The following is a 55583-nucleotide window of genomic DNA, read 5'->3' on the forward strand; positions in this document are numbered from 1 at the left end:
TGTTGGACAGGTCGGTGGTCGAATAGGTGCCGTTCTTCGACTGGACGGTCAGCTCGCGCATCCGCTGCAGCATGTTGCCGACCTCTTCCAGCGCGCCTTCGGCGGTCTGCGCCATCGAGATGCCGTCGTTGGCGTTGCGGACCGCAACCGCCATCGACTTGACCGCGCTGGTCATGCGGCTCGCGATGGCCAGGCCGGCGGCGTCGTCCTTCGCCGAGTTGATGCGCTTGCCGGTGGACAGGCGCTCCATCGTGGTCGAGAGCGACATGGAAGCCATGCTCGACGCATTCGCGGCGCGGAGCGCCGAGACGTTCGTTCCGATAACAGTCATGGATAATCTCCGTTCTACAGCGATCCCCGCCGCCCCCAGAGCGAAGGGCCGAGCCGCTGCACCAAGGAACGGCCGATATCCCGGAACTTTAAGGTAAAAATCGCAGGCCTCGTGCGGGCCTCGCGCGCGCGCGATCCCGCGCCCGGACAACATTTGCCGGGCCGCCTGCAATTTTACGCAGCGTTAACCAGCGGCCGGGCAATGCATCGTTTGTACAAAGGAAACACGATGCGTTCAGTCCATGCTTCCGATACGATCAAGGCCCGCCGCTACGCCCTGCTGTCGTCGTTGCAGACGCAAGGGCTGAGCATCGGCGACGGCGTCAAACCGGCCGCGGGCGACCTGTTCCTGGTCGCGCACGGCGAGTATGTGCCGCTGTCGGCGCGCACCCTGGTGATCGGCGAAGAAGGACGGCAGGTGGTTCCGTTCCGCGACGGCAACCCGGCGCGCGTCACCTTCGGCAGCGACGACTCAGGCGTCGGCAACGCCTTTGCCCGCGCGCTGCTCGCCGGGCCCGAATCGCCCACCGCCGCCGATCCCGAGACGCTGGCGCTGTTCGCGCTGGCCGAGCGAGTCGCCGGGGCCGACATCACCGTGCTGGTCAATGGCCCGACCGGGACCGGCAAGGAAGTGCTCGCGCGCTACATCCACAATCATTCGCCCCGTGCGGACAAGCCGTTCATCGCGATCAACTGCGCCGCGCTCCCCGAATCGATGCTCGAAGCGCTGCTGTTCGGCCACCAGAAGGGCGCCTTCACCGGCGCGTCGTCGGGGGGCGAAGGCTTCTTCCGCGCCGCTGACGGGGGCACCCTGCTGCTCGACGAGATCGCCGAAATGCCGCTCAACCTTCAGGCCAAGCTGCTCCGCGTCCTCCAGGAACGCGAAGTCGTGCCGCTCGGCGCAAGCGTGCCGCAATCGGTCGACGTCCGCGTCATCGCCTGCGCCAACCGCGACCTCCAGGGCGAAGTCGCCGCGGGCCGCTTCCGCGCCGACCTCTATTACCGCCTGTCGGTGTTCCCACTCACCACCAAGCCGCTCGCCGAGCGCCGCGACGACATCCCCGCGCTCGCCGCGACGATGATCCTGCGCCATGCGGGCAGCCGCGCAACGATTCCTTGGCCTTCGCGCGAGGCGATCGCGCTGCTCCAGGCGCACGACTGGCCCGGCAACGTCCGCGAATTGGAGAACGTCGTCCAGCGCGCGCTGCTGTTCGCGGGCGGCGACACGATCGACGCGCAGCACATCGTCTTCGACCGCCCGTCCGCGCCGGTCCGGGCCTTCGCCAACGACGAAGCCGGGGGCCCCGCCACCTTGGGCAAGGTCGTCCAGATGAGCGAATTCGCCGCCATCCGCGAGACGCTGCGCCAATGTGGCGGCAGCCGGATCGAGACCGCCAAGCGCCTCGGCATCTCCGAACGCACGCTCCGCTACCGCCTCGCCAAGGCGCGCGAGCAGGGCGAAGAGATCGATGCGCCGCATAGCTGGGCGGCATCGGCATGAGCATCTCGGGTGTCGGCGGCGCGATGAGCGTCGACCGGGTGATGCAGCTTCGCGCGCAGATCCTGGAACGCAACCAGGCGCTGAAAAGCGCGAGCGAGGCGGCGTCCTCGCCTGCGCCGGTCACGTCGACCCAGCCGAGCAGCTTCGCCGACACGCTCGACACCGCGCTCAAGTCGGTCAACGATGGCCAGCAGCAGGCATCGAAACTCTCGGAAAGCTACGAGCGCGGCGAGACGGTCGACATCGCCAAGGTGATGCTCGCGCGCCAGCAGGCGTCGGTCGGCTTCGAAGCCACGCTCCAGGTCCGCAACAAGCTCCTTGCCGCCTACAAGGACATCATGAGCATGCCGGTCTGACATGAACGCGCTCACGACTACTCCCCCATCGCCGGAACGCTTCGCCAATCCGCTGATGCAGCTGAAGGGCGTCATGGCGCAGCCCGCGGTGCGCCGTTCGGCGCCGATGGCGCTGATGATCGGCCTGATCGCGGCGGCCGCGCTCGCGTGGATGTCGCTATCGACGCCCACGCAAAAGACGCTGTTCGCCGGGCTGGCCGACGCCGACAAGCAGGCGGTCACCGCCGCGCTCGACCAGGCGAGTATCCCGAGCCGCATCGACAACGGCACCGGCGCGCTGACCGTCGGCGAAGAAGATTACGCCAAGGCCAAGATGCTGCTGGCGGGCCAGAACCTGCCCAAGCAGGCGCCGGGCGGCTATGCGATCCTGGACCAAGTGCCGATGGGCGTGTCCCGTGCGGTCGAGGGCGAACGCCTTCGCCAGGCGCGCGAGACCGAGCTTGCGCGCTCGATCGAGGAGATCGACGCGGTTGCCGAGGCGCGCGTCCATCTCGCCACCCCCGAGGCTTCGGTGTTCGTCCGCGACAGCGCCGCGCCCTCGGCATCGGTCATCGTCAAGCTGAACGCCGGACGCTCTCTCAGCGACTCGCAGGTCCAGTCGATCGTCAATCTCACCGCATCGTCGGTGCCCGGCATGAAACCCGACGGCGTCACCATTGTCGACCAGTCGGGCGGCCTCCTTACCAAGCCCGGCGGGCGCGGCGGCGACGGCTCCGACGAACGCATCGAGTTTCAGCGGCGGCTGGAGGACAAATACCGCACCCAGCTCGTCCAGCTGCTGACCCCCTTGGTCGGGCAAGGCAATTTCACCGCCGAGGTTCAGGCCGACGTCGACCTCAGCGAAGTCCAGGCGACTCGCGAGAGCTATGACAAGGCCGGCGTGCTGCGCGCCGAGACCGGAAACTGGACCGGCGACCTCAAGACCGCGGCGACCCCCGGCGGCATTCCCGGTGCCTTGTCGAACACGCCGCCGCCCGCCAGCACGCTCCAGCAACCGCAGGCCGCGACCGGCAACCCCGGCACGCCCGCCGCGGGGGCCGCTGCGCCAGATCCCGCCAAGCAGTCGGACACCTTCCAGCGCGCCTACGATCTGGGTCGTGAAGTGTCGGTGACGCGTGGCGCGCCCGGCGGCGTCAAGCGCCTGTCGGTCGCGGTCCTCCTGCGCGATCCCGACAAGGGTCGACGGTCGCAGAACGAAATCCAGCAGATCAGCGATCTCGTGAAGAGCGCGGTCGGCTTCGACCAGGGCCGCAACGACAACGTAACGGTGATCAGCCGCAAGTTCGCCGGGGCGGACGCAATCCCCGACACCGCCAAATGGTACGACAACGCCTGGCTGCCGGTACTCGCACGCAACGCCACCGCGATCCTCATCGCGCTGCTCGTCCTGTTCCTCGGCGTCCGCCCCCTTGCCAAAGCGCTGATGAAGAAGCGCGAGGACGCGACCCCGCTCCCCGACTCGCCCGCGATCGGTGCAGCGGCCAACGTCGACACCCCCACCGTGGGCGCGCCGGTGACGCTCGACCAGCTCGAGACCACTCGTGGCTACGACCAGCGGATCGGCGCGGTTCGCGGCTTCACCCGCGATAACCCGGCGCGCGCCGCACTCGCGGTCCGTGACATGATCAAGTCGGAGGGCGCATGAGCGAGCTGCTCCCCGTTCCCGGAGCACGCTCGTACACCGGCGTCGAGCGCGCCGCGGTGCTGATGATGCTCGTCGGCGAGGAAGAGGCCGCGACCATTCTCCAGAAACTGGAGCCCGAGGAAGTGCGCCAATTGGGCGCGGCGATGTTCAAGGTCGCCGACGTCAGCGAGCAGGAGGTCGAGGACGTCCTCGACGATTTCGTCGGCCGCGCCCGCGCAAGGACCGACATCGGCTTCGATCCCCGTCCGCGCATCGAGGCGGTGATGAACCGCGCGCTCGGCCCCGAAAAGGCCGACAGCGTCCTCGCGCGGATCATCCCGCCCGAAGCCGCGTGCGAGATCGAGCTGCTCGACTGGCTCGACGCGACCGAGATTGCTGCGATGATCGAGAAGGAGCATCCGCAGATCGCCGCGGTGCTGATCGCCAATCTCGATCCCGCCGTCGCGGGGCAGGTGCTCGAACTTCTCCCCGACGCGATCCAGCCCGAAATCCTCCACCGCGTAGCCCGCCTCGGCCCGATCACCCCCGAGGCGGTCGAGACGTTGAAGCAGATGCTCGCCAACCGCGCGCACGGCGGCGCCAAGTCGCAGGGCGTCACGCTCGGCGGCACCCGCGAGGCCGCAAAAATTCTCCAAGGCGCGCGCAAGGCGACCGAGCAGCGGGTGATGCCCAAGCTGTTCAAGATCGACAAGGAGGTCGCGCGCGCCATCGAGGAGCAGATGTTCGTCTTCGACAACCTCCTCGACATGGACGACAAGAATTTGGGCACGCTGATCCGCAACATCGACGGCGACATTCTCACGCGGGCGCTGAAGGGCGTCGACGAGGCGGCGCGCAACCGCATTCTCGGCTGCATGTCGGCGCGCGCCGCCGACGGCATCCGCGACGAAATGGAGGCGCGCGGGCCGATGAAGATGTCCGAAGTCCTCGAAGCCCAGAAGGCGATGATCCAGACCGCGCGCGCGCTCGCCAAGGACGGCACCATCCAGATGGGCGGCGGCGAGGACGATTATGTCTGAGCCGCCATTCGCCCCAGGAAACGCGTTCGTCGCAGGGTTCGCCGCGCGTCACGACATGGCCGCCACGATGCTGGCGCAGGCGTTCGCGCCCGCGCCGGGCTTCGTCGCCACCGACATGGTCGTGCGCCGGAGCGGCCCCGTGTCCTTCTCTCCGCAGGGCGACGCCGCCCCACGCCCGCGCCACTTCAGCCCCGCTGATCGCGACAGCAACCCGACCGAGGGCTGGGACCCGCTCGCCTGCGATGCGGGGACCAACGACCACCTCGACCCGCTGATCGCCGCACATGCCGCCGGCTATGCCGAGGGCCTCGCCGCTGCCAAGGCGGAGGCCGAAACCCTCGCAGCGCGCGACCGCGATTTACTCGCCGGGCTCGCCGAAGGGTTGGGTGCGGGCACAAGGTTCGACCGCGACCGCATCGCCGAACAGCTGCGCACCACCGTCCTCCACCTCGTCACCCGCTTGGTCGGCGAGGTCGGCATTGCGCCGGACATCCTCGCCGCGCGGATCGAGGCGGCGTCGGACTGCCTGGCCGACGCGAGCGAATCGGCGATGCTGCGCGTCCACCCCGACGATGTCGCGCTGCTCGAAGGCCGCCTGCCCGCCACCGTGTTCGCGATCGGCGATGCGCACGTCGCGCGCGGCAGCTTCGTTCTCGAATCGGCATCCACGCTCGTCGAGGACGGCCCCGAGCTCTGGCTCGAACAGCTCGCCCGCGCGATCGACAAGGTCCCGGTTCCCAAATGCTGAACCGGTTCACGTCGGAGTATCTCGACGGCCTTGCCAACACGAATTTCGCGCCTGCGCCGAAGGTCTCCGGGCGCTTGTCGTCATTCGACGGGCTGCTGATGGAGGCGATCGGCCTGACCCTTCCCGTCGGCACCGTCTGCCGGGTTGGCGATGCGGCGTCGGGGGTCGAAGCGGAGGTGATCGGCTTCCGCAACGGCCGCACGATCATGATGAACCTTGGCGGCCCCGCGCCGCTGCTCCCCCGCGCGCCCGTGCGCCCGATCGGCGCGCCGGGCGAAGCGGAGGTCGGTGCGGCGATGCTGGGGCGCGTCGTCGATGGCGCGGGCAAGCCGATCGACGGGCTCGGTCCTATCCGCGGCGCCGGCCGCTGGCCCCTCGCAGGCAAGCTTCAGTCGCCGCTCGATCGTGGCCGGGTGCGCGAACCGATGGACGTCGGCGTTCGCGCGATCAACGGGCTTCTCACCATCGGCCAGGGCCAGCGCGTCGGCATCATGGCGGGCTCCGGCGTCGGCAAGTCGGTGCTGCTCGGCATGATGGTCCGCGCGGCTGAGGCCGACGTCGTCGTCATCGGCCTGATCGGCGAACGCTCCCGCGAAGTCGCCGATTTCCTCGAAACCAAGGTCGCGGGCGAAGCGCGCACCCGCTCGGTCGTCGTTGCGGTCCCCGCCAACCATTCCCCGGTCCTGCGCATTCGGGGAGCCTTGCGCGCCACCGCCATCGCCGAAGCCTTTCGCGACGAGGGCAAGAAGGTTCTGCTCATCATGGACTCGCTCACCCGCGTCGCGCATGCGGGCCGCGAGATCGGTCTCGCCCTCGGCGAACCCGCCAGCGCGCGCGGCTATCCGCCCAGCGCCATCGCCATGCTCCCCAACCTCATCGAACGCGCAGGATCGGACGCGCACGGAACCGGTTCGATCACAGCAATCTACACCGTGCTGGCGGACGGCGACGACGGCAACGACCCCGTCGTCGACTCCGCCCGCTCGATCCTCGACGGCCACATCGTCCTCTCCCGCGCGCTCGCCGAGCGCGGCGTCTATCCCGCAATCGACGTCGGCCCGTCGGTCAGCCGGGTGATGAACGACATCGTGCCGCGCGTGCATGCGCTCGCGGCACGCACGCTGCGCCGCCATCTCGCGACCTACGAAGAGAACCGCGACCTCGTGCTGATGGGCGCGTACCGGGCGGGTGCAGATCCGGCGATCGACGCCGCCATCGCCTATCACCCCGCCATTATGGAATATGTCCGCCAGGATGCGGACGCGAGCGTCACGCTGGCGGATGCGGTCGAGGAACTGTGCGGCGTCTTTGGCGATGCCTGACAAGCGCAAGCTGACGCGCATCCACCGCGTCCGCACATTGCAGCTCGGTCTCGTCCGCGCGGAGGAGATGCGCGCGCTCGATCGCGTAACCAGCGAGACCCAGCTCGCCGACCGCATCGCTACCCTCGCCGCCGCGGTAGCTCCGAGCAATGGCGCAGGCTTCAGCTTCGCCGCTTCCGCCCACTACCGCGAACGTCTGCTCCAGTCCGCCGAAGCCGCGGACTCGCGCGTCCGCACCGCGCGCTTCCAGTCGGTCCAGGCGAGCAAAAACACCAAGGCCGCGCACCGCGACCAGGTCGCAGTCGAAAAGCTGATCGCGCGCGCCGACGCCGATCTGGCCTTGCGCGAACTCCGCGATCTCCAGAACGCCGCGCCGACGCGCAAAATCCGGCACGATCCTTGCTGAGCGCATCGGTGAAACCGATGCGTCTAGGCTCCAAGCTCCCTAATGATCCCCACCGCCGCCATATCCCGACCCTTCCTACTCTTCCCCGCCGCACCCGCGGCGAGCGGAGACGCGGCGGCGTTCGCGCTGTCGCTCGCCACAATGATCGACATAGGCGGGCAGGTGGCTGCCGCCCCCGGCAAGCCGTTGCCGTCGGTTCCGGTTGCGCCGGTGAGCGCCGCTCCGGCAACGATCGACCTCGGCATGGAGCCGGTCGCCGCCACGCCGAGCGTAGAAGAAACCATCGACGCCCCTGACAGCTTCCTGCCGATCGCGACGCCCGCACGGGCGGATTTCGCCGCAACAACGATCCCGACGCCGTCTGCGCCCGAGTCCGCTCGCACCGATGCGCCCGACAGCCCGTCAAGGCTCCAGGTAGTCTTCGCCGCAGAGCGCCCCGGCCCCGCTACGGTCCCGGCAGCCGGTCTGCCCGACGCGACCGGTTCGACCAGCGGCTTGAAACCGGCCTCGACATCGACGCTTCCCGCTGAAACACTGCCGGAAGAAGTGCGATCCCCGGCAGCGATCCATGGCGACGATCCCGTGCGGGCGGCTTACGCCCACCCGATCGCCGCCGAAGCGGTGCCGCCGCTCGCCGATGCTCCCGCGCCATCCGACGATGCGGTGCAGACCGCGCCTACGTTGCCGTCTCGCGCAGATCACGTTGCTCCCGCCGCGCGTCGCGCAACGACGCTCCGCTGCCCCGAAAGCAAGATCCGGTCACAGGGCATTCCGGAACCAAAGAACGACCACCCGCCCCGGGATGGGAAGGAGCCCACGCCCATAACCACTCTGCCGACGCCGGTTCTGGTCCGCGCGCCTGTCTTACCCGAAGCACTCGCCGGGCCGCCCGCGACCGCATCCGCTTCGCCGGCTCCCACCCGCGACGGTCCAGCGATCACGCCGCGCGGCCTCTTGGCGCCGACGGCCAAGCCGCAGCACGCCAGTCTACCACCGATGCCGACCGAGGCCGCCGCATTGCCGACGATGCCTACACCGGCTGCGTCCAAGCCTCTTTCGCCTTCTGGAGCGCCGAGCGCCAGCGTGACTGCCGCGATTCCCGGTACCCCACGCGCACCAGTCGCGAGCTCGACTCCGCGCGAGGTGCAGGCCGATCCGGCGGCGACTCGACCCACCGATACCGGCGATCATTCCAGGGGGGGCGCAGCGAAGCTCGCAGCGAGCGTCGCGTCCATCGCGATCGGCGAGCAGCACGCGGCGAACTCCGGTGCGCCGCCAGTTCAACCGGCAGAACGCTCGCCGAACGATCCGCCGATGACTTTTGCGCCGGACCTGGACAAAGCGAAGCGCGCGCCGTCGCCCATTCCGACTCCACCCGCAAACGATTCCGCGACCGCCTCGGTGCCGTCGAAGTCGGCGCAGGTCATCGATGGCGCGCCATCACCGGCTGCGCCCATGGCCTCGCGGCTTGCAACGGCCGCATCCGCGACCATCGCGCCCGCACCGGGCCGACCCATAGCGACGGGGTCCGCCGCCACGCTCTCACCGGCCGGCCCGGCCCTGTCCGCCTTGAAGGATACCGTGAGGTTGCAGGGATCGACGGCTACGGTCGCGCCGGCGCTCCGCGGCGAATCCTTGCTGGCCGCCGATCTACGCCACTCGGCGACGGGCGGTCCGGCGCCGGTGACCCAACCAGCGCCGCCACGCCCCGCTGCGCCCGGGAACGAGCCAATCCGCCTCGCCGAGGCGACGTCCACCCCGGCTCGCTCCGTCGACACGCCGCACAACGATGCCGATGCCCGTTCGCCCGCACCTGTCACCCTTGTCGCTTTGCCCAGCGGGCAAGCCCCGATGATCGCCGCGGGCGCGACTGCCCCCGCGTTCCGTCTGTTCGCCGAGGCGATCCACGCCGCGCGCCGTGACGAGCGCGCAGAGGACTCGCTCGCGCCGCCGCCGGTCGCCGCGACCGACCCGGTCCGCGCCGCGCTTCCCGTCGCGCCTTCCGACGGCGCGTCGCTCGACATGGCCGATCATCGCTGGCCGCATGCGATGGTCGACCGGATCGAGGCGCTGCGCGACGCCGCGAGCGCCGCCGCCGATGCGGCGAGCACCAGCATCCGCCTCCTGCCCGAAAAGCTCGGCGCCATCGACGTGTCGGTGCGGCGCGAGGGTGACGTCGTTCACGTCCACTTCGCCGCCGAACAGGCCGCGACGCGCACGCTGCTGAACGACGCTCAGCCGCGGCTCACCGAACTCGCCGAAGCGCGCGGGCTCAAGCTCGGACAGGCGAGCGTCGGCGCAGGAACGGACGGGAACGCGCAGCGCCAGCCTGTTCCGCAACCCGCTCGCCTTTCCACCGCACCTGCCAAGGCAGCGCGCGACGACGAACCCGAACCCGCAACCACCCGGGTCGCCTGACCCGATCAAGGACTTGAGACATGGCCGACAAGATCGAAGACGCGCCCAAGAAGAAGGGCAAGAAGGGCAAGATCGTCGTGATGGCAATCGGCGGCATCGTGCTGATCGGCGGCGGCATCGCTGGCGGGATGTACGCCGGCGGCGCGATGGCGGGCGGGCATGCCGCGGCGGAGGACAAGGGTCCCAAGCTCGTCCCCAAGGACGAACAGAAGCGCGGCGGCGGTGGCGAGGGCGAGGAGGGCAAGAGCGAAGAAGTGCGCGGTGCCTCGGGCGAGGGCGGCGACAAATATGCCTCCAACTATTACGCGATGGAGAAGGACTTCACCTCGAATCTGCGCGACTCGGTGCATTTCGTACAGATGGGGCTGGCGGTGTCGACGGCCTATGACGACACCGTCATCGACAACCTCAAGACCAACGATATCGCGATCCGCTCGGCGATCCTGATGACGCTCGGCGACACCACCGAGGACCAGGTGTTTTCGTCGGAGGGCAAGAAGCAGCTCCAGAAGCGGCTGACCGATTCGATCAACGCGACACTGAAGCAAAAAGAGGGTTTCGGCGGGATCAGTAACACTTACTTTACCAGTTTCGTCGTTCAGTGAGGCATGGTTAACGCCGCCGCAACGCTCCGCCCCCATGATCGCCGTGCCCGTCCGCGCGGCGGCAGCGACGCGATCGGCGGCGCGTCGCACGACGGCATGTTCGGCGCGGCCAAGCTCAACCCGTTCGGCGACCTCCACGCGCTTCAGCACCTTTCGGCCCGCTTCGCGCGCACCCTGCGCGGGGTGTTCGAACCGCTGCTGCGTACCGAAGTCCGCACCTTTGCCGAGCCGCTCGTCGTGCAGCGCTTCGCCGATTACCGCCACGAACGCGGCGACGGGCTGACCGCCTGGCTGCCGCTGGCGATGGGTGGGGAGGGCCAGTCGCTGTGTGTCCTCGACGGCCGGTTCGTGCTGGAACTGCTCGACTTGTTCTTCGGCGGGACCGGTGCGGCCCCCAATGCGCTGCCGGCAGAGTTCTCCCCCGCCGCCGAGGCGATGGTCGCGCGCATCGGTGAGCTGATCGCCGCCCCGTTGCGTACCGCTTGGGAGCCGCTCGCGCGCATCGACTTCGCGGTCGGGCGGGTCGAGGCGAATGCGGCGATGCTGCACGGTATCGATGGCGACGACGCAATGATCGTCACTCGCTTCGGTATCGCCGCAGGGGCCGCCAAACCCGTCGTCGTCGACCTCGTCTACCCGGTCGCCGCGCTGAAACCCCATGGCACCGCGCTGACCGGTAAGGTCGTGAGCAAGTCCGCCGAGCCTAACGCCGCTTGGCGCGCCGGGCTGACCCGCTCGGCAATGGCGGTCAAGTTTCCCGTCCGCTCGGTGCTGGCCGAACCAATAGTGGCGCTATCGCTGCTGATGGATCTCAAACCCGGCGACGTCATCCCGATCAGCTTCGGCCCTGAAGTGCCCGTGATGGTCGGCCGCGACCGCATCGGCTCGGGCACCGTCGGCACCTCCAACGGGCGCGCCGCCATTCGCCTCACCACTCTCGCTTCGCTCGATCAAGGAACAGATTCATGAACGCCATGACCGGCGAACTGACCGCGGATACGTCCCTTGCCGCCAATTTCCGGCTGCTCCAGGACGTCGACGTCAAGCTGACCGTCGAGATCGGGTCGACCCAGCTCACCCTGCGCGAGCTGCTCGCGCTCGGTGAATCGAGCGTGATCGAGCTCGACCGCCAGGCCAACGAGCTGCTCGACGTCTTCGTCAACGGCACGCTGATCGGCCGCGGCGAGGTCGTGACCGTCGGCGAACGCTTCGGCGTGCGTATGACCGAACTGGTCAGCCCGGATAAGGCCGGGCTCGGGCGCGCCTGACATGCTCTGGTCCTATATCCTCAAGCTCGTCATCCTCCTGCCGCTTGTCTGCGGGCTGATGATCGGCTGCCTCTATCTCTGGCGCCGCCTCGAAAGCCGCATGCCCGGCAAGACCGCGACCCGGCTCGTCACCGTCAAGGAAACGATGATGATCTCGCCAGGCCTGCGCCTCGCGGTGCTCGATTTCGAGGGCCGGCGCCTGCTGGTGTCCGTCGGGCGCGGCGGCGTCACCCTGGTCGATAAGGTCGACGCATGAGTTCTGTCCGTCGCCTCGGCACCGGCCCGGCGCTGATCCGCGAAGCCGAGACTCCCGCCGTACAGTCCGGCGGTCGCCTGATCTGGATCGTCCTCGCGATCCTGCTTGCGCTGCTCGTCGCCGTCCCCGCCTTTGCGCAAGCGGCTCCGGCTCCCGGCGTCGGGGATGCGGTCGACCGCGCGCTCGGCCAGCTCGGCGGGGCGCAGGCGAGCGGCACCGGCCAATCGGGTTCGCTGTCGCTTTCCTTGCAAGTCCTCATCATCATGGGGCTGCTGACGCTGCTCCCGGGCATCCTGCTGATGATGACCAGCTTCACCCGCATCGTCATCGTCCTCGCCATCCTGCGCCAGGCGATGGGGCTCCAGCAGACCCCGCCCAACCAGGTCCTGATCGGGCTTTCGCTGTTCCTGTCGCTCTTCATCATGGCCCCCACCATTCAGCAGATGAACACGCAGGCCATCCAGCCCTACGCCGCGGGCCAGATCGCGGGGACGCAGATGATCCAGGCCGCGGGCGCGCCCTTGCACGCCTTCATGACCAAACAGACCCGCAAGAAGGATCTGACGATGTTCGCGCAGATGGCCAAGACCGGCCCGTTCGCGACGCCGACCGACGTACCCTATGCGGTCCTCCTCCCCGCCTTCATCACCAGCGAGCTGAAGACCGCGTTTCAGATCGGTTTTCTGATCTTTCTGCCCTTCATCGTCATCGACCTGGTGGTCGCCACCGTCCTGATGGCGCTCGGCATGATGATGCTCTCGCCCCAGATCATCTCGCTGCCGTTCAAGCTGCTGCTGTTCGTCCTCGTCGACGGCTGGGCGCTGACGATGGGCAGTCTGGCCAACAGTTTCGCGAGTTAGCCGCATGGACGCCGATTATTTCCTGACCGTCGCCAACCAGACGATGTGGGTGCTCGCGCTCGCCTCGGCACCGATCCTGATCCCGGTGCTCGTCTCGGGCCTGCTGATCGGCATGGTCCAGGCCGCGACCTCGATCAACGAGCAGACCTTGAGCTTCGTCCCCAAGCTCGTCGTCGTCGCACTCGCGATCCTGATCTTCGGCAGCCTCATCCTCGGGCTGCTGAGCGACTTCACGATCGGCATGTTCGAGCGCATTCCCGAACTCGTCAAATAATGTTGGGCTTCGGCCTTTCGATCGAGCCCCAGGTTTGGGCGCTTGTGTTCGTCATGATCCGCATCGGCGCGGCGTTCGTCGTTGCGCCGGTTTTTGGAGCGGTCTCCATTCCGCTGCCCTTGCGCATCGGCATCTCGGGCGCAATCGGGTTTCTCGTACTCGCCACGCACCGGATCGTCCCCCCTGCGCAGATCTTCGGCGTCGCCACCTTCCTCGCGGTCGCCGCCGAGGTGCTCGTCGGACTGGCGCTCGGCTTTGTCCTCCAAATCGCGTTCGCCGCGCCGCTCGTCGCGTCCGAGCTGATCGGCGGCGCGATGGGGATCGGCTTCGCGTCGTCGGTCGACCCGCAGAACGGTCGCCCCAGCCCGGCGCTCGGCCAGTTCTTCTCGGTCATGCTGACCCTGCTCTTCCTTTCGGTCGACGGTCACCTCGTCCTCGTCGACATGCTGGTGAAGAGCTACGACGCGATGCCGCCGGGTGAGTGGATGGCTCCCGCGCGCCTAAAGAACATCGCGCTGTTCGGCGGTTATGCCTTTCTCGCCGGGCTGCTGCTCGCGCTCCCGGTGGGCTTCCTACTGCTGTGCCTCAACCTTGTCGTCGGGATGATGAGCCGCGCTGCGCCCGCACTGAACCTGTTCGCGGTCGGCCTTCCCGCATCGCTGGCGGTCGGGGTCGTAGCGCTCGCGATCGCCTTCCCCGCAATGGGCGACTACATGCTCATCATCATCCGCGAAGCGCTCGACGCCACCTATAATCTGGTGCTCGGCTGATGTCGGAGGCGGGCGGCGACAAGACCGAAGCCCCAACCCAGAAGCGCAAGGACGATGCGCGCGACAAGGGCGACACCCTCAAGAGTCGCGAGCTCGGCACCGCGCTGGTGATGATGGCGGGAGTCGCGTGGATCGCCGCGTTCGGCCCCGCGCTGCTCGGCGCGTGCAAGGCGATCATGTCCGCCAGCTTCCAGTTCACGCATGCCGACGTCGAGGATTTCGCGCCGTGGCGTCCGCTGATCGAGGCCGGCTGGCGGCTCGCCACGCCGTTGATCTCGCTGTTCGCGATCACGATCGTCGCCGCGATCCTCAGTCAGGCAGGACTCGGCTCGTTGCGCTTCAACGGCGGGCTGATGGCCCCTAAGTTCAATCGCATCAACCCGGCTTCGGGACTCGCACGCATCTTTGGACCGACCGGCTGGATCGAACTCGGCAAGTCGCTGCTCAAGGTCGTGCTGCTCGGCGCGATCGGCTATTACATGCTGCGCAAGGTCGCCGCACAATCGATGGGGCTGGCCACCTCCGATCTAGGAACCGCTCTGGGCGCGATCGGCGGCACATTCGTCGCGGTGCTGATCGCGATGGCCGCAGGGCTCGTCGCGATTGCGGGAATCGACGTACCGATCCAGATCGTCCGGCTGCTCGGCAAGCTGCGCATGACCAAGCAGGAGGTCAAGGACGAGCACAAGCAGACCGAAGGCTCGCCCGAAGCCAAGGCGCACCAGCGCGCTATGGCGCGCGAACTCGCACAAGGCGGACCGCGCAAGGCGCTCAGCGAAGCGCATGTCGTTCTCACCAATCCCACCCATTTTGCGGTGGCGCTCCGTTACGACCGCGGACGCGATCAGGTGCCGGTGGTGGTCGCAAAGGGACGCGGCGCAACCGCGCTCGCGATCCGCGAACTCGCGACGGAGTTCGCGCTTCCCGTCCTCGAATATCCGAGCCTCGCCCGCGCGGTCTATTACACCAGCCGCGAGGGGCAGGAGGTTCGCGACGACCTCTACCATGCGATCGCAACGGTGCTCGCCTTCGTCTTCAACCTGAACGCTGCCGTCGACGCAGCGCTGCCGCCGGTCGACGTGCCCGATACTGCGCGCTTCGACGAGAACGGCGCGAAACTGCGCTAAATTTACGCGCTGCCCAGCCGTTCTACAGCACAGCGAGGATCCGGCATGACGACGACCACCAGCACGACCTCGACCTCCACCGCCACCAGCGCGACGCAATCGCTGCTGACCTCGCTCGGCACCGGCTCGGGCATCGACACCTCCGCGCTCGTCACCTCCCTCGTCCAGGCGCAGTTCGCCGCCAAGACGAGCACGCTGACCGCGAAGGCAGAGACGCTCACCAAGCAGATTTCCGGTGTCGCGACGCTGAAAAGCACCGTTACCGCATTTGCGACTGCGCTCGAGTCCCTGGTCAAGGGCGGCACGCTCCAGACCCAGCCGACCGTCTCCGACACTGGTGTCCTCACCGCAACGGCGATCCCCGGCGCGAAGCTGTTGGCGCTGTCCTCCACCATCGCCGTCGGCCGCCTCGCCACCGCGCAAGCCGCCGCCTCGGGCGCGATCCGCGACAAGGACGGCGTCGTCGCCACCGCGACCACCGCATTGTCGAGCGCGCCCGCGCAGTTCAAGATCACCCTGGGCACCGCGACCTACGCCGCCGACGGAACGTCGATGACCGACTTCGCCCCCGGCATCGCCGCGGCGATCACGGTCGACATCCCCGCCGCCAATTCCGGCCCCGCAGGAATCGCGGCGGCGATCAACGCGAACAAGGCAGGCGTCACCGCCACCGTCGTCACCGGCGCGAACGGCGCAGCGTATCTGTCGCTTAAGGGCGCGACCGGCACCACCCAGGCGTTCACGCTGGAGGCGACGACCGACCCCGACGGCACGATGGCGCAGTTCCGCGTCATGCCGCCGCTCGACGACGGCAACGGCAACACCGCGCCTGCAACCACGAACCTGACGAGCAAGGCGCTCAACGCCCAGCTCACCGTCGACGGCATCGCGGTCGAGCGCGCCGGTAACACCGTCGGCGATCTCGTCGCGGGCGTGAAGCTTCAGCTGTCGAAGATCTCGGCCATCCCCGTGACGCTCGGCGCGACCAGGCCGACCGACGGCCTGACCCAGGCGGTCAACGACTTCGTCGAGACCTACAACCAGGTTCTCGCGGTCATCACCGAGCAGACCAATGCGGTCGACGGCCCGTTGCGCGCCGATCCCGCGGCCAAGTCGCTCCTCAAGTCGCTCCAGGGCATCACGCTCAAATCGCTTGTCCCCGGTAGTGCGGCGGGTAGCCCCGCGACGCTGTCCGCGATCGGCGTCACCACCAACCGCGACGGCACGCTCGCCGTATCGAGCGCCCGGCTCACCAGCGCGCTCGCAACCGATCCCGACGCGGTAGAGGCGATGTTCGCCTATTCAGCCGACTCGTCGGCGGGGCTGTCGGCGGTCCTCAAGACGCTCTCGACCGAGGTCGCCAACACCACCTATGGCCTGGGTGCGTCGACCGCGCGCTACGCCAAGGCACAGACTCTGCTCGCCACCGACCAGGTAAAGGTGGCCGACCAGTCGACGTCGCTGACCACCCGCCTGACCAAGCAATATGCCTCGATGAATGCCGCGGTCAGTGCGTACAAATCCACGCAGGCCTATATCGAGCAGCAAGTCGCGATCTGGACCAAGAGCAACTGATGGCCTACGCCCGCGCCTTCGCGCACGATGCCGCCGCCACCTATCGCCGGATCGACGTTGCCGGCCGCACGACCGGCGCAGACGGCCCGGCGCTCGTCCAGCTGCTCTACGAGGAGCTGGTCTCGGCCTTGCGCGCCGCTGCCTTCGCCACCGAACGCGGCAAGGGGGCGCTCAAGAGTGAACGCGTCACCCGCGCCACCGCGATCCTCTTCGCGTTGGAGGCGGGGCTCGACTTCGCCAGCAACCCCGAGCTCTCGGGCACGCTGTCGCGCCTGTACGGCGGTGCGCGCCGCACGGTCGTCGAAGCCTCGATCGGTCACGACCCCACACCGTTCCGCGACGCCGCCACGATGCTCGAAGAGATCGCTACGGCCTGGCGCACCGCGCGGGCGGCTTAGGGTCCCGGCGCTAACCCCTGAACCAGTGCTGCCGCACGAAATAGCCGACCACTCCCACCGCGATCACGATGCACAGCGCAGCGATCGCGTCGAACGCCCACGGCGCCTGCGCATACGGCAAGCCCTTCACGTTCATCCCGTACAAGCCGGTCAGGAAGGTCAGCGGCAGGAACACCAGCGCGGCGACCGAGATGACCAGCGAGCGGCTGTCGATCTGTTCTGCGCGCAGGTCGGTCAGCGCCTCGTGCATGATCGTCGCGCGTTCGCGGATCGACTCCAGCTCCTCCGCCATTCGTGCCGCGCGGTCGGCCGCTCCCGACAGGTGCAGCCGGTCGTCATCCTGGAGCCAGTCGCCGGGCAGTGCCGCGAGCTTCTCCAGCGCCTGGCGCTGGGGCGCGATGAAGCGGCGATAGCCGATCGCCGCAACCCGCACCTTGGTCACCGCCCGGCGCAGCTCGAACACGCGGTTGGGGTCGAGCCCCTCCTCGCAATCGTCGAGGCTGTCGCCCAAGCCCGCGACCTCGGGATCGAGATCGGCGGTAATCGCGGTCGCGAAGGCGGTGATCAGGTCGCCGGGATCGCGGACCTCGCCGTGTTCGACGTCCCCGCGCACCGCGCCGACCGCGAACATCGGCTTGCGCGTGACCGAGAACACCCGGCCCTTCTCCGCCCAGATTCGGACGGAGGCGAGCAGGTCCGACGATTCGATCTCCACCTTGCTGCGCCCGCGCAGGTTCAGGAACGCGCCGTCGCCCACCGCTTCGCACCGCGGCCGCGTTTCGGTCGCGGTCAGCGCGTCGACGACATAGTCCGACAGTTTGGCGGTATCGCGCAGCCAGCCCTGCGCCTCCTTCGCATTGGTCCCCAGATGGACCCAGGTGAACGGGGCGTCCTGAGACAGCGCTTCGTCGACCGGCACTTCGGTAGCCTTGCTGTCGACGATGTGGAAGGCGAAGCCGGTCATCCCTGCATCTCCACGACGAGCGTCAGCCCGGATGCGTTGTCGGGCAGCGCGGTCAGCCGTACCGCATCCGCCCGCGCCCGGTCGAGGATCGCGCGTGGCACGTCAGCGCCGTGAACAACCCGGTCGGCGTTGGCGAGCAGCCGTGCCTGGCGGAGGGTCAGCTCGTCGGGATCGCGCGAGGTCAGCACGAGCCGCTCGGTTCGGGCGGGCGCTGCGCCCGCCGCAATCGGCGCGACCACCTCCTGCCCGGCATAGTCGCCGAGCGGATCGAGCGCGGCGCCCGCCGCCAGTGCAGCCCCGATCGCGCGCCGCCGCTCGATCGCATCGGGCAGGCGTTCGCGCAACGCCGTCCGCGCCGCATCGAGCGCCTCCGCCAGCCGCCCGAGCGATGCGGGCAGCATCGCCTCCAGCCGCTGGCGCAACGCCGCCGCCAACCCCGCCGATACGCCTCCGGTGCCGATCGCGACCAGCACCGGCGCCCGGTCGACGATCGCGGGCAGCGTGAAGTCGCACAGTGCCGGCCGATCCACCGCGTTGACCAGCACCCCGCGCGCCTTCAGCCGCGCAACGGCGGCGTGCGCGGTCGCCTCATCCTCGACCGCGACGATTGCCAGCGCAGCGTCAGCGCCCTCGCCCGACACCACCGCCCCCGCACGCTCCAGCAAGCGCCGCTTGGCGTCGGCCGCCTCGCCATCGCCGAGCAGGATCACCGCGCGGCCCGCGAGCCGCACGAACAGCGGCAGGCTGTGAAGCGACGCAAGGGGCAACGTCATCCTTCCAGGTTCTTGGGCATCAACCATTCGGGCACGCGTTCGGCGGCGAGGATCGTCTCGGGCTCGATCCGGTCGGCGACCACCGCGAAGCGGTCGCCGTCGACCAGCACCTCGGGCACCAGCGCGCGGCTGTTGTAGGTCGACGCCATCGTCGCGCCATACGCCCCCGCGGTGCGGAACACCGCGAGATCGCCGGAAACGACGCGGTCGATGTCGCGCCCCATCGCGAAGGTGTCGCCGCTCTCGCACACCGGACCCGCGATATTGGCGACCATCCGCTCACCCGAAGGCTTCACCGCGACGAAGTCGTGATACGCGTCGTACAGCGCCGGCCGCGCGAGGTCGTTCATCGCCGCGTCGACGATGACATACGGGTCGGTCACCCCGGGCTTGACCCACACGACCTCGGTCAGCAGCACCCCCGCATTGCCCGCGATTACCCGGCCGGGCTCGAACATCAGCTCGACGTCCCAATCGCGCGTCACCTCGGCCACCATCGCGCCATAGTCCGCGGGCGAGGGGATCACGTCGCTAGAACGGTAGGGCACGCCGAGCCCACCGCCGAGATCGACGCGCGTGATCGCGTGGCCCGCCGTGCGCAGCTCGGCGACGAGCGCGCCGATGCGACGGTACGCCGCCGCCAGCGGCGCGAGGTCGGCCAGCTGGCTGCCGATGTGGATCGCCACCCCGCGCAGGTCCAACCCGCCGACCCCCGCCAGCCGCCCGAACATCGTCGCCGCCTGGTCGATCGGCACCCCGAACTTGTTCTCGCGCTTGCCGGTCGAAATCTTGGCGTGCGTCCCCGCATCGACGTCGGGGTTGACGCGCAGGGTCGCGGGCGCTCGCATCCCCCGATCGGCGGCGAGCGAGCCAAGGACGACGCCCTCTTCCTCCAGCTCCAGGTTGAACTGGCCGAGTCCGGCATCCAGCGCGCACCCCAGCTCGCCGCGGGTCTTGCCGACGCCGGAAAACACGATGTCCTCCGGCCGCATTCCCGCCGCCAGCGCGCGCGCCATCTCGCCGCCCGAGACGACGTCCGCGCCATAGCCCTCGTCGGCGAGCACGCGTAGCACCGCGAGATTGGGATTGGCCTTGATCGCATAGGCGAGGTGCTTGGCGCCTACGCCGCTCAGCCCGTCGCGAAACACCTGCGCATGGCGGCGAAAAGTCGCGGCGGAATAGACGTACACCGGCGTCCCCACGGCCTCGGCGATCGCGGGCAGCGCCACGTCCTCGCAATGGAGGACGCCGTCGCGGTAGTGGAAATGGTCCATCGTCAGTTCGGCGGCGGCAAATCGAATTCATCGGAGCGCCGCTCCTGCGAATTGCGAAGCAATTCGTCGCCCCGTTGCGGCCGCTGCTGCGTGGTCGGGGTGAGCAGGTCGACCGGGGTCGGCGTCGCCCTTGCGCCGCGCGGCGCGACGGGCAGCGACTCGCCCGCGCGCGGGGCAAGGCCTGCGGCGGACCCGCAACCGGCGAGCGCGGTCGCCAGGACCAGAACGTATCGCTTCATGCCGTCTCTCCCCGCGCTACGACGATCGCCGCGCGCACGTTGGCGGGTGCGGTGCCGCCGAAACTGGTCCGGCTTGCGACCGACGCGTCGATCGACAACACCCCGTACACCCGCTCGTCGATGCGCGCGTCGAGCCGCTGCAGATCGGCCAAGGGCACCGCGTGGAGCGCGACGCCCAGTTCCTCCGCCCGCTTCACTGCGCGTCCGGTGACATGATGCGCCTCGCGGAAGGGCAGCCCGGCTTCGCGCACCAGCCAGTCCGCCAGGTCGGTCGCGGTCGCATAGCCGCTCTCCGCCAGCGCACGCATCCGATCTACGCGGAACGTCGCGCTTTCGACCATCCCGGTCATTGCCGCGATCGACAGCGCCAGCAGGTCGTGCGCCTCGAACACCGGCGGCTTGTCGTCCTGCATGTCCTTCGAATAGGCGAGCGGCAGGGCCTTCATCGTCACCATAAGGCTGGTCAGGCAGCCCATGATCCGCCCCGAATGCCCGCGTACCAGCTCGGCGGCGTCGGGGTTGCGCTTCTGCGGCATGATCGAGCTGCCGGTCGACCATTGGTCGCTGAGCGCGACGAACCCGAACGGCTGCGACGCCCACAGCACGAACTCCTCCGCCAACCGGCTCAGATGCAGCGCGCATTGCGTCGCGCAGGTCAGATATTCGATCGCGAAATCGCGGTCGCTGACCCCGTCGAGCGAATTGCGTGTCGGCCCGTCGAAGCCGAGCGCCGCGGCGGTCGCATGGCGGTCGATCGGGAAGCCCGTGCCTGCCAGCGCCGCCGACCCGAGTGGGCACAGGTTCGCCCGCGCCCGGGCATCGCGGAACCGCCCGACGTCGCGCGCGATCATCTCGTGATAGGCCATTATGTGATGCCCGAGCGTCACCGGCTGCGCCGATTGCAGGTGGGTGAACCCCGGCATCACGTCGGCGGCATGCTGCTCGGCACGCACCAGCAATGCCGCGCCAAAGCCTTCGAGCGCCGCCAGCACCTCGTCGGTCGCGTCGCGCACCCACAATTTGAAGTCGGTCGCGACCTGGTCATTGCGTGACCGCGCGGTGTGCAGCCGCCCCGCGACGGGGCCGATCGCCTCGGCGACGCGCGCTTCGGTCTGCATGTGGATGTCTTCGAGCGCGAGGTCCTCGGGCACCCCGTTCGCCGCATACTCCGCAGCCACCCGGTCGAGCCCCGCATCGATCGCCGCAGCGTCCTCGACCGAGACGATCCCCTGTGCGCCCAACATCATCACGTGCGCCTTCGATCCGGCGATGTCCTGCCGCCACAGCCGCTTGTCGAAGGGGATGGAGGCGTTTATCGCGCGCATCACCGCGGCGGGCCCTTCGGCGAAGCGCCCACCCCACATCGCATTGGAGCCGCCCGTGTCCACGCTATCGTCGCGCCCGCTGATCGTCTGTCTCCTGCCGCTCGCGGCCTTCGCCGCCGGTTGCGATAGGAAATCGGACGCACCCGCACAAGCGCCCGGCCTGGCGAACGTCGTGAGCACCGACGAGGTCGCGGCCGACGAGGTGAAGCGCGCGCCCGTAGAGACCGCGGACAAGCTCGACCGGAGCCACAAGGGCGAGTCCGCGCCCGCGCTCGCGTTCGAAGCGCCCGACGGCAAGCCGGTCGCGCTCGTGTCCTTCGCGGGCAAGCCGGTGCTGGTGAACCTGTGGGCGACCTGGTGCGGCCCGTGTGTCGCGGAGCTGCCGACGCTCGACGCTCTTGGCAAATCCGGCAAGGTCCGCGTCGTCGCGGTCGCGCAGGACCTCGATGCGTCGAAGGTCGCGACGTTCCTGGCGAAGCGCGGCGTGACGCTCGACGCGTATCGCGACCCCAAGCTTGGCCTCAGCCTCGCCTACCAAGCCAATCTGCCGACCACGATCCTGTTCGACGCAGGCGGCAGGGAGGTCTGGCGGATGACCGGGGCCTATGAATGGAACACACCCGCCGCCGCCGCGCTGATCGCCGAAGCGGAAAAAGGCACGCCCGCCTAGAACCATTACGCCCTTGATGCGCTTCACCCCCGAACCACGTCTTCAGGAGCCCCGACATGGCCAAGTCCACCACCGAAGCGCAGCCGCAGTACAAGGTCGAATATCGCGAAATTCAGCCTTTCGGCACGCTCAAGAGCCTGCCGATTGCCCTGGAGGACAATGCGCGCGCGCAGAGCGTCGCGATCCTCAACCAGGTCCTGGCCGACACCATGACGCTGCGCGACATGTACAAGAAGCATCACTGGCAGATGTCGGGCGCGACCTTCTACCAGCTCCACCTGCTGCTCGACACGCATTACGAGGCGCAGGCCGCGCTCGTGGACACCATCGCCGAACGGATCATGGCGCTGGGCGGGATCAGCATCGCGATGGCTCCCGACGTCGCCGAGATGACCCGCATCCCCCGCCCGCCCAAGGGGCGCGAGGACGTGCCGAGCCAGCTCGCCCGGCTGCTCGAAGCGCACGAGCTGATCCTGCGCGCGTGCCACGAGGGTGCGGCGCAGGCGGATGAATCGGGCGACGACGGCACCAACGACCTGCTGGTCAGCGACGTCATCCGCACCGGCGAGCCGCAGGTCTGGTTCCTGGCCGAGCATCTGGCGGCGACGACGCTGCTGCGCTCGGACAAGTAGCACTTACCCTCGTCACCCCGGGCCCTTCGACTAGCTCAGGAGAGCCTTGACCCGGGGTCCCGCTTCTTCTCCGCCGTCAGAAAGAAGAAGCGGGGTCCCGGATCAAGTCCGGGACGACGGATGGAGTGAAGCCGCGATCGCCCGTCCCAATCGCGCATGCACCGCATTGGTCTGCTCCAGCGTGAGCGGCGAACCCTTGATGTAGCTCGCGACCAACACCGGCGCGGCGCGCCTCGCAGGCCAGAGCAGCGCGACGACATTGTCGGTGCCGTTCTCCCCCGCCCCGGTCTTGTCCGCGACCCGCCACCCGGCAGGCAGCCCGGCGCGTAACCGCTTCGTCCCGGTCGTCGCCGCCGCCATCCACGCGACGAGCTGCGCCCGCGACCGTGGCGTCAGCACGCTCCCGAGCGTCAGCCGCCGCAGCGTTGCCAGCATCGCATCCGGAGTCGTCGTATCGCGCGGATCGCCCGGAATCGCGCTGTTGAGCATTGGCTCCAACCGGTCGAGCCGTGTCACCGCATCACCCTGCGCGCGCAGGAACCGCGTCAGGCCCGCGGGTCCGCCGACCGCGGGCAGCAGCAGGTTCGCCGCGGCGTTGTCGCTCAGCCCCACGGTCGCCGCGCACAGCTCCGCGACGCTCGCGCCAGCCCCCACCCGCGTGCCCGAGAATGGTGAGTTCGGAACGATATCGCCTTGCGTCACCGTCACCCGCCGCTCCAGCCGCTCACCGCCCTGATCCACCTTCGCCAGGATTGCCGCCGCGAGCACGTATTTGAACGTACTGCACATCGGGAAACGCTCATCCGCGCGCCGTTCGAACCGCGCGCCGGTCGCGGTATCGAGGATCGCCACGCCCATCCGCCCGCGCGCCGCGGCCTCCAGTGCCGCGACCTCGCGTGCGAACGCCGGCCCACCGAACACGGCCGGCGCCCGCGCGACAGCCGAGGCGGCGACCGTCGCGCCCGCCCCGATCAGAAACGTCCGCCGCCGCATGTTCCCACTCCCTTTGAACGCAAGTCACGTCCGAGGGTTAAGCCCAGATGCCCGCTCCTGCCAGCCCGCGCTTGTGGCGTCCCAAGCGCCTGCTCATCACCCGCGCCGCCCGCGGCTTTGCGCACGGCCGCGCGATGATGGAGCGCGCGGCGGCCCTGGGCACGACAATCGTCGAGCTGCCCGGCGACCGCGTGACGCTCGACCTTCCCGGCGACGGCGCCCGCGCCTATGCCGACGCCAAGCAGACGCTCGCGGTCGTCGTCGCGCCACCGTCCAAACGCCGCTTCCAGCCGATCCCGCCGTCAGCCGACTGGCGCGTCGACCTGGCGCAGGGATGCCCCGCGCATTGCAGCTATTGCTACCTGGCGGGCTCGCTCACCGGCCCGCCGATCACCCGAGCCTATGCCAATCTCGACGAGATCGTCGCCGCCATCCCCAACCACGTCGGTCAGGGCAAGGTCACCTCGCGCAGCCGCGCCCGCGCCGACGAAGGCACGACCTTCGAGGCCTCCTGCTACACCGACCCGCTCGCGATCGAGCCGGTCACCGGTTCGCTGGCAGCGCTGATAAGCTGGTTCGGCGATACCAACCTCGACGCGCAACTGCGCTTCACCAGCAAGTTCGCCAACGTCGACCCGCTGCTGACCCTCGCCCATCGCGGCCGCACCCGGATGCGCGTGTCGCTCAATCCCGCGCTCTACGCCCGCTACGAAGGCGGCACCGCGCGCGTCGCCGATCGCCTCGTCGCGATGCGCCGGATGGCCGACGCCGGCTACCCCATCGGCCTGACGATGGCCCCGATCATCGCCGCGGAGGGCTGGCGCGAAGCATATGGCGGGCTGATCGCGGACGTCGCCGCGGCGCTTGACGGCGCGACCGGAGTCGACCTGACGGTCGAGCTCATCACCCACCGCTTCACCGAAGGCTCGAAGGCGGTCCTCGGCAGCTGGTATCCCGGCTCCGCACTCGACATGACGCCGGAGAACCGGACCGAGAAGCGGACCAAGTTCGGCACTTCCAAACAGGTCTACGACACGACCACGATGAAGGCGCTCAAAACCTTCTTCTACGACACGATCGGCGAGCGGCTGCCCGCCGCGCGCATCCTCTATTGGACGTAGGCGCAGGTCACCCCTCGTCGACGTCGGGCTCGCTCTCCGCATCGACTCCCTGCTCCAGCCGCGCCTCGTCCTCGGCCAGTTGTGCCGCATCCGCCGCGGTGATCCCGAAGCGCGCCGCCACATCGGGGGCAAAGCGCAGCAGATCGGGACGCAGCCGCAGCAAGCTCAAATCCTTCGACTTGCCCTCCATCATCACGTCGAACACCAGCCCCTCGGCCATCCGCATGAAGGTCGCGAATTCGAACGGGTTGGTGAAGTCGGCATGCCCGGTCCAGATCGGCGGCCGCAGCACCGTCTTGACGCGGGCGGTCGCCTTGACCGGCGCCTTGAGCAACTCGCCCTTCTTCGCCTTGGCCGTACCTGCCTTGGCCGCGGCGCGCTGCTTGGGGCTGATCTTCTGCTTGATTTCGCGCAATTCGGTCCGTGGGCTGGAAAAGTGGATTTTCGGCCGCACCCCCGCGGGCCACGTCGCCAGGAACCGTTCTAGCGTGTCGCGCATATCGCGCCGTTCGGGGTTGAGGCACCAGAAATGCTGATAGTCGAAGATCAGCCGCACGCCCGTCCGCTCGTGTATCCAAAACACGTCGGCCGCCGAGAAGCGGATGTCGTCGTTCTCCAGCACCAGCCTGCGCTTCACGTGCTCCGGGCATTGCTCCCATCCCTCGATCCACCGCGCGCGGCTCGCCTCGTGGTCGTCGTACACCCCACCGACATGGGTGATCATCACCGCCTCGTCGTCGAGCTCCATCCGGTCGAGCATCTCGGCCTGGCTCGACAAGTCCCAGATGCTCTTGCGCGTCAGCTCGGGATTGGGTGCGTTGAGCAGCACATATTGCGACGGGTGGAACGACAGGCGGATGTCGTGCGCCTTGGCCTTCGCTCCGAACGCGCGCAGCTCGGCGTCGCTGTCCGCCACCATGGAATGGAATTGCGGCATGTCGGGATGCGTGGCGTAGGGTGCGATGTCCGACGACAGCCGGTACATGTCGAGATCGTTCTTCGCCAGATAGTCGAGCACCCGGTCGAGCAGCTCGAGCGAGCATTTCAGGTGCGGGTTCTTCTGCCAGCGCCGGGTATCCTGCGATTTCAGGTCGGGTCGTCCCATCACCTTGACGGGGAAGCCCAGGCGGAGCGGGCGGACGGGATCGGTCATGCGGGCACCTGTTGATCGGGAAAGCCGAGGTCGGCGACGAAGCGGTTCCAGTCGGCATGGCGCAGCGCGCCACCGGTCGCCTGCGCATGGCCGTTGCCGTAGCGCGAGTCCGCGCCCGGCGGGCGATGTTCGGCCAGGAAGGTGATCAGGTCGCGCCCCGTCGCCGACCGCGCCGCGAAATGCACCCAGCCGGGGCGATAACCGACGTTGGCGGCGAGCACGATCTTGTCGCCGAGCCGCCCGCGCCATTGCTGCGCAATCAACGGGTGGATCTGGCACGGCGAGTCGATGGGGATCAGCGCGACGTCACCGGCGATCTTCGGCCCGACCCGCCGCGCAACCTCCATCGCCGCGCGCACCTCCGCTTTGGCCGCGACCAACGCGCGCGCGTCGTCATCGTCGCCTTTGGTGATGACCTTGGGCCCGTCACCGCGCAGCAGCAGCCGCAGCGCGGGCGACGAGTCGGCAGCAGCGGTGCGCCGGGGCGCGTTGATCAGCGACGTCGCATCGCGGAGCGCGGTCTTGCCCCAGCGTTCCTGCGCCCGCGTCAGCTCCGGAAAGCCGAGCCCCTCGCCCATGTCGCCGATCAGTCCGACCGCCGCCAGCCACAGCAGGTCGTCGACCTCGCCCAGTGCGTGCGCCGCCCACCATGCCAGCAGCGCGCTGGTCGGTTCGGGATCGAGCCCGTTGCCGCTGATCGTCGTCACTTGCGGGTCGCCGGTCGGCACATGGTGGTCGATCACCACCGTCGGGCAGCCGCGCAGCACCGGCTCCGCCCGCGTGCCCAAGTCGGTGACAACGAGCCCGCCAGGCGCGTGGGCGGCGAGCCGCGCGCCAACCGCCTCGTCCCAAGGCGACTCGCCCTTGCCGACGATCACCGCCTCCGCGGTCCGTCCCGCCGCTCGAAGCGCCCGTACCAGGATCGCGGTCGCGGTCAGCCCGTCGGCATCGAAATGCCCCAGAACCACGACAGACCGCGCGGTATCGAACGTTGCCAGCGCGCCGGCAAATGCCTCGCGCGCCTGCTTTCGCGGATCACCGGTTCGGGACAGCACGCCAACCACCCGCGGTGAACGTCGCAGCGCCGATCCGGCTCCCGCTAAATGCGGCCGGTCACACCCGTAAAGGGCCGTTTTTTCCGTCAACTGTCAGTCCGGACAGAGAGCGAAAGCGGTTCCGGTCGTCAACTCTCGACCTGATTTAGCGTGAAAACCTCGCCGGATCGCGACGAGAGTTGACTCCCGCCCCGTCCCAGCAACGCGATTGTAGCAGGCGTCGGCGGGCCGGGCGAGCCCTGTCATTCCGGCTTCTTGCGACTCGGCGTCTTCAGGTCCTTGAGGCGTCGGCGACGCGCCGCCGCCCGTTCCTCTTGCGCGCGACGCTCGGCCGCGGGTCCGGCCGCCTCCTCGGCCGTGCGCGCCATCGTGCGCTGGTGGAGCGAGATCAGCAGGCTGCCGATCGGGTCGGTCTCGAAGTGCTTGTGGTCGTTGATCTCGAGCAGGATCACCACGTCGTCGTATTCGGCCAGGAACACGAGCACGTCGGAGCTTTGGCCGCCCAGGTGAAAGTGCTTGATGCCGTGCTTCTCCAGCAATTCATCCGGCGTGTCCTCGATGCGCTTGCGGTAGAATCGCTCGTCCAGCGCCAGACCGCCCTCGATGCGGCGCACCATTTCCAGATAGTCCTTGGCGAAGGGCTCGACCCTGGCTTGGCCCGAGTGGTCCTTGAATGGCTCTACGGTGAGCACCTCCTTGGGCCGCGTCTGAAGACGCGCGCCGCGAAGCGGCTCGTCGATGCCGATCATGGCGGCGACCTCAACCGGCGATGCGGTCGAGGATCTCCTGGTCCGTCAGACCTTTCAGGCTGCGGACGCCCTCCCGGCGATTGGCCTGGCCCACCTTGGCGACCAGGCGCTGCTCGTGCGTCGGACGAGGTGCCTTCGCCTTCGGGACTTGGGTTGCGCCCGCTTGCGGGCGTGCGTCCAGGAAGCTCGTCAGGAGCCTGGTGTCGACACCATCGTCCGACCTTCTGCGCGATCCCGCCATGTCGGCAAGGTAGCGACGCGCCTTGCCTGCGGCAACGGTTAACATGTGCAGCATGGATCGTTCTCGCTGGTCTAGAAGCGTTCGAGGTCGTCGGTGGGCTGGTATTGCTCGCGCGCCCAGTCCGCCCCGCCTATTGCGGCCGCCATGCGATCGGGCAGGTCCCACGACCAGGCGGAGAGCTCCTCCTCCTTGGACCCCAGCTTGTCCCTGGCCTCCAGGTCGTCGTCGAAGAACCTGTCCTGGCCGGGATCCCGCCAATCGACCTCGTAGCGCAGCGAGCGCTGCAGCACCTCGGCGCCGGCGACGGGGAGGTGGAAGCCCCTGAGCACCCGGTTGCGCACGAGTGCTCTCAGGTCGCCGCCAGCGGCGGTGACGACAGCGATGCCCTTGTCCCGCGGGATGGTGACGACCGCCCTGCCGTCGGGGTGGGAGGTGTGCCCAACCGTGATGCCGTCCTTGAAGCCCGCCGCCGTGACCACGAGGTGGGTCGGCATCGCGAAGCCAGCGATCCAGGGCAGCGCGTCGGGGAACTCTATGCGTTCGGGTTCCCGCGAGGACCGGAAGCTGATCGACTTGGGGCGTGCGCGGGCGTCCTGCCACGGGTCCGAGCGCATGCCGAAGCCCATCAGCTCGCCCGGCCGCCACGCGACGTCCACGAAGGTCTGGTGGTTGACGCCCGCTTGGTCGAGGATCGCCGTCGTGAAGCGGTCGGTGAGGATGAGCCCCGCGGGCGGCCCGTCGGTGCCGAGATGCCGCCAGACGCGCAGGAACGACAGGTAATCGAGCGCGCTCTCCGCCATGTCGAATACGCGCGCCGGGTCGACGCGGGGGAACCAGGGATGGACCGTGGCGTCCAGGAGGGGAATGGCAGGTGCGCGCGGCTGGTCCGTCCTGATGGTGACGAGCCAGGGCCGCTGGTCATCGGACTCGAGCCATTCGGTCTCGCCGTCGAGCCTGAGCAGGGCCGGTCCCTTGCTCATCAGCTCCTCGCGCAGGCGCAGGGCCTCCTCCGGCACTTCTGGTCGCATGGTGTCCTCCTCGCGGGCACGCGCCCGCGACGCCCCTGGCGGGCGGCGGATCGCTTGTTCAGTTGGCGTGGTTGGTGCGGGCCGTCAGCGGACGGCGGGAGCGTCGAAGTCGAGGCGCTGCAGGCGGGCGCCCGACCGCGGCTCCACAGCCACGGCGCGGGCGAGCAGGTCCTCCTCGCCTACGAGCACGACGGACAGGCGGGCGCGGGTGACGCCGGTGTAGATCAGCAGCCTGTCGAGCAGCGGGCTGGCGGCGATGGGCATGATGACGCGATCGAAGGCGGAGCCCTGCGCCTTGTGGACGGTAATGGCCCAGCCGCGTTCGATGCGGTCGAGATCGGGGCGCAGCACCTCGATCCTGGTGCCCTCGGCGTCGTCGAACAGCACGATGGCGCCCCGCCCGGTGGCGCGCTGCACGATTCCGAGCAAGCCGTTCATCACGTCCGCGACGACGGGGGTGCCGTCCTCGTCCATTTCGCCGGTCGGATGGTCGTAGCTGTTGCGGGTCCACAGCAGTTTGCTGCCGTGGGACAGTCCCCAGTCATGTACCTTCGGGTGGGCGGCCATCCAGCGCCGCTCGATCGTCTCTGACAGCTCGCGCACGCCGGCGGGGCCGTGGCGCGTCGCCCCGAGCACCTGAACGCGGGCGCCGTGCAGCCGCCGCAGCACATCGCGGTCGGATGACGCCGCAGGTCGCCCGACCAGTGACTCGAAGACGTCCAGCACGGCCCCGGACACCTGCTCGCGCCCGCACCGCAGCAGGCCTACGCCGAGGCGGTCGGCACGGCCCTGGTCGTATTCGGGAAGCGTTGGCAATCTGCCGACGCGGATCTCGGCCGCGACGGAGGGTATGGCGCTGTCGGACGCCTGCCGCCGTATGACGGTCAGGGTGCGTCGCGGCACGGTGCTCGACGCGACCAGCGCGAGCAGAGGGTTGCCCGCGCTGATGGGCGGCAGCTGGCCGGGATCCCCGACCGCGACGACATCCATCGTCGGCGGCGTCCAGCAGAGCACCTGCCAGAGCTCGGGGATGCCGAGCATAGAGATCTCGTCGATCAGCAGGAACCCGTCGCCGAGCTTCAGTTTCCCGTTCTCCACTGCCTTCAGGAACCTGTGCACCGTCATCGACGCCCGTCCGGTCGCTTCCGTCAGGCGCTTGGCGGCGCGGCCGCTGAGCGCTAGCTGGAGATAAGGCAGACCGACCGCGTCTGCGTACGCGCAGATGGCGCGTGTGACCGTGCTCTTGCCGGTGCCCGCGGCGCCGTCGATCGTCGCGAAGCCCGAGGAGATGGCGATGGCCGCGGCGTCTCGCTGGTCGTCGCTGAGCGTCAACCCCGTCTCGGGGGCGACCCGCGCCAGCGCGAGACCGAACGCCGCCTGATCGAGATCGGATCGCCGCGCGATGCGTTCGCGCGCGGCCTGCTCAATGTCGCGCTCCATCCGCCACGGCGCGCGCGCCTGGAAAAGCCCATCGACCTCCAGCAGCTCGCCGCGCTCAAGCGCGAGCGGGAATGATACGGCGCCCAGCTTCCGCTCGCGTCCGAGCAGGCGATTGACGCCGTCCTCGATGTCGTCCCGGGTCGCGGCGGTGTGGCCGGCGATGGCGACGTCCCGCGTCCTGAACCGCGCGGACATGACCTCCGCAATGGCGGCGAGCAGGCGGCGCGGGTCGTCGTCGGCGAGGCCCATGCGCAGCGCGCGTGCATCGACGTCGCGCCACTTCTCCAGCGCCGCGACGCAGTAGGGATCCGCACGCAGGCGCTCCACCGCCTCCGCTCCCCAGAGACGACAGGCCGCCATTGCCACGCTAGCGGTGACCCCGGCGCGGTCGAACGCCTCCAGGACGGCGACCTCGTCGCGCAGCAGCGCGAATTCCGCGATGATGGCCGTTGCGGTCGGGACCGGCACGGTGCGCGCCAGGCTGGCGGCGTCGCCGTCGCGCAGGATGCGGTAGAGGTCGGGGCCGTGGGCGTCCCAGCAGGCGCTGGCCGTCTTGCGGCCGATTCCCGACAGCGCGGGGTTTGACGCGATCCAGCGGACGATGGCGTCGCCGCTGGGCAGGAGGGGCATGGCCAGATCGGCGGTGACGCGTTCGCCGTCGCAACGGCCGCGGATGCGCCAGCGCTCGCCTGGCCGGGGATCTCTGGCGGCCAGCGTCGCCGGCAGCAGGGTCTTGGCGAGGTCGCCCGCCGCGGTCCTGCCGACGGCGACGCCGCCCCCGAAAGGTCCGGGGTGCCAGGAGGTGATCTCCACCTCCGCGTTGAACGCGGTCACGGCATGCGGCCAGTCGACGCGACGAACCCGCGCAGGTGGGCGAGCTCGTGGCGGAGCTGACGGTTCTCGGCTCGAAGCGCGAGAATCTCCTCCTCCAGCGCGCTCTCGCGACGGCTCACGGCTTCCTTCGCCTCGACGGCCGCCTGGGCGGCGTCGAGCGCCGAGGGGCCGTTGGCATCCTCCCATGCGGCATGGACGGAGAGCAGCCTGGCGCACCACTCGTTGCTGGTGAAGAGCTGGCGGTTGAAGCGCTTGCCGATCTCCTTCGAGATCAGTGCGGCGAGCTTGCCCGGCGACGGCTTGCCGGCGTGTCGCGGCAGCGGCGTGCTGAGGATCGCCATAGCGCGCAGCTGCTCGGCGACCCAGAGGGCGTTCTGGCGGGCGTCGGCCGCTGCGGGGCCTCCGAGTTCGACTTCGGGCCGCGTCGCCATCTCGGCCAGGACGGCGTCGATCTGCGCGATGACCGTCGGTTGGGTCATGGCTCCAGCTCCTGTGTCGTCGCGAGGGTGGTCAGCGGATCGGGCGGACCTCGGCGTCGGTGGCCCGCCTCTCCGGCTTGTCGAGGTCCTTGTCGAGCAGCGTCGTGTTGAGGCCCATTGCGGCGGCGTTGGCGATCAGCCTGACCAGCCGCTGGTCCTGGAGCCGGATCGTCTCCTGGGCTTGATCCAGCTTCTGACGCACCTGCCGCAGCGTGCGGACTTTGGGATCCTCGGTCTCGGGCAGCTTCTCCGGCGTCGGCTTAATCCCGTTGAGCAGGAACTCCTCGTGCTGCGATACCCGGAGTTCGAGCGCGTCCTTGATGGCGTCGTGCTTCCACAGGCTTTGCCGACGGTATTCCTTGCGCGTGACGGTGAGCGCGATGTCGATCACATCCTGCCACGACGGTTTGCAGGCGATGGGGAGCTGTCCGATGCGGCGGACGATTTTCGCCCTCTGCTCCTCCGTCATGAGCGTGTAGCCGTTCACCGGCTTGCTCCTAGGCTGCGCGGGCATCGCCTTCTCCTGGTGTCGGAGGCACCGCGTAGGTGCCGTCGCTCTTGAGCTGGACGAGCGTCCCGTCGGGGATGCGGTCGTCCTCGTGGATGGTCCGGATCGTCTTCAGGCGTGCGAGGTTGCGCTTGTGGAAGGTGATCCAGCGGTCGGCGCCGTAGTGGCCGTCGTCGTCGGCCGACCGCGATCGGGCGAGCGCGCGTTCCTCGTCCGCCACCTGGCGCCGGGCCTCCTCGACGTTGACGCCCTTCACGACCCAGTGCTCGTCGCAGTCGCCGCATGCGCCGTGCTTCTGGCAGGGCAGCGCGTCCCAGTCGTGCACGCACAGCCCGATCGGGGTTACGACGACGTTGCGCGCGTGGGTTTCGACGAACTTGCGCCGCTGCTCCGCGTCGACGATGCGCGACGCGGCGTCGACCAGCGGCCCGGTCGCGCCGCCGCCGGTGATGCGCTCGCGTACGCGACGCGCCATCTCCGTCGCGGTGACGTGGTCGTAGGAGGCGTTCTGGCCGACCTGCCTGCGGCCCATCCAGCGGGCGACCTCAGCGTCGTTCATCTTGCCCTCGAAGGCAAGGGTATTGAGCCAGTGCCGGAACTGGTGGCTGGTCGCGGACAGGAACCTGCCGTCGTTGCCCTTGATCCCGAGCCGTTCGAAGATGCTGGGCTGGTTCTTCTGCCCCGCGAGCCAGATGTAGATCTGGGCGTCGGTGAGCATCGTGACGGTGCCGTTGGTGCTCGGCGCGAGCAGGGTGTGGAAGAAGCGGAGCGGCACCGTGAAGAGGCAGTCCTCCACCAGGAGCTTCGGCTCCTTGCGTCGATGCACGTCGCCGATATACGACCGCCCGGCCAGGTGCGCCTCCAGGTCCGATTTCCGGTAGAGTGACATCCCGCCCCGTCCGGGCGCATTGCCTGCGATGAGTAGATTGGCGGTCAAGCGTGCGAACATGTTGCCCGCGACTAGGAGTTTGCGTTTGTCGGCGTTCTTGGCCCCGACGCCGACGGCGCGCGCGAGTTCCAGGGTCGTCAGCAGCGCGCCGCGCGGCATCGAGTCCCAGGGCTGACCTAGAAGGGTCCGGCCGGGATTGAGCCGCTGGAAGCGCGCGACCGCCGCGAACGGTGCCGTCACCCGGTCGATGTCGCCGATCGCCCGCCTGGCGAGCTCGTTCGTGGGGGTCGCGACGTCCTTGATCAGCATCTCGCCGTCCTTCTCGGGATCGTAGCGAATGCCGACGGTCTTCATGGGCTTGCCGTCGCGATCGAGCGCGACGTTGCCCAGGTCGTCGAGCAGGTCCGCCTCGCGGAGGCAGTTCCTCGGGATGGTGAGCAGCTCGTTGATGCGGAAGCCGCCGCAGACGAGCAGGTCCACGGCCCGCATGGCGACGAGGTCGGCGTCCCGCAGCTCGAAGGCGTGGCCGGGCGTGGTCGCGTTGGCCGAGATCTCCGACAGTGCCAGCAGCACTTCGACGCTGGGCAGCTTCGCCTTCCTACGCACGTCCGCGTCCGTCCCGATGCGGTCGTGCTTCTTGTTGCCCTTGATGCGGTTCTTCCAGGCGATCCTGGTTAGCGCCAGGCCCTTGTCGTCTATTTGCGCAGCGATGAAGGCGAGGCGCGATCCGACATTGCGGGCACCGTCGTTGATGTCCTTCTCCACCTGCTTCATGGTGGCCGCGAAGTCGGCGTTGGTCAGCACCGCCGAGTCGGCCTTGCGCTTGGCGACGCGCAGCCACAGCGCCCGGCAGGCCGCGATCATCGCCTGCAGCCCGCCGGCCGAATGGCCTCCATCTTTCGACCCCTGGTAGCGGGAGACCATCGTCTTCGCGAAGGTCATGAATGGCTCGGGGAACGGGTGCTTGGCGCCGCTGCGCGTCGCCCGGTCTATGCTGAACCACAGGCCCCCGTCGCCGGCGACCGAAGCTCTGCCGGTGGCGGCCACGGCCCAGTAGGTCTCGTCCCACGGCGTGTCGAACCGCTTGGCCGCGCGCTGCGTGTCGGCCAGCTCCTTGAGCCGGCGGTGGCATCCGGCGAGGCTGGCGGCGGCGGGGTCGAGCGCGACGACGTTGTCGGGGCGCGGAACGTCCGGCTCAGTCATTCTCCATCCCCTTCGCCTTCTTCCGCTCTTCGCAGGCGACGATCACCTGGCCGATCGCCAGCATGGTGAGGTCGTGGATCTGCACCATCTTGGGCGACATGCCTGCGGCGTGGCGTTCGGCGCGCTGGGCATCCAACTCCTCGAGGACCTCCGCGTGCGGGCCGTCCTCGTGCGGCTGGAAGTGACGGCAGCGATAGCACGCGATCGGCGCGAACAGCCGGCAGAAGCTGCGGGTCCCGCAGTTCCCGACCGTGTTGAGGCTCTCCAGCGTCTTGCTGTGGTGGCGGATGCGGCTGGCGGGGTCGTCCCCGCGCGTCGCCTCGCTCTCGTCCGTCACGATCCTGCCGAGGAAGGCGTCGGCCACTGGTCCGAGGCTGATGGCGATTGCCTTGTCCAGGCGTCGCACGATCTCGCCGCGCGTGTTGAAGTAGACCATCACGTGCGACGTGTCGGTATGATCCAGGGCATCGGCGACCATCGCGGACGAGAAGCCGTTGGCGACGAGGCGGGTGGCGAACGTGTAGCGCAGTCGCCGCGGGTAGAGCACGACCTCACCCTTCCCGTCCGACCTGCCGATGGCGAACGCGGCGGCGATCCTGCTTAGCACGTCGCGCGGCCAGTTCGCGACCTGGCGCCACTGGTCCCGCTTGAACTCGGTGCCTACCAGGGCCGGTACGGGCCGGTCCCGCCGGAACAGCGTCGGGCTATGCCGCGCGCGTCGTTCCTGATGGGGAAGCGACCGCGGTTCCGCTTCCGCAGGCGGTTGAGCAGGCGGTAGACGTCGGGCGGAATCTCGCGCGTTCGGAATTCCAGACGCTCGCCCTTGAGGCGCTTCTTGATGCGGGGAATGCTGATCTCGAACAGCGGCGCTCCCCCGGGCTGCGGGATCGAGCGGATGTCGCCTTCGTCGAGGTAGCGCAGATTCTTTGGATTGGTGCCGTAGCAGACGAAGAGCCAGGTGAGCGCCACTTCCTCCAGATCGAGTCCGTTCACGACATCGTCCCCGGTGGCCAGCATGACGCTGGTCACGTCGTTCAACCGGCTGATGAGCGCGTCGAACTCGACGGGCGTGAGCGGACCCTCATCCGGATCCTCGCTCAGCACCGCGCGACCCTTCATCACGTCGCGGAAGATCAGTTCCGAGAGTTCAGCCGCGACGTCCTCGTCGAAGCCGGGCTGCCCGACGGCGACGCAGAACTCGTACCATCGCACGAACGCGCTGGTGTAGTGGACGACGCGCCCCTTCGCGACCGTCTTCGCCACCTCGCGCTCGAAGGCGGCGTAGACCTCCAGCCCGACGAAGCCGCGCTTCTCGAGGCTCTTCCGCAGCACCGCGCTGGCCTCGTTCCGGGCGAGAGGCGCAAGCCACGTCACCACGTTCGACACGTATTCCGGAGAGTTGCGGGCGGTCAGGTGCTTCACGTAGCGCTTGATGCCGAAGCCGCACATGGCGGGGATCGGGCCGTATAGGCGCTGGAAGCTGATCTTGATGTCGGCCGACAGGCGCACGTCTGGCTCGTCGAAGCGCACGGTCGCGCCTGCGAGCGTCGTCACCTCCTGCCTGAGGAGGGCCTCGCCTGCCGGCGAGGAGATGAACGCGTCCACGGGGTCGTGCGCGACGGGTGCGATTCGGGTCATCGGCCACACCTCCTCCATCTGTCGTTAAGGTCGCTTCTACGGCGTCAGTCGTTTGCCGCGCGCGGCGCCACGAGCTTGTTGTTCATGGCGGCCATGCGCTTGTTGGTGCGCTTGCGGATCGCCTTGCGGGGGTAGAGGCCCGGCTGCTTGGACGTGCGCGACCAGCCCATAGCGTAACACTGGTCCTGCAGCGCGCCCTCGTCGTCCCAGCCCTCCTCCTGCGACATCTCGACCCAGCGGTCGTTCCAGTCGTGGCGGAGCATGTGGTTGCAGAGGTCGGCGAACTCGGGGAACACCTTACGGATGCGATCGTAGATCCCGCGCAGCGTGCGAGCGGCGAGCGGGCCGCCTTGACGTTCCACGAAGAGGAAGCCGTGCACCCTGCGCTTCGGGTACCTGGCCAGGACCTGACGGTCTTCCACCCATTCCTCGAGCGCGCCGAGTGCGTCCGAGTCGAGCTCGATCTCGCGCGCGAGCGTCTTGGCGCGGGCAGGTACCTTGCGCTTGTCCTCGGGATCATCGGGCCGGCGGTGCACTGAGATCGTCGGCACCTCCGCCTTGTCGTCAAAGTCGAATCGCTTGAAGCCGAGGAGTTCGCCGGACCGAAAGCCATGACGGAAGGCGAGCAGCAGGATGGCGTTGTTGCGCTTGCGCAGCTTGGGTCGGAACGGATTGAGCTTGCTGCCGGGGTTGATGAGCAGAAGAAACTTCTGGCGCAGATCGGGCTCTAGGCCGAACCGCTCCTTGCTCCTGCTGGACGACTGCACGTAGGGCGCTATGCGCTTGGCGAGCTTCTCGAAGTGGGCGGCGGCACGGACGAGCTGGTCCTGCCGGTCGCCTTGCGCGCGGGCCCGGTAGAAGTCGGCCCGGAACGATACGAACTCGACCACCGTCGAGTAGCGCAGGTCGATGTACTCGCCGACGACGTCGCCCTTGCCGTCGACCCGCTTGCGGCAGGCGGTGGCGAGCGCCGAGAGTTCGGTCTGGGAGAGGAACGAGCCGGTCGCCAACCGCTGCTCGACATCGATGTCGAGGTCGTGGAACAGCTTGAGTCCGACGGCGACCGAACGGAGCCGCAGCTCGATGTATGCGGCGCTGTTGCCGGCCGCCCGGTCGACGAGCATGACGAACTCCATGGCGTGCAGATCCGCCATGCCGGTGCTCTTGCGGACCAGCATGGGGATGTGCTCGCCGGAGTCCATCCGGCAGTTCCGAATCGTGAACATGACCACCTCCATTGGCGGTCAAGAGTTGACGAAAAGAAAACCGCCGCTTTAGCGAGAAGGAGTTAACACCCCCTTCTCGCGCTCTGCCTCTAAGTCATTGTTTTCCGGCAGAATTGACAGTTACAATTAAACGGCCGTTTACACCCGCATCGGCATCAGTACGTACAGCGCCGCCGCCTTGTCGTTCTCGCGGATCAGCGTCGGCGCGGCGGCGTCGGCCAGATGAACCTCGACGATATCGCCCTCGATCTGCGCCAATATATCCATCAGATAGCGGCTGTTAAAGCCGATCTCGAACGGCATCGCGGCGTAATCGCCCGGTACTTCTTCCGCCGCCGTCCCATTTTCAGGGCTCGTCACCGACAGGGTGATGCGATCGCGGTCGAGCGCCATCTTCACCGCCCGCGTCTTCTCGGTGGCGATCGTCGACACGCGGTCGACCCCCTCCATGAAGCTCTTCGGGTCGAGCTTCAGGATCTTGTCGTTGCCCGTCGGGATGACGCGCGAATAATCGGGGAAGGTCCCGTCGATCAGCTTCGACGTCAGCACCGCGCGCCCGAGATCGAAGCGGATTTTGGTCCCCGACAGCGATACGCCGACCGACCCGTCGACCTCGTCGAGCAGCTTACGCAGCTCGGCGATGCACTTTCGCGGCACGATCACGTCGGGCATGTTCTCGGCCCCGTTCGGCCGATCCAGCGTCACCCGTGCGAGCCGGTGGCCATCGGTCGCCGCCGCCTTCAGCACCGGCGACGATCCCTCGCCATCCGCAACGTGCAGGAAGATGCCGTTCAGATAATAACGCGTCTCCTCGGTCGAGATCGCGAACCGGGTCTTATCGATGATCTGCTTCAGCGTCGCGGCGGGAAGCTCGAACTGGGTCGGCAATTCGCCCTCGGCGATCACCGGAAAGTCGTCGCGCGGCAGCGTGCCGAGGGAGAAGCGCGCGCGCCCCGCCACGATCGTCAGCCGCCCCTCGGCTGCCGCCAGCGACACCTGCGCCCCCTCCGGCAGCTTGCGCGCGATATCGAACAAGGTGTGCGCGGACACCGTTGTCGCGCCCGGCTGATCGACCGCCGCGACGACGCTTTCGTTGATCTGCAGATCGAGATCGGTCGCCATCATCTTGAGCGCGCCGTCGGACGTGGCCTCGAGCAGCACGTTTGACAGGATCGGAATGGTGTTGCGTCGCTCCACCACCGACTGGACATGGCTCAGCCCCTTGAGGAGCGTCGCGCGTTCGATCGTCGCCTTCATGCGTATTCCCCCGTGCCCGCCCGAGTCCCGGGGGCCTTGCCGCTTCGCTGCGACCCTACCCAACAAAAAGGGGCCGGAGCAAGCGCCCCGGCCCCTCTCGCGATTCTGCTTACCGGCGCGTTAACACGTCAGAAGCGAAAGCCGTAGCTCGCGACCACCTGATGCCGGTCGGTGTCGACGTCGAAGCGGCTGCTCGCTCCGCCGTTCGCATAATCGAGCTGCCCGCGGCTGTAGTTCGAATAGCGATATTCGATCTTCGCGTAGCTGTTCGGCCCCACCGCGCGCTCCACGCCCGCGCCGACGCGATAACCGTCGAGGTCGAAGTCGGTGTCGGTCGTCTGGCTGGTCGATCCCGCCAGCACGTTCAGCCGCGCGTTGGTGTAGCCGCCCTTGACGTAGAGGAGCGTTTGCGGGTTCGCGAGGATGCCCGCGCGCGCGCCGATGTACAGGTCGCGGCCCTGTTTGACGCGGCCGAAGCCGAAGTTGGTCGTATAGTCGCGGCGGCCGCTCTTGGCGGTCGATCCGGTGAGCTCGCCTTCGACCCCGACCAGCGCGCCGCCGAGCGCGACATCGTAGCCGACCCCGCCGCCGTAGAGCAGCCCGTCGATCGACTGGTCGTCACGCCCATTGTTGTTGTCGACGCTCGATCCGGCGCCGACATGGTCGTAGCCGAGCGTGGCCTCGACCCGCGGGCCGGTGAAGACCGGATTGGTGTCTTGCGCGAACGCGGGCGTCGCGGCAGCAAGGGCGATCGGCGACGCGATCAGGATCGTCGCAAAGGATGGCTTACGCATGGGAACTCCGTTCATGTCTCACCCCCGAACTGCACGCGGGGTGGACCGGCCAAATGGTCGTGGCGCGCGCTCGTTGCATGAACCTCAGCTAAACAGGTCGAAACGTTGTATCTTTGCAACAGGAGCTTGAACTGACCGCGCCGGTCCCCAATCGCCTGGGCCGGGATTTCATCGCCCGGCACGGCGAAACCGTATTCAACGCCGCCCGCCGACTCCAGGGCGACGCCGCTCACACGCCGCTGACGCGCGCGGGCTTCACGCAGGCGGAAGAGATGGGCGCGGCCCTCCGCACGCTGCTCGGGGCGCGCCCGGCGCTGACGCTCTGGGCGTCGCCCACCGGTCGCGCGCTCCAGACACTAAGCGTGATCGCCGAACATCTCGAGGTCGACTGGCATGCCGCACGGACCGATGCGCGGCTGGTCGAGATCGGCATGGGCGGCTGGGGCGGACGCTATTACGCCGATGTCGTCGACGAACATGGCCCGGTGTTCGACGCGCGCGGTGTCCTGCGCGAGGCTCCCGACGGCGAACGCTACGCCGCCATCGCCGCGCGCGTCGGCGCTTGGGCCGCGGACACCGCCGGGGACGCGGGCGACCGCCTCGTTGTCATGCACGGCATTTCCAGCCGCGTGCTGCGCGGTGTCCTGACCGGGCTTCCCGATGACGAGGCGCTCGGCGCGCCGGTGGCGGACGGCCTGCCGCAAGGCTCGATCTCGCTGATCGAGAACGGCCGGGAGACGGTTGCCCACCGCGGCACCGGTCACGCGCCCGCATGAAGGCCGCGTTCCTGCTACTCCTCGCCATTCCCGCAGGCCGTGAGACGATCGGCGTCTATCAAGGCTGGGGCGCCTTCCGCGACGCCATCCCGGCGCGTTGCTACGCCATCGCAAGGCCGATCGTCGCAGGTGGGCGCCGGGGCGGCTTCGCCAGCATCGCCACCTGGCCCGGCAAAGGCTTGCGCGCCTCGCTCCACATCCGCCTCAGCCGCGTGCGCGATCGCTCGGCGGGCGTCACCCTGACCGTCGGCGAGCGCCGCTTCACCCTCCTTGCGAACACCCGCGACGCCTTCGCACCCGACGCGGCGAGCGACCGCGCGCTGGTCGCCGCGATCCGCTCGGGCCGCAGCATGAGCGTCGAGGCGGTGGGCGAGGGCGGCCGTCCCTTCGCCGACGTCTACGCGCTGCCGGGTGCGGCGACCGCGATCGACGCCGCGACGCTGGCGTGCGAGGGGCGCGGGGGTTGATTTTTCGCTACAGCGAATATAACTAACATCTATCAGGCCCCCGGCAGCCGTCTTGAGGCGCTCGCAAGAGCAGATATCAGCTCAAGGCCTGCTCCCGGGGGCAACCTGTTTCTGGTACGGATGCTATGCCTACTGCCGTCGTGATCGATGGTGCGTTCTTCCTGCGCCGGTTTCATCATAGTTTCCCCGACCTGGACCGCAACGATCCGCATTCGGTTGCCTCGGCCGTCACCGGGATCGCTGCCTATCATGTGGCAGCGGGGTTCGATGCGGCCTCGATCCCCGCTGCTCGCGCCGCCGCCCAAGGGCGGCAGGAAACGACCGAACTTTATCGCATATTCTTCTATGACTGCCCGCCCCTGACAAAGCGTGTGCAATTGCCTGTTTCGAAAAAGGCGCTGTATCTCGGCGGAACCGCGGAAGCGAAACTTCGATTGCAAATTCATGCGGCGCTACATGCCACGCGCAAGGTCGCAGTGCGCCAAGGGCGGTTGAACGAAGCCTTTAGCGCGTGGCGGGCAAAGCCAGACGCCGTAAAGCGCTGGATCGACGATCCTAAGGCATTCGCCCCCACTGACGAAGATTTCGAGATCGACGTCGTACAGAAAGGTGTCGACATGCGTCTCGGCCTGGACGTTGCGTCAATGGCGTTCAAGCAGCAGGTGCAACGCATTACTCTGATCGCAGCCGACGCTGATTTCGTGCCTGCGGTAAAGCTGGCTCGCCGCGAAGGCATTGATGTCGTTCTGGACTCGATGGGAGCGCACGCGGCGCCTGACCTCCTTCAGCACGTCGACGGTATCAGGACCGCCGTTATCGAACGTCTGATGGATGGACCGATCGCATGACCCCCGCCATGCCCATTCCCGGCCACATCGATCCGGTACCCGTCCCGCGTGCGGCGACGCTGCGTGCCGATGGCAGAGTCGACCTGATCGGCCTGACCAAGGACCAGCTCCGCGCGACGCTGGCCGACGCCGGGCTCGACACCAAGCAAGCGAAGCTGCGCGCCAAGCAGATCTGGCATTGGCTCTACAACCGCGGCGCGACCGACTTCTCGGCGATGACCGACATCGCGCGCGCGCAGCATCCCTGGTTGGCCGAGCGCTTCGTCGTCGGGCGCCCCGAGGTGGTCGAGGCGCAGGTGTCGAGCGACGGCACCCGCAAATGGCTGCTGCGCTCGCCGGACGCGCAGGATTACGAGATGGTGTTCATCCCCGATGCCGATCGCGGCACTCTCTGCGTCTCCAGCCAGGTCGGCTGCACGCTCAACTGCACTTTCTGCCACACCGGCACGATGCGCCTCGTCCGCAACCTGACCGCGGGCGAGATCGTCGGCCAGGTCATGCTGGCGCGCGATTCGCTGGGTGAATGGCCGTCGCAGCCGGAAGGCCGCATGCTCACCAACATCGTGATGATGGGAATGGGCGAGCCGCTGTATAATTTCGACTCGGTCCGCGATGCCTTGAAGCTGGTCATGGACGGCGACGGCCTCGCGCTCAGCCGCCGCCGGATTACCCTCAGCACCAGCGGTGTCGTTCCGATGATGGCGCGCGCGGGGGCGGAGATCGGAGTGAATCTCGCGGTCTCGCTCCATGCGGTCACCAAGGAAGTCCGCGACGAGCTCGTCCCCCTCAACCGCAAATACGGCATCGAGGAACTGCTCCAGGCCTGCGCCGACTACCACGGCGCGAGCAACGCACGCCGGATCACTTTCGAATACGTCATGCTGCGCGACAAGAACGACAGCGACGCCGACGCGCGCGAACTCGTCCGCCTGCTCCGGCACTACAAACTGCCTGCCAAGGTGAACCTGATCCCGTTCAATCCCTGGCCCGGCGCGAATTACCAATGCTCGACCCCGGAACGCATCCGCGCCTTCTCCGCCATCGTCTTCGAAGCCGGCATCTCCGCCCCCGTCCGCACCCCACGCGGCCGCGACATCGACGCGGCGTGCGGGCAATTGAAAACGGCGGCGGAGAAGAAGTCCCGTGCGCAACTGGACCGCGAAGCCGCCGCAGCACTGCCCGCACTTGCTTGACCTGACGACCGCAGCCCTCGCCGCTGCCGCAGGAGTCCTCGGTGGCGCGATGAACGCGCTGGCGGGCGGCGGCACGTTCGCGACGATGCCCGCGCTACTGGCGATCGGCACGCCCGCCAATGTCGCCAATGCTACCTCCAACCTCGCGCTCATGCCTGGCGCTGCGGTGAGTGCCTGGACCTTCCGCGGCGAGCTGAAGCCGGTCGGCGGCGTCTCGGTCCGCACGCTGGCGGCGATCACCTTTGCGGCGGGACTGGCGGGCAGCGCGCTGCTCGTCGCCACGCCCGCGCGCGCCTTCGACCTGATCGTGCCCTGGCTGCTGCTCGTCGCCTTCCTCGCCATCGTCTTCGGCAAAGGCGCCGCCGCCTGGCTCAGCGAGCGCGTGACGATCGGTCCGGCGACGCTGCTGGTCGCGCAAGGATTGCTCGGCATCTACGGCGGGTATTTCGGCGGCGGCGTCGGGATCATGACGACCGCGACCTATGGCCTGCTCGCTGGCGAGACGCCGCGACAGATGTTTGCGCCACGCACGCTGATGCTGGCGACCGCCAATTTCGCGGCCGCGATCGTCTTCACGCTGAGCGGCCTCATCCGCTGGGACGCATGCCTGCCGATGCTGGCGGGTGGCCTCTTGGGCGGCTGGCTGGGCGCGCATCTCGGCAAGCGGCTGCCATCGGGCGCGGTACGCGCCTGGACGATCCTGGTCACCGCCGCGACCACCGCGGTTTTCTTCTGGCGTGCCTATGGATAGCGCCGCCGGCCGTCTCTAGGCCGCGATCGGGAAGCGTAGCATCCGATCCTCTACCGGCACCAGCGCCTCGGCACCACCGCCGACCGCACGGACGATCTCGGGATGGGTCACGTCGAGCCCGCCGGTGAGCGCCCCGAACGCGGGCAGGATCAGCTTGGTCCCGGTCGCGACGAAGCAGCGTCGCGCGACCTGCCGCCCGCGCACCCGTATCCGCAGCTTGGGGTGAAAATGCCCGGACAGCTCACAGCGCAGCTCGCGCGGGCTGGCCTCGTGGCGCAGCACCAATCCGTCGACCAGCGCCTCGTCGATCACCGCGCCGCCGCAATGGTCGGCGACGTGGGGATCGTGATTGCCGGTGATCCAGGTCCATTGCACCGAGCCGGTCAGCGCCCGCAGCGCCGCGCGCGCGCCGGGCTGCAACCGCTCGCATCCGGCGACGTCATGAAAGCTGTCCCCCAGGCACCATATCTCACGTGCCGCCGTCGCCGCGGCCAGCGCGGACAGGTCCGCCAGCGTCGCCGTGGTGTCGTACGGCGGCAGCATCTGCCCCAAGCCGGCAAACCAGCTCGCCTTTTCCAGATGCAGGTCGGCGACCAGCAGCGCACGCCGCGCGGGCCAGAACAGCGCGCCGCCGGTCAGCGCCAGCCAGTCATGCCCACCGAACGAAAAGGGAACCATGCGGTGGCCATGCCCGGCGGTGGAACGGAGATCAAGCGCTTGCGTCATAGCGCAATGCGCGTACAGCGCGCCGTCCTCCCCGAGGCTGCCCTCCCGTATGTCGTCGCCCGAACCGTCCCCCGCCCCCCATGCCACGCCGCACCCCGCGCTCGCCGCGCTGACGATCGGCGCGATCGGCGTCGTCTTCGGCGATATCGGCACCAGCCCGCTCTATGCCTTTCGCGAGGCGCTCGGCCAGTCGGGCAAGGACGGCATCGACGCGAGCGAGATCCTGGGCGTGCTCAGCCTGGCGCTCTGGTCGCTGATCCTGGTCGTCACGATCAAATATGTCGTCTTCCTGATGCGCGCCGACAACCAGGGAGAGGGCGGCGTGCTGGCGCTCGCCGCGCTTGCCCGGCGTGCACTCGGCAAGCGTTCGATGATCGCATTGATCCTGGGCGCGGCTGGCGCGTCGCTGTTCTACGGCGACGCGATCATCACCCCCGCATTGTCGGTCCTCTCCGCGATGGAAGGGCTGCGCACGATTCCCAATGCTGCGCACATCTTCGACGAACGCACCGTCCGCGTGCTGACGATCGCGATCCTGATCGGGCTGTTCCTGATCCAGGCGCGCGGCACTGCGCACGTCTCGCGGCTGTTCGGGCCGGTGTGCATCGTCTGGTTCCTGTCGATCGGCGGCCTCGGGATCTGGCATATCGCCGATGAACCCTCGATCGCACGGGTGGTTTGGCCCGGCTATGCGGTGTCGTTCATGGCGAGCCACGGCACCATCGGCCTCTTTGTCCTGGGCGCGGTGTTCCTCACCGTCACCGGCGCCGAGGCGCTGACCGCAGACATGGGACATTTCGGCCGCTTGCCGATCCGCATCGGCTGGTTCGTGCTGGTGTTCCCCGCGCTGATCCTCAACTATTTGGGCCAAGGCGCCTTCGCGCTCGCCACGCTGGAGACCGCGACCGCGGCGGGCAAGCCGTTCGCCAACACCGACTGGTTCTTCCTCATGGCGCCCGACGCGCTCAGGCCTTGGCTGGTCGTGCTGGCGGGGGCCGCAACGGTGATCGCCAGCCAGGCGGTCATCACCGGCGCCTTCTCGCTGACCCAGCAGGCGATCCAGCTCGGCCTGCTCCCGCGCCTGCGCATCCGCCAGACCTCGGCGGCGTTTGCGGGGCAGATCTATCTGCCCGCGGTCAACTGGCTGTTGCTGATCGGCGTTCTCGTGCTCGTTATCCAGTTCAAGACCTCGTCGGCGATGGCCGCGGCTTACGGCATCGCGGTCACCGGCACGATGGTGGTGACCACCTGCCTTGCGTATATCGTCGCGCGGCATCGCTGGAACTGGTCGCGGCCGCTGGCGCTGGCGGTGATCCTGCCGTTCCTGACCCTCGACCTGATCTTCTTCGGCGCCAACATCCTGCGCGTGGTCGAGGGCGGCTGGGTGCCGCTGGTCATCGCCGCGGCGATCGGCCTGCTGATCCAGACCTGGGTGCGCGGGCGCGGGATCGTCTCGGATTTCGAGAAGCGCCAGGCGATCCCGCTCGCCGATCTCGCCGCCGCGCTCGAACGCCGCCCGCCCGAGCGCGTGCCGGGCACCGCGGTGTTCCTGACCGGCAACGCCACCGCCGCGCCTGGTGCGCTGCTGCATAACCTCAAACACAACAAGGTGCTCCATCAGCGCAACCTCGTCGTCAGCATCCGTACCACCGATCGCCCGATCGTCGCCGAGGAGCAGCGCGCGACGATCGAGAAGATCGACGACGCCTTTACCCGAATCGTCCTGACCTATGGCTTCATGGAAACGCCCGATGTGCCGAGCGATCTTGGCCTCGATGCGCTCGGCGACCGCCGCGCCGACGAAGCGATGCGTACCTCCTACTTCATCGGCCGCAACACGCTGAAACCGGAAGCGGAAAAGGGCATGCCGCCCTGGCAGGACCGGCTGTTCATGTTCCTCCAGCGCAACGCCAGCGACCCCACCGATTTCCTGCGCATCCCGCCGGGCAAGGTGCTTGAACTGGGCGAACAGGTCACGGTGTAAGTTCTCCTTCTCCCCTCCCTCAAAGGGAGGGGAGCAAATCACCCCGCATACGCCTTCACCAGATCGAACAGGTAATCGCGCCCGTCGTACAGCGACTTGACCCGGATGCGCTCGTTCAGCCCGTGGATGCCGCCCATGTCCTTGTCGATGAAGATGCCCGGCGCGCCATAGACCGGGATGCCAACGGCCTGGAAGAAGATGCCGTCGGTCGCGCCCGTCGACATCAGCGGCACCAGCGGCATGCCCGGAAAATGCTTCGCCGCCACCGCCTTCATGGGCCCGATGATCTTGGGGTCCAGCGTCGGCGGGATCGCGGTCGGGCGCACCGGCTGGTTCGCGGTCACCGCCACCTTGGACCCCGCCAGCCGCTGAAGCTGCGCCAGCGTGCCGTCGACCGTCTCCCCCGGAAAGATGCGGCAATTGACGTTGGCGGTCGCCTTTTGCGGCAGCGCGTTCTCGGCGTGGCCTGCACTCAGCAGCGTCGCGACGCAGGTGGTGCGCAAGGTCGAATGCAGCGTCGGGTCGCTGCTGACGATCGCGTCGGCGGCCTTGTCCTCAGGGTTCGCCAGCAACCGCGCGATCGCGTTTTGCATCTCCGCGGGCATCGTCGTCGCGCTCGCCGCGAAGAACGCGCGCGTCGTGTCGGTGAAGCGCGCCGGGAAGTCGTAGCCCTGCACCGCCTTCACCGCATCCGCCAGTTCGTAGATCGCGTTGTCCGGCTTTGGCACCGAACTGTGGCCGCCCGGATTGGTCGCGGTAAAGGTGTAGTTCTGCGCAGCTTTCTCACCCACCTGCACCGCCAGCAGCTTGCGGGTGCCATCCTGCTCGGTCCGCCCCCCGCCGCCCTCGTTCAGCGCGAACTCGGCGTCGATCAGGTCGCGGCGGTTCTTCGACAGCCATTCCGCGCCGTTCCACGCAAAGGTCGTCTCCTCGCCGCAGGTCAGCGCCAGCTTGATCGTGCGCCGGGGCGGCTTGCCCGCCTGCTTGAGCCGGATCATCGTATCCGCCCACACCGCCGCCATCGCCTTGTCGTCGACGGTGCCGCGCGCGTAAGAATAGCCGCCCTCCTCGACGAGCGTGAACGGATCGCGCACCCAATCCGCGCGCCTGGCTTCGACCACGTCGATATGCCCGAGCAGCAGCATCGGTTTCAGCTTGGCGTCCGATCCCCTCAGCACCGCGACGACCCCGCCTTCCTTGGGGTGATCGGGCACCGAGAACGGCACGATGTCGCCGTCGGCATAGCCCGCCGCTTTGAGCCGCCCAGCGATCTGCGCCGCCGCCTGGGTGCAGCTTCCCGCCGACAGGGTCGTGTTGGTCTCGACCAGTTCCTTGTAGAGCCCGAAGAACTGCTGCTGGTCGGGGCGCGCCTGCGCACTCGCCACGCATGGCACCGCAGCCACCGCCAATCCCAGAACCCAGTTGCGCATCGCCGTCTCCCTTTGATGCGCAGCGTAGCGAATGGGGAGCGGCTGGCAATATCAGTAGGCGTTCCGGATGTTGCGCGGCTTGCGCAGTCGCACCTCGCGATTGACGAAGTCGATGTCGACCCGGCGAAAGAGCCTGAGCGCATCCATCCCCAGCAACATCGCAGGCCGCTGGACCAACCCGAACTTGGCGAACGGCGCCGCATCGGCAAAGGCGATCGGCAGATTGTCGAACGCGATTTCGCCCAGCGACACCTTGCCGATCTGGGTATAGCCCGCCTGCAATTTGCCGCCGGTAACGCTGATGAGCTCGATGGGCGTGTCGCGCTTTGCATCCGCCTTGACCAGGCGCTTGCGCAGCGCCGCATTGCCCATGCTCACCATCGATCCGGTGTCCAGGATCACCCGCACCGTCTGCCCGCGATAGCGCGCGTCGGTGACGACCAGCTGGCCCAGCACGCTGCGCGCCTGCACGACGATCTCGTCGCTCGCGGCGGGCAGGGTGTGGCGCTTGCGCGATGGGGTCACCGTCATCGTCTGCGTGTCGAAGTCGATGACGACCTTCTGCCCCTGCAGCGTATCGAGCCCGAGGATACCGAGCGCACCAATATCGGTCGCGGCGAGCGCCGGCGCCTCGATCCGCCGTTCGCCCACGCCGCTCAGCGCGCCGACGGTAAGCGACGGCACGATCACCGTACCCACCGACGTCGTGCCGGTCATCGCGGTCAGCCGGACATCGCGCCCCGGCGGCAGCCGCAATCGCCGTGCGAGTTCATGGCTGACCACCGTCCGCTCGGCGCCGGTGTCCACCACGAACCGGAACGGCCCCGCCCCCGCCAGCGAGACCGGCACAGTCATCCGGGTGATGTCGGTGACGAAGGCGATCTCCTGGGCGAGCGGGTCGACCGGATCGACGCTGGCAGGGACATCCTGCGCCGAAGCGGCGAACACCGGCAGCAACGCCGCAAAGGCAATCCACCAACGCATGGCGCAACATGCGCCCGAATCGGACTGTCCGCAAGCGGCGCTCAATCCAGCCGCATCGCCTCCGCCGCGAGCGCCTCCGCCTCCACCAGCAGCGCATCGTCGCCGCCGGCGGTGGACACCCGCTCGCGCCCGATCAGCGTCAGCACCGGCACCGCGAGCGGCGTGATCCGGTCGAGATCGACGTGGAGCATCGTCTCCGCCGCGCGGTCGAGCAGATGCGCCAGCCGCCCGACATCGGTCATCTTCGCGCGCGCATCGTCCCACGCCGCCTGCAACAGCAGGTGTGTCGGTTCGTATTTGCGCAGTACGTCGTAGATCAGGTCGGTCGAGAAGGTGACCTGCTTGCCGGTCTTGCGCTTGCCCGGATGCTGGCGCTCGACCAGCCCGCCGATCACCGCCACCTCGCGAAACGCGCGTTTGAGCAGATGCGATTGCTGCACCCAGTCGACGAATTCGTGCTCCAGGATGTCGGCGGAGAACAGCGACGCCGGATCGATCACCTTCTCCAGCCCGTAGCAGGCGATCGCATAATCGTTGGCGACGAAGCCTAGGGGTTTCAGCCCCTGCGTCTCCATCCGCCGGGTCACCAGCATGCCGAGCGACTGGTGCGCGTTCCACCCCTCGAAACTGTATGCGACCATGTAATGCCGCCCCTCGCGCGGGAAGGTCTCGACCAGCAGCTGCCCGGGCTGCGGCAGCACCGATCGCGCGGTCTGATATTCGAGCCACTCGCGGACGTCGTCCGGGAAGCGTGGCCATTCGCTCGGGTCGGCGAGAAAGCCGCGCACCCGGTCCGCCAGGCTGGTCGACAGCGGCATCCGGCTGCCGCCATAGGTCGGAATGCGCGCAGGTCTGCTCGTCGCGCGGACGATCAGGTCGGTGAGATCGATCTTCTCGACTTCCAGGCTCAGCCCGGCAAAGAAGAACGTGTCCCCGGCCGACAACTGGCTGGCGAACGCCTCCTCGACCCGCCCCAGATTGCGCCCGTTCCTGAACCGCACGTCGAGCATCGTCGCCTCGACGATGATGCCGGCGTTCAGCCGGTGCTGGCCGACAAACTTCGGATGGCTGACCCGCCAGGTGCCATCCTCCTCCTCCACCAGCCGCTTGAACTTGTCGTACGCGCGCAAGCTGTACCCGCCGTCGCGAATGAAGCCCAGCACGCGCTCGAACACGTCGTCGCTCAACGCAGAATAGGGCAAAGCCGAGCGTACCTCGTCGAGCAGCGCGTCTCGCGTGAACGGCGCCGCGCACGCGCACGCCATCACATGCTGCGCCAGCACGTCGAGCGCGCCGGGGCGAAACAGGTCGGGGTCGAGCTCGCCCGCATCGACCGCATCCAATGCCGCGCGCGCTTCCAGATATTCGAAGCGGTTGCCCGGCACCACGATGGCCTCCGACGCCTCGTCGAGCCGGTGGTTCGCGCGCCCGATCCGCTGGAGCAGCCGCGACGACCCCTTGGGCGCGCCCATCTGGATCACGCAATCGACGTCGCCCCAGTCGACCCCCAGATCGAGGCTCGCGGTCGCCACCAGCGCCCGCAGCCGCCCCTCCGCCATCGCGCCTTCGACCTTGGCGCGCGCTTCCTTGGCCAGGCTGCCGTGGTGCACCCCGATCGGCAGGCCGTCGACGTTCACTTTCCATAGGTCCTGGAAGATCAGTTCCGCCAGGCTGCGCGTGTTGCAGAAGACGATCGTCGTCCGGTGCGCCGCGATCTCCGCCATCACCTGTTCGGCGGCATAGCGTCCCGAATGACCCGACCACGGCACGCGCCCCTCGGGCAGCAGGATCGTGATCTTCGCGTCGGCTCCGGCTTGGCCGTGCACCAGGCTGACCGCACCGATGTCGCCATCGGGGGCGAGCCAGGCGCGATAGCCATCCGGGTCGGCCACTGTCGCCGACAGCGCCACCCGACGCAGTCCCGGAGCGATCCGCTGCAACCGCGCCATGCACAAGGAAAGCAGATCGCCGCGCTTGCCGGTCGCGAACGCATGCACCTCATCGACCACGATCGTCCGCAGCCCCGCGAACATCGTGAAGGTGTCGGGATAGCTCAGCAGCAGCGACAGCGATTCCGGCGTCGTCAGCAGGATCTGCGGCGGCTTGACCCGCTGCCGCGCCTTCTTGTCCGAAGACGTGTCGCCAGTCCGCGTCTCGACCGAAATATCGACGCCCATCTCCGCGATCGGCGCCATCAGATTGCGCTGGATATCGACCGCGAGCGCCTTGAGCGGCGAGACGTAGAGCGTGTGCAGCCCCTCCGCAGGCGTCTCGATCAACTCGGCGAGCGTCGGCAGGAACCCGGCCAGTGTCTTCCCCGCCCCCGTCGCCGCGACGAGCAGCGCATGATTACCGCCACGCGCCTCGCGCAGCATGTCGAGCTGATGCGACCGCGGCGACCAGCCGCGTGCGGCGAACCATGCGGCGAGCGGAGCGGGGAGGTCGAGCGGGGAACCGGAAGGCATCGCCATCCATATAGGGTGCATGCCCAAACTCGGCGACTGGCTCCAGCCCCACCCCCACGGCATCTACGTCGCCCCCGCCGACGCCTGGATCGATCCGTCCGAGCCGAGCCCCCGCGCCCTCGTGACCCATGGTCATGCCGACCACGCCCGCGGCGGCCACGCAGCCGTCTGGGCCACCCCCGAGACGCTCGCGATCATGGACGCGCGCTACGGCGAGCAGTCCGGCAACCCGGTAGCCTACGGCGAAACCATCCGCATGGGAGACGTCCACATCGGCTTTGTCCCCGCAGGCCATTGTCTCGGCTCGGCGCAGATCGTCCTCGATCATCGCGGCGAGCGGGTCGTCGTCTCGGGCGACTACAAGCGCCGCGCCGACCCGACCTGCACCCCCTTCGAGCCGGTCAAATGCGACGTCTTCGTCACCGAGGCCACCTTCGCGCTCCCCGTCTTCCGTCATCCCGACACCGGCGACGAGATCGACAAGCTGATCGAACGCCTCCATGCCAACCCGACGCGCTGCGTCCTGGTCGGTGCCTATGCGCTCGGCAAGGCGCAGCGCGTCATCGCCGAGCTGCGCGAGCGCGGCCACGCGGCCCCCATCTACATCCACGGCGCGCTCCAGCGGCTGTGCGACCTGTACGAGGAGCACGGCGTCCGCCTCGGCGAACTGCGCCCCGCTACTGGCGTCGCAAAGAGCGAGATCGCGGGCCACATCGTCCTGTGCCCGCCGGGTGCGCTCAACGACCGCTGGTCGCGCCGCCTCCCCGACCCGATCACCGCAATGGCGAGCGGTTGGATGCGCGTCCGCCAACGCGCGCGCCAGAAGAACGTCGAGCTACCCTTGATCCTGTCGGACCATGCCGATTGGGACGAGCTCACCGACACGCTACTGGAAATCGCACCGAGGGAAGTCTGGGTCACCCATGGCCGGGAGGAAGCCCTCGTGCACTGGTGCATGACCCGCCAGATCAAGGCGCGGCCGCTGCACCTGGCCGGGTTCGAAGACGAGGACGACTAGCCGGTCAGAGGTCGCTCTTGCCGATCGTCTCGAGGCTGGGTGCTTGGTCATCGAACCGATAACCCGCACGTCCGGCAACCGCTGCCGATAGGGCGACGGCGCGTAGCGCACCGGCCAGTTGCGCGCGCGCCAGCGCGTCGGCTTCGACAATAGCGCCCGACGCGGCGAGCAGCCGGATGACCTCGAACCGGCGACCGGTGTTACCCTCCAACTCGCCGTAGTTTCGGGGTGTCGCATCGGGTCCGGTGGTCACCACCAACACCCTGTCGTTCGCCTGCGGTCGAACCGGATCGCCCGGATCGAACAACGGCAATGCTCCAGCAGCCTCCATCGCGCGCCCTCGGGCGGCATCGCGTCCGCCGCGGTGCAGTTCCGCCCGTCCGACCTGCAGCAGGCAATCGACCAACAGAAACGGTTTGCTTGGTTCGGCCCGCGCCCGCGCGATCGCCGCCCCGTCGCGCCCCGCCGCCAGGAACATTGCGACCGCGACCTCTGCGTCGAGACCAGCCGGACACACTTTGCGAAACAACGGGGAAGCGGGCAGCCGGTCGAGGAACCCGCGTAATCCCGGTGACGGCTCGTAAGCGTTGCCGACATACTCGAGTGACAGGCCGCCAATAGGGCCAAACCAACCGTAACAGTACTCGGCATCTTCGGGCGGCGTCGCGGCCATCGTCTCGAACACCTCGATCGCGCCTGACTCATCGTCATTACGCACCAGAAGTTCGATCAATTGAGCCTTGCTCGCAAACGTCGAAGCAGCCTTCGCCGCCGCCAGCGCCTCGGATTTCCTGCCGAGCCGATACAGCGCCACTGGTTCCGCCAGCATCGCCTCGAGTCCCGCTTTCGTCTCCGCCGGCAATCGAGCACGCGCCACCGCCTCGCTCGCGAACCGCAGCGTCTCCGCGTCGCGGTAGAAACGGATGAGCATCGCCAGCACCGCCGCCTTGGTCTCGCCGTCGGGCAACCCTGCGGCGACCGTGCGCACCTCCGCGACTTCGGGCAGCCCTATCCAATCGAAATCGCGCCGGAGGAGACAGGCCGATGCCCACTTCTCGCGCGCTTTCGGCGTGGCGGCAAGGCCGCCGCCTTCGCGCCACGGTCCCGCGTCGCAAGGATTGCCCGTCGGCATCGCCTCCTTGAGCGGTACGAAGCGGGGCGGGCCGGGCCGCGTGTTCGGCGGAACCTCGGTGACGCCGCCGTCGCTCATTGCCCTTGCCGCGCGTACCCCTTCGTCGACCTGCCCGAACCATCGCAGATTGCGCGACACGCTGCGCAGTACGACGTCGCGCTTGTAGTCGGGGGGCAGCGTCAGCGCCTCGTCCACTGCCTCCCGTGCCACCACAGCAGCGTCGTGCCCTTGCGCGGCGCAGGGCACCGCGGCAATCGGGAGGAGCCAAAGAACGACGGCGAGAAGGAGGGAGCGCATGGCCGCATCCTGCCATATCTCCCGCCGAACGCAACGGCTTGGGAGTGGACCGCGTTACCGGTTGCGCGGCGAAGACGAAAACGCGAAAGGGTTGCATCGCTTCCCCGTCTAGGACCCCGCCCGTGTCGATCCGCCTCAGCCTCGCCGTCGCGCTTTTGCTGTCCTCGACAGCGCATGCGCAGGACAAGCCCGCCAAGCCCGTCACCCAGTCTAACGCCGACACGCAGAAGGATGAAGCCGAAGCCGGCTACGCCAACGCGCCCGTCGTCGAGCAGGAAGCGAAGACCCACTCGAGCGTCACCGTCGATCGCCGCCGCCTCGCCTACACCGCCACCGCGGGCACGCTCACCATCCGCGATGTCGAGGGCAAGCCGACCGGCTCGATGTTCTTCACCGCCTACACGCTCGACGGCACGAAGCCCGGTACGAAGCGCCCGGTCACCTTCCTCTACAACGGCGGGCCCGGCAGCCCGACCTTGTGGCTCCACATGGGATCGTTCGCGCCGGTCCGGCTGCGCACCGCCAACCCCGAATTCATCAAGCCGGCGCCCTACGATTTCGGCCCCAACCCTGACACGCTGCTCGACAAGACCGATCTCGTCTTCCTCGACGCGATGGGCGCTGGGTATTCGCGCGCGCTCGGCGACACCAAGCCCGCCGCTTTCTACGGCGTCGACGAGGATGCCGACGCGTTCGCACGCGCGATCCTGCGCTACGCGACCAAGTACGGCCGGTGGAACAGCCCGAAATTCCTCCTCGGCGAGAGCTACGGCACCACCCGCTCGGGGGCGCTCGCCTATCAGCTCCAGGATCGCGGCATGGCGCTCAATGGCGTGATCCTGCTCTCGTCGATCATGAACTACGGCTATCGCCAGCCCGGGCTCGACCAGGTCTATCTCAACTACCTACCGAGCTACGCCGCCACCGCTTGGTACCACAACCGCATCCCCAACCGCCCCGCCGACGTCGCCACGGTCGTCGCCCAGGCGCGCGCGTTCGCGACGGGGCCGTACATGAGCGCGCTCGCCAAGGGCCAGACGCTTCCCGCCGCCGAACGCGACCAGGTGGCGCAGCGGATGAGCGAACTGACCGGGCTCTCCCCCGACTTCATCCGCCGCGCCAACCTGCGCGTCGATCTCGCGCGCTTTCAGAAGGAACTGCTCCGTGGCGACCGCCGCACCATAGGCCGGTTCGATTCGCGCTACACCGGCATCGACGCCGACGCGGCAGGCGAGCGCCCGGAGACCGACGCGTCGTCGGACGCGATCTCCGGCGCGTTCATCGCCACCTTCAACGATTATGCGACCCACACGTTGGGCTACAAGACCGATCTGTCCTATCGCCTGTCCGCGCGCGATGCCGCCGGGTACAGCTGGAACTGGAAGCACGACGCGCCCGGATCGGGCCAGCCCCAGAACACCCCCAATACCGCGGTCGATCTCGCCGCGGCGATGCGCGCCAACCCGTATCTCCACGTGCTGTCGATGAACGGCTGGTTCGATATGGCGACGCCGTTCTTCGGCACCGAGAACGACCTCGGCCACATGATGCTCGAACCCGCGCAGCAGCGGAACCTGTCGTTCGCTTACTATCCGGCGGGCCACATGACCTATCTCAACCCGGACGCGTTGCACCGGATGAAGGCCGACCTGTCGCGCTGGTACGACGAGGCGGTCGATTCTGCGAAAAGCAACACGCCGCCGCAGCCCGGCAGCGTGTCCGCGGCGGGTGCACCGGGCACGACGCCGAACTGAGGCTCCGTCAGCCCGGCCGCCGCATCCGAAACAGTTCGCCGACCTCGAAATAGTCCGCCGGGCCGCCCCCGCGCATGATCGGCATCGCGCGCGCCGTTTGGTACACGCCGTCGTCGAGCATCGCGCGGTCGATATGGATGCCGACCGCCTCGCCGATCACCAGCCATTGATCGAGCGCGCGACCCTCCTTGGTTTCCAGCCGGAGCATCTGGGTCAGCCGGCACTCGAACGAGACCGGCGACGCGGCGACTCGATCGGGCTTCACCAGCCGCGACGGCAGCGTCTCGATGCCGGCGGCGGCGAACTCATCGCCTTCGATCGCCGCCGATGTCGCGTTCATCGCCTCCGCCAGGCCGCGAGTCGCCAGGTTCCAGACGAACTCCCCTGTCACCTCA

The 55583-nt window shown here is 68.3% G+C and carries 56 protein-coding genes and 1 pseudogene (1 of these 57 running past the window's edge); 29 read left to right on the top strand and 28 right to left on the bottom strand.

Annotated elements, in window-relative coordinates; translation table 11 throughout:
- A pseudogene (locus ACE5C1_RS11205) lies at window positions 1–331 on the bottom strand (flagellin protein FlaA); the annotation flags it as partial.
- Window positions 332–559: 228 nt separating this feature from the next.
- On the opposite strand from ACE5C1_RS11205, the gene ACE5C1_RS11210 reads away from it, so the two are divergent.
- From ACE5C1_RS11210 to ACE5C1_RS11240, 7 genes are read left to right on the top strand one after another with little or no spacing between them, the layout of a single operon-like run.
- A complete protein-coding gene (locus tag ACE5C1_RS11210) occupies window positions 560–1831 on the top strand; it encodes a sigma-54 interaction domain-containing protein (protein ID WP_374944158.1) in 1272 nt (423 codons plus the stop codon).
- Complete coding sequence (gene fliE, locus ACE5C1_RS11215; protein ID WP_374944159.1) at window positions 1828–2187, top strand: flagellar hook-basal body complex protein FliE; 360 nt, start codon at window positions 1828–1830, stop codon at window positions 2185–2187. Before ACE5C1_RS11210 ends, fliE begins: the two co-directional genes overlap by 4 nt.
- A 1-nt stretch (window position 2188) precedes the next feature.
- Window positions 2189–3832: a flagellar basal-body MS-ring/collar protein FliF gene (gene fliF, locus ACE5C1_RS11220; protein ID WP_374944160.1), complete on the top strand. Its 1644-nt coding sequence runs from the start codon at window positions 2189–2191 to the stop codon at window positions 3830–3832.
- Window positions 3829–4851: a flagellar motor switch protein FliG gene (gene fliG / locus ACE5C1_RS11225; protein WP_374944161.1), complete on the top strand. Its 1023-nt coding sequence runs from the start codon at window positions 3829–3831 to the stop codon at window positions 4849–4851. The genes fliF and fliG overlap by 4 nt, the downstream gene beginning before the upstream one ends.
- Entirely contained in the window at window positions 4844–5599 is a 756-nt protein-coding gene (locus tag ACE5C1_RS11230; protein WP_374944162.1) for a FliH/SctL family protein, read from the top strand. The genes fliG and ACE5C1_RS11230 overlap by 8 nt, the downstream gene beginning before the upstream one ends.
- On the top strand, window positions 5593–6921 hold the full coding sequence (locus ACE5C1_RS11235; protein WP_374944163.1) for a FliI/YscN family ATPase: 1329 nt from the start codon (window positions 5593–5595) through the stop codon (window positions 6919–6921). The genes ACE5C1_RS11230 and ACE5C1_RS11235 overlap by 7 nt, the downstream gene beginning before the upstream one ends.
- Window positions 6914–7327, top strand: a complete 414-nt coding sequence (locus tag ACE5C1_RS11240; RefSeq protein ID WP_374944164.1) for a hypothetical protein — start codon at window positions 6914–6916, stop codon at window positions 7325–7327. Before ACE5C1_RS11235 ends, ACE5C1_RS11240 begins: the two co-directional genes overlap by 8 nt.
- Window positions 7328–8607: 1280 nt before the next feature.
- On the opposite strand, the gene ACE5C1_RS11245 is transcribed toward ACE5C1_RS11240, so the two are convergent.
- A complete protein-coding gene (locus tag ACE5C1_RS11245; RefSeq protein WP_374944165.1) occupies window positions 8608–8820 on the bottom strand; it encodes a hypothetical protein in 213 nt (70 codons plus the stop codon).
- A gap of 94 nt (window positions 8821–8914) precedes the next feature.
- On the opposite strand from ACE5C1_RS11245, the gene ACE5C1_RS11250 reads away from it, so the two are divergent.
- From ACE5C1_RS11250 to ACE5C1_RS11300, 11 genes are read left to right on the top strand one after another with little or no spacing between them, the layout of a single operon-like run.
- Window positions 8915–9745, top strand: a complete 831-nt coding sequence (locus ACE5C1_RS11250) for a flagellar hook-length control protein FliK (RefSeq protein WP_374944166.1) — start codon at window positions 8915–8917, stop codon at window positions 9743–9745.
- A gap of 20 nt (window positions 9746–9765) precedes the next feature.
- Window positions 9766–10350 carry a flagellar basal body-associated protein FliL gene (gene fliL, locus ACE5C1_RS11255; RefSeq protein ID WP_374944167.1) on the top strand — a complete coding sequence of 195 codons (585 nt, stop codon included), beginning with the start codon at window positions 9766–9768 and terminating at the stop codon, window positions 10348–10350.
- Between the two features lie 3 nt (window positions 10351–10353).
- Window positions 10354–11319, top strand: a complete 966-nt coding sequence (locus tag ACE5C1_RS11260) for a flagellar motor switch protein FliM (RefSeq protein ID WP_374944168.1) — start codon at window positions 10354–10356, stop codon at window positions 11317–11319.
- Window positions 11316–11618 (top strand): flagellar motor switch protein FliN, encoded by a 303-nt coding sequence (fliN, locus tag ACE5C1_RS11265; protein ID WP_374944169.1) that lies wholly within the window; start codon window positions 11316–11318, stop codon window positions 11616–11618. Before ACE5C1_RS11260 ends, fliN begins: the two co-directional genes overlap by 4 nt.
- 1 nt (window position 11619) lies before the next feature.
- On the top strand, window positions 11620–11874 hold the full coding sequence (locus ACE5C1_RS11270) for a flagellar biosynthetic protein FliO (RefSeq protein ID WP_374944170.1): 255 nt from the start codon (window positions 11620–11622) through the stop codon (window positions 11872–11874).
- Window positions 11871–12734, top strand: coding sequence for a flagellar type III secretion system pore protein FliP (fliP, locus tag ACE5C1_RS11275; protein WP_374944171.1), 864 nt, complete (start codon window positions 11871–11873; stop codon window positions 12732–12734). Before ACE5C1_RS11270 ends, fliP begins: the two co-directional genes overlap by 4 nt.
- A 4-nt stretch (window positions 12735–12738) precedes the next feature.
- Window positions 12739–13008 carry a flagellar biosynthesis protein FliQ gene (fliQ, locus tag ACE5C1_RS11280; RefSeq protein ID WP_374944172.1) on the top strand — a complete coding sequence of 90 codons (270 nt, stop codon included), beginning with the start codon at window positions 12739–12741 and terminating at the stop codon, window positions 13006–13008.
- Window positions 13008–13778: a flagellar biosynthetic protein FliR gene (gene fliR, locus ACE5C1_RS11285; protein WP_374944173.1), complete on the top strand. Its 771-nt coding sequence runs from the start codon at window positions 13008–13010 to the stop codon at window positions 13776–13778. Before fliQ ends, fliR begins: the two co-directional genes overlap by 1 nt.
- The gene (locus ACE5C1_RS11290; RefSeq protein WP_374944174.1) at window positions 13778–14905 is read left to right on the top strand and encodes a flagellar biosynthesis protein FlhB; all 1128 of its coding nucleotides are present in this window, start codon (window positions 13778–13780) and stop codon (window positions 14903–14905) included. Before fliR ends, ACE5C1_RS11290 begins: the two co-directional genes overlap by 1 nt.
- Before the next feature lie 45 nt (window positions 14906–14950).
- Complete coding sequence (gene fliD / locus ACE5C1_RS11295) at window positions 14951–16480, top strand: flagellar filament capping protein FliD (RefSeq protein WP_374944175.1); 1530 nt, start codon at window positions 14951–14953, stop codon at window positions 16478–16480.
- Complete coding sequence (locus ACE5C1_RS11300; RefSeq protein ID WP_374944176.1) at window positions 16480–16878, top strand: flagellar protein FliS; 399 nt, start codon at window positions 16480–16482, stop codon at window positions 16876–16878. Before fliD ends, ACE5C1_RS11300 begins: the two co-directional genes overlap by 1 nt.
- Before the next feature lie 10 nt (window positions 16879–16888).
- Here the strand turns inward: ACE5C1_RS11300 and ACE5C1_RS11305 are convergent, their stop codons facing one another.
- The 5 genes from ACE5C1_RS11305 to argH are packed head-to-tail and all read right to left on the bottom strand — an operon-like array spanning window position 16889 to window position 21492.
- A complete protein-coding gene (locus ACE5C1_RS11305) occupies window positions 16889–17842 on the bottom strand; it encodes a zinc transporter ZntB (protein ID WP_374944177.1) in 954 nt (317 codons plus the stop codon).
- Entirely contained in the window at window positions 17839–18615 is a 777-nt protein-coding gene (locus ACE5C1_RS11310) for an NAD(P)-dependent oxidoreductase (RefSeq protein ID WP_374944178.1), read from the bottom strand. Before ACE5C1_RS11310 ends, ACE5C1_RS11305 begins: the two co-directional genes overlap by 4 nt.
- Window positions 18612–19889, bottom strand: a complete 1278-nt coding sequence (lysA, locus tag ACE5C1_RS11315; protein WP_374944179.1) for a diaminopimelate decarboxylase — start codon at window positions 19887–19889, stop codon at window positions 18612–18614. Before lysA ends, ACE5C1_RS11310 begins: the two co-directional genes overlap by 4 nt.
- Before the next feature lie 2 nt (window positions 19890–19891).
- Window positions 19892–20128, bottom strand: a complete 237-nt coding sequence (locus tag ACE5C1_RS11320; protein ID WP_374944180.1) for a hypothetical protein — start codon at window positions 20126–20128, stop codon at window positions 19892–19894.
- Entirely contained in the window at window positions 20125–21492 is a 1368-nt protein-coding gene (argH, locus tag ACE5C1_RS11325) for an argininosuccinate lyase (protein ID WP_374944225.1), read from the bottom strand. The genes ACE5C1_RS11320 and argH overlap by 4 nt, the downstream gene beginning before the upstream one ends.
- Before the next feature lie 16 nt (window positions 21493–21508).
- Here argH and ACE5C1_RS11330 point away from each other — a divergent pair, with 16 nt between their 5' ends.
- Both ACE5C1_RS11330 and ACE5C1_RS11335 read left to right on the top strand, forming a co-directional pair.
- Window positions 21509–22123 carry a TlpA family protein disulfide reductase gene (locus tag ACE5C1_RS11330; protein ID WP_374944181.1) on the top strand — a complete coding sequence of 205 codons (615 nt, stop codon included), beginning with the start codon at window positions 21509–21511 and terminating at the stop codon, window positions 22121–22123.
- 56 nt (window positions 22124–22179) lie between these two features.
- Window positions 22180–22755 (top strand): Dps family protein, encoded by a 576-nt coding sequence (locus ACE5C1_RS11335; RefSeq protein ID WP_374944182.1) that lies wholly within the window; start codon window positions 22180–22182, stop codon window positions 22753–22755.
- Window positions 22756–22857: 102 nt separating this feature from the next.
- On the opposite strand, the gene bla is transcribed toward ACE5C1_RS11335, so the two are convergent.
- Window positions 22858–23748, bottom strand: a complete 891-nt coding sequence (gene bla, locus ACE5C1_RS11340) for a class A beta-lactamase (RefSeq protein ID WP_374944183.1) — start codon at window positions 23746–23748, stop codon at window positions 22858–22860.
- A 47-nt stretch (window positions 23749–23795) separates the two neighbouring features.
- Between bla and ACE5C1_RS11345 the strand changes: the two genes are divergently transcribed.
- On the top strand, window positions 23796–24869 hold the full coding sequence (locus ACE5C1_RS11345; RefSeq protein ID WP_374944184.1) for a radical SAM protein: 1074 nt from the start codon (window positions 23796–23798) through the stop codon (window positions 24867–24869).
- Window positions 24870–24876: 7 nt separating this feature from the next.
- Here ACE5C1_RS11345 and uvsE read toward each other — a convergent pair whose 3' ends face one another.
- The 14 genes from uvsE to ACE5C1_RS11415 all read right to left on the bottom strand — a co-directional run bounded on the left by uvsE (window position 24877) and on the right by ACE5C1_RS11415 (window position 39363).
- Window positions 24877–26022 (bottom strand): UV DNA damage repair endonuclease UvsE, encoded by a 1146-nt coding sequence (uvsE, locus tag ACE5C1_RS11350; RefSeq protein ID WP_374944185.1) that lies wholly within the window; start codon window positions 26020–26022, stop codon window positions 24877–24879.
- Window positions 26019–27077 (bottom strand): DHH family phosphoesterase, encoded by a 1059-nt coding sequence (locus ACE5C1_RS11355; protein WP_374944186.1) that lies wholly within the window; start codon window positions 27075–27077, stop codon window positions 26019–26021. The genes uvsE and ACE5C1_RS11355 overlap by 4 nt, the downstream gene beginning before the upstream one ends.
- Window positions 27078–27319: 242 nt before the next feature.
- Window positions 27320–27826 carry a hypothetical protein gene (locus ACE5C1_RS11360; protein ID WP_374944187.1) on the bottom strand — a complete coding sequence of 169 codons (507 nt, stop codon included), beginning with the start codon at window positions 27824–27826 and terminating at the stop codon, window positions 27320–27322.
- Between the two features lie 10 nt (window positions 27827–27836).
- Window positions 27837–28112, bottom strand: a complete 276-nt coding sequence (locus tag ACE5C1_RS11365; RefSeq protein ID WP_374944188.1) for a hypothetical protein — start codon at window positions 28110–28112, stop codon at window positions 27837–27839.
- 26 nt (window positions 28113–28138) lie between these two features.
- Window positions 28139–29095, bottom strand: a complete 957-nt coding sequence (locus tag ACE5C1_RS11370; protein ID WP_374944189.1) for a hypothetical protein — start codon at window positions 29093–29095, stop codon at window positions 28139–28141.
- 84 nt (window positions 29096–29179) lie between these two features.
- The gene (locus ACE5C1_RS11375) at window positions 29180–31369 is read right to left on the bottom strand and encodes an AAA family ATPase (protein WP_374944190.1); all 2190 of its coding nucleotides are present in this window, start codon (window positions 31367–31369) and stop codon (window positions 29180–29182) included.
- Complete coding sequence (locus ACE5C1_RS11380; RefSeq protein WP_374944191.1) at window positions 31366–31848, bottom strand: hypothetical protein; 483 nt, start codon at window positions 31846–31848, stop codon at window positions 31366–31368. The genes ACE5C1_RS11375 and ACE5C1_RS11380 overlap by 4 nt, the downstream gene beginning before the upstream one ends.
- Before the next feature lie 31 nt (window positions 31849–31879).
- The gene (locus tag ACE5C1_RS11385; RefSeq protein ID WP_374944192.1) at window positions 31880–32335 is read right to left on the bottom strand and encodes a hypothetical protein; all 456 of its coding nucleotides are present in this window, start codon (window positions 32333–32335) and stop codon (window positions 31880–31882) included.
- 10 nt (window positions 32336–32345) lie between these two features.
- Entirely contained in the window at window positions 32346–34448 is a 2103-nt protein-coding gene (locus ACE5C1_RS11390; RefSeq protein ID WP_374944193.1) for a hypothetical protein, read from the bottom strand.
- Window positions 34441–34995 (bottom strand): hypothetical protein, encoded by a 555-nt coding sequence (locus ACE5C1_RS11395; protein ID WP_374944194.1) that lies wholly within the window; start codon window positions 34993–34995, stop codon window positions 34441–34443. Before ACE5C1_RS11395 ends, ACE5C1_RS11390 begins: the two co-directional genes overlap by 8 nt.
- Before the next feature lie 113 nt (window positions 34996–35108).
- Window positions 35109–36086: a hypothetical protein gene (locus tag ACE5C1_RS11400; protein WP_374944195.1), complete on the bottom strand. Its 978-nt coding sequence runs from the start codon at window positions 36084–36086 to the stop codon at window positions 35109–35111.
- A 44-nt stretch (window positions 36087–36130) separates the two neighbouring features.
- Entirely contained in the window at window positions 36131–37312 is a 1182-nt protein-coding gene (locus tag ACE5C1_RS11405; protein ID WP_374944196.1) for a site-specific integrase, read from the bottom strand.
- A gap of 138 nt (window positions 37313–37450) precedes the next feature.
- Entirely contained in the window at window positions 37451–38569 is a 1119-nt protein-coding gene (gene dnaN / locus ACE5C1_RS11410; RefSeq protein WP_374944197.1) for a DNA polymerase III subunit beta, read from the bottom strand.
- A gap of 128 nt (window positions 38570–38697) precedes the next feature.
- Window positions 38698–39363, bottom strand: coding sequence for an outer membrane protein (locus ACE5C1_RS11415; RefSeq protein WP_374944198.1), 666 nt, complete (start codon window positions 39361–39363; stop codon window positions 38698–38700).
- A 113-nt stretch (window positions 39364–39476) separates the two neighbouring features.
- Here ACE5C1_RS11415 and ACE5C1_RS11420 point away from each other — a divergent pair, with 113 nt between their 5' ends.
- From ACE5C1_RS11420 to ACE5C1_RS11440, 5 genes are all read left to right on the top strand, one after another.
- The gene (locus tag ACE5C1_RS11420) at window positions 39477–40139 is read left to right on the top strand and encodes a histidine phosphatase family protein (protein ID WP_374944199.1); all 663 of its coding nucleotides are present in this window, start codon (window positions 39477–39479) and stop codon (window positions 40137–40139) included.
- Complete coding sequence (locus ACE5C1_RS11425) at window positions 40136–40606, top strand: hypothetical protein (protein WP_374944200.1); 471 nt, start codon at window positions 40136–40138, stop codon at window positions 40604–40606. The genes ACE5C1_RS11420 and ACE5C1_RS11425 overlap by 4 nt, the downstream gene beginning before the upstream one ends.
- A gap of 140 nt (window positions 40607–40746) precedes the next feature.
- Window positions 40747–41454: an NYN domain-containing protein gene (locus tag ACE5C1_RS11430; protein WP_374944201.1), complete on the top strand. Its 708-nt coding sequence runs from the start codon at window positions 40747–40749 to the stop codon at window positions 41452–41454.
- Entirely contained in the window at window positions 41451–42647 is a 1197-nt protein-coding gene (gene rlmN / locus ACE5C1_RS11435; RefSeq protein WP_374944202.1) for a 23S rRNA (adenine(2503)-C(2))-methyltransferase RlmN, read from the top strand. Before ACE5C1_RS11430 ends, rlmN begins: the two co-directional genes overlap by 4 nt.
- Complete coding sequence (locus ACE5C1_RS11440; RefSeq protein ID WP_374944203.1) at window positions 42640–43398, top strand: sulfite exporter TauE/SafE family protein; 759 nt, start codon at window positions 42640–42642, stop codon at window positions 43396–43398. The genes rlmN and ACE5C1_RS11440 overlap by 8 nt, the downstream gene beginning before the upstream one ends.
- Before the next feature lie 15 nt (window positions 43399–43413).
- On the opposite strand, the gene pdeM is transcribed toward ACE5C1_RS11440, so the two are convergent.
- Entirely contained in the window at window positions 43414–44076 is a 663-nt protein-coding gene (pdeM, locus tag ACE5C1_RS11445; RefSeq protein ID WP_374944204.1) for a ligase-associated DNA damage response endonuclease PdeM, read from the bottom strand.
- Between the two features lie 97 nt (window positions 44077–44173).
- Between pdeM and ACE5C1_RS11450 the strand changes: the two genes are divergently transcribed.
- The gene (locus tag ACE5C1_RS11450) at window positions 44174–46108 is read left to right on the top strand and encodes a potassium transporter Kup (protein ID WP_374944205.1); all 1935 of its coding nucleotides are present in this window, start codon (window positions 44174–44176) and stop codon (window positions 46106–46108) included.
- Window positions 46109–46146: 38 nt separating this feature from the next.
- Here the strand turns inward: ACE5C1_RS11450 and ACE5C1_RS11455 are convergent, their stop codons facing one another.
- From ACE5C1_RS11455 to ACE5C1_RS11465, 3 genes are read right to left on the bottom strand one after another with little or no spacing between them, the layout of a single operon-like run.
- Window positions 46147–47538 carry a M20/M25/M40 family metallo-hydrolase gene (locus tag ACE5C1_RS11455; protein ID WP_374944206.1) on the bottom strand — a complete coding sequence of 464 codons (1392 nt, stop codon included), beginning with the start codon at window positions 47536–47538 and terminating at the stop codon, window positions 46147–46149.
- Window positions 47539–47589: 51 nt separating this feature from the next.
- Complete coding sequence (locus tag ACE5C1_RS11460; RefSeq protein ID WP_374944207.1) at window positions 47590–48522, bottom strand: retroviral-like aspartic protease family protein; 933 nt, start codon at window positions 48520–48522, stop codon at window positions 47590–47592.
- Between the two features lie 41 nt (window positions 48523–48563).
- Complete coding sequence (locus ACE5C1_RS11465) at window positions 48564–50987, bottom strand: ligase-associated DNA damage response DEXH box helicase (RefSeq protein WP_374944208.1); 2424 nt, start codon at window positions 50985–50987, stop codon at window positions 48564–48566.
- A gap of 19 nt (window positions 50988–51006) precedes the next feature.
- On the opposite strand from ACE5C1_RS11465, the gene ACE5C1_RS11470 reads away from it, so the two are divergent.
- Window positions 51007–52005: a ligase-associated DNA damage response exonuclease gene (locus ACE5C1_RS11470; protein WP_374944209.1), complete on the top strand. Its 999-nt coding sequence runs from the start codon at window positions 51007–51009 to the stop codon at window positions 52003–52005.
- Window positions 52006–52009: 4 nt separating this feature from the next.
- On the opposite strand, the gene ACE5C1_RS11475 is transcribed toward ACE5C1_RS11470, so the two are convergent.
- Complete coding sequence (locus ACE5C1_RS11475) at window positions 52010–53434, bottom strand: hypothetical protein (protein ID WP_374944210.1); 1425 nt, start codon at window positions 53432–53434, stop codon at window positions 52010–52012.
- 128 nt (window positions 53435–53562) lie between these two features.
- On the opposite strand from ACE5C1_RS11475, the gene ACE5C1_RS11480 reads away from it, so the two are divergent.
- Window positions 53563–55188: a S10 family peptidase gene (locus ACE5C1_RS11480; RefSeq protein WP_374944226.1), complete on the top strand. Its 1626-nt coding sequence runs from the start codon at window positions 53563–53565 to the stop codon at window positions 55186–55188.
- A 7-nt stretch (window positions 55189–55195) separates the two neighbouring features.
- Here ACE5C1_RS11480 and ACE5C1_RS11485 read toward each other — a convergent pair whose 3' ends face one another.
- Window positions 55196–55583, bottom strand: partial view of a flavin reductase family protein gene (locus ACE5C1_RS11485; protein WP_374944211.1) — the 3' portion only. It continues 218 nt past the right edge of the window; 388 of the gene's 606 nt are visible here — the last part of the coding sequence; the start codon falls outside the window, past its right edge; the stop codon is at window positions 55196–55198.

This window comes from Sphingomonas sp. (assembly GCF_964263785.1).
Taxonomy (GTDB): Bacteria; Pseudomonadota; Alphaproteobacteria; order Sphingomonadales; family Sphingomonadaceae; genus Sphingomonas.

Coding starts and splice junctions, on each gene's coding strand:
- ACE5C1_RS11210 (WP_374944158.1), top strand. CDS start 560: ATGCGTTCAGTCCATGCTTCCGATACGATCAAGGCCCGCCGCTACGCC.
- fliE (WP_374944159.1), top strand. CDS start 1,828: ATGAGCATCTCGGGTGTCGGCGGCGCGATGAGCGTCGACCGGGTGATG.
- fliF (WP_374944160.1), top strand. CDS start 2,189: ATGAACGCGCTCACGACTACTCCCCCATCGCCGGAACGCTTCGCCAAT.
- fliG (WP_374944161.1), top strand. CDS start 3,829: ATGAGCGAGCTGCTCCCCGTTCCCGGAGCACGCTCGTACACCGGCGTC.
- ACE5C1_RS11230 (WP_374944162.1), top strand. CDS start 4,844: ATGTCTGAGCCGCCATTCGCCCCAGGAAACGCGTTCGTCGCAGGGTTC.
- ACE5C1_RS11235 (WP_374944163.1), top strand. CDS start 5,593: ATGCTGAACCGGTTCACGTCGGAGTATCTCGACGGCCTTGCCAACACG.
- ACE5C1_RS11240 (WP_374944164.1), top strand. CDS start 6,914: ATGCCTGACAAGCGCAAGCTGACGCGCATCCACCGCGTCCGCACATTG.
- ACE5C1_RS11245 (WP_374944165.1), bottom strand. CDS start 8,820: ATGGTCGCGGATGCGGCCGTTGCAAGCCGCGAGGCCATGGGCGCAGCC.
- fliL (WP_374944167.1), top strand. CDS start 9,766: ATGGCCGACAAGATCGAAGACGCGCCCAAGAAGAAGGGCAAGAAGGGC.
- ACE5C1_RS11260 (WP_374944168.1), top strand. CDS start 10,354: ATGGTTAACGCCGCCGCAACGCTCCGCCCCCATGATCGCCGTGCCCGT.
- fliN (WP_374944169.1), top strand. CDS start 11,316: ATGAACGCCATGACCGGCGAACTGACCGCGGATACGTCCCTTGCCGCC.
- ACE5C1_RS11270 (WP_374944170.1), top strand. CDS start 11,620: ATGCTCTGGTCCTATATCCTCAAGCTCGTCATCCTCCTGCCGCTTGTC.
- fliP (WP_374944171.1), top strand. CDS start 11,871: ATGAGTTCTGTCCGTCGCCTCGGCACCGGCCCGGCGCTGATCCGCGAA.
- fliQ (WP_374944172.1), top strand. CDS start 12,739: ATGGACGCCGATTATTTCCTGACCGTCGCCAACCAGACGATGTGGGTG.
- fliR (WP_374944173.1), top strand. CDS start 13,008: ATGTTGGGCTTCGGCCTTTCGATCGAGCCCCAGGTTTGGGCGCTTGTG.
- ACE5C1_RS11290 (WP_374944174.1), top strand. CDS start 13,778: ATGTCGGAGGCGGGCGGCGACAAGACCGAAGCCCCAACCCAGAAGCGC.
- fliD (WP_374944175.1), top strand. CDS start 14,951: ATGACGACGACCACCAGCACGACCTCGACCTCCACCGCCACCAGCGCG.
- ACE5C1_RS11300 (WP_374944176.1), top strand. CDS start 16,480: ATGGCCTACGCCCGCGCCTTCGCGCACGATGCCGCCGCCACCTATCGC.
- ACE5C1_RS11305 (WP_374944177.1), bottom strand. CDS start 17,842: ATGACCGGCTTCGCCTTCCACATCGTCGACAGCAAGGCTACCGAAGTG.
- ACE5C1_RS11310 (WP_374944178.1), bottom strand. CDS start 18,615: ATGACGTTGCCCCTTGCGTCGCTTCACAGCCTGCCGCTGTTCGTGCGG.
- lysA (WP_374944179.1), bottom strand. CDS start 19,889: ATGGACCATTTCCACTACCGCGACGGCGTCCTCCATTGCGAGGACGTG.
- ACE5C1_RS11320 (WP_374944180.1), bottom strand. CDS start 20,128: ATGAAGCGATACGTTCTGGTCCTGGCGACCGCGCTCGCCGGTTGCGGG.
- argH (WP_374944225.1), bottom strand. CDS start 21,492: ATGTGGGGTGGGCGCTTCGCCGAAGGGCCCGCCGCGGTGATGCGCGCG.
- ACE5C1_RS11335 (WP_374944182.1), top strand. CDS start 22,180: ATGGCCAAGTCCACCACCGAAGCGCAGCCGCAGTACAAGGTCGAATAT.
- bla (WP_374944183.1), bottom strand. CDS start 23,748: ATGCGGCGGCGGACGTTTCTGATCGGGGCGGGCGCGACGGTCGCCGCC.
- ACE5C1_RS11345 (WP_374944184.1), top strand. CDS start 23,796: ATGCCCGCTCCTGCCAGCCCGCGCTTGTGGCGTCCCAAGCGCCTGCTC.
- uvsE (WP_374944185.1), bottom strand. CDS start 26,022: ATGACCGATCCCGTCCGCCCGCTCCGCCTGGGCTTCCCCGTCAAGGTG.
- ACE5C1_RS11360 (WP_374944187.1), bottom strand. CDS start 27,826: ATGATCGGCATCGACGAGCCGCTTCGCGGCGCGCGTCTTCAGACGCGG.
- ACE5C1_RS11365 (WP_374944188.1), bottom strand. CDS start 28,112: ATGTTAACCGTTGCCGCAGGCAAGGCGCGTCGCTACCTTGCCGACATG.
- ACE5C1_RS11370 (WP_374944189.1), bottom strand. CDS start 29,095: ATGCGACCAGAAGTGCCGGAGGAGGCCCTGCGCCTGCGCGAGGAGCTG.
- ACE5C1_RS11380 (WP_374944191.1), bottom strand. CDS start 31,848: ATGACCCAACCGACGGTCATCGCGCAGATCGACGCCGTCCTGGCCGAG.
- ACE5C1_RS11390 (WP_374944193.1), bottom strand. CDS start 34,448: ATGACTGAGCCGGACGTTCCGCGCCCCGACAACGTCGTCGCGCTCGAC.
- ACE5C1_RS11400 (WP_374944195.1), bottom strand. CDS start 36,086: ATGACCCGAATCGCACCCGTCGCGCACGACCCCGTGGACGCGTTCATC.
- ACE5C1_RS11405 (WP_374944196.1), bottom strand. CDS start 37,312: ATGTTCACGATTCGGAACTGCCGGATGGACTCCGGCGAGCACATCCCC.
- dnaN (WP_374944197.1), bottom strand. CDS start 38,569: ATGAAGGCGACGATCGAACGCGCGACGCTCCTCAAGGGGCTGAGCCAT.
- ACE5C1_RS11415 (WP_374944198.1), bottom strand. CDS start 39,363: ATGCGTAAGCCATCCTTTGCGACGATCCTGATCGCGTCGCCGATCGCC.
- ACE5C1_RS11425 (WP_374944200.1), top strand. CDS start 40,136: ATGAAGGCCGCGTTCCTGCTACTCCTCGCCATTCCCGCAGGCCGTGAG.
- rlmN (WP_374944202.1), top strand. CDS start 41,451: ATGACCCCCGCCATGCCCATTCCCGGCCACATCGATCCGGTACCCGTC.
- pdeM (WP_374944204.1), bottom strand. CDS start 44,076: ATGGTTCCCTTTTCGTTCGGTGGGCATGACTGGCTGGCGCTGACCGGC.
- ACE5C1_RS11450 (WP_374944205.1), top strand. CDS start 44,174: ATGTCGTCGCCCGAACCGTCCCCCGCCCCCCATGCCACGCCGCACCCC.
- ACE5C1_RS11455 (WP_374944206.1), bottom strand. CDS start 47,538: ATGCGCAACTGGGTTCTGGGATTGGCGGTGGCTGCGGTGCCATGCGTG.
- ACE5C1_RS11460 (WP_374944207.1), bottom strand. CDS start 48,522: ATGCGTTGGTGGATTGCCTTTGCGGCGTTGCTGCCGGTGTTCGCCGCT.
- ACE5C1_RS11465 (WP_374944208.1), bottom strand. CDS start 50,987: ATGCCTTCCGGTTCCCCGCTCGACCTCCCCGCTCCGCTCGCCGCATGG.
- ACE5C1_RS11470 (WP_374944209.1), top strand. CDS start 51,007: ATGCCCAAACTCGGCGACTGGCTCCAGCCCCACCCCCACGGCATCTAC.
- ACE5C1_RS11475 (WP_374944210.1), bottom strand. CDS start 53,434: ATGCGCTCCCTCCTTCTCGCCGTCGTTCTTTGGCTCCTCCCGATTGCC.